The following is a 56,883-nucleotide window of genomic DNA, read 5'->3' on the forward strand; positions in this document are numbered from 1 at the left end:
GCCGGATGCCGGCTGAGCGGGCGAGAACAGCGAGGTCGGCCCACGCACCGAGAGGGTCAAGGTCTTTGATCAGTGCGCGGGTCTCGTCGTCGCCGGTCTTGGCCAACCGCTGCCACTTGCCGGAGAGAATGAAGAACTCGTCGAGGACCGCGATCATCAGTGGTAGCTGCGAGCCCTCGATTTTCATCTGATGGATGTAGGCGTTGCGGGCCATCAGCTCGGCATGCAGTGCGCGCACGAACATCGCCGCGCGCAGTGCGTCGTAGATGATCGCGCCGCAGCCGGGGTAACCCTCGAGTCCGTCGAGTTCGATCATCTTCGGATCGACGCCGACGAACGGGATTCCCCGGCGGGCCGCTTCGGTGAGCAGGGTACGGATCACCGACGTCTTGCCACCTCCGGTGGGGCCGACGATCAGGCAGTGCGGTTTGTTGGAACTGGTGGAGACGTCCCAGTACATGATTCGGTCCGCGGTACCGGTCGCATACGGCAGGTGCCGCAGGTTCTCATCGACCAATTCGAGCGGATGGTCGACCCGAGGGGGCATCGCGGTCACCAGACGCATCACCAGGTAGCCCTTGTCGGGATACCAGTCGATAGTCCAGTTACGGCCGGACTCGTGCTGCCCTGCCAGGGAGGCGAGGGCTTCCTCGACCTTGAGCTGGAAACCGTTGGCGCCCGCGTTCATCGACTTCTCGAACGCGATCCGGTAGCCGGTCTCGATACCGGCCTCGTCGACAGTATCGACGGTGACCTTCGGGTCCTTGAAGATCGAGGCGCCGTCGAGCGCCGTCTGGAGGACCTTCTGACGGTAGGAGCGGGTATCCGGCTCGATGGCCTCCCGGGCGATGATAATGCGGTCGCGGTGGGCCTCGTGACGTACCTTGACCTCCCATTTTTCACTACTGGGAAACGCCGTATCGATCGCTCGGGACAACTCCTCGAACTGCTTGGGCCGAATGACGGTGCCACGGTGCAGTTTGATCGTCGCGCGTCGGATCACACGCCATCCGGACGGGAACGGCACGGCGATCGCCTTCGGCAGATGCCCGATAGCCTGTCGGACCACCGATTCGAGCATCTGCGACCACTTGTGCACGCGGTGGCGCAAGACGTCGACGATGACGAGAGCGACAGCCGCGACGACGAGCAGCACCCGGTAGCCGTGCAGCTTCGTCAGCATCTCGACGACCGTCTCGTTGGCGGCGGTAGCCGACATGACGCGCTGGGAGTACACAGCAACACCCGCGGCGACGACGGCGATCGGCGAGATCGGGGTGAACCGGCGGATGCGCGTCGGCTGGCCGTCCTCGCCGACCTGGTTGCCACGACCGTCGCCGGAATCGCCGAAGAGGTCGCGCCACGTCGCGACCAACCAGTCTTTGAGTGGGTCGTGATTTCCGCTCACCGCCTGTACCTTTCGATCGTTGCGATCCTGGACGCCCTCCGGGAGGCGTCTTTGAGCACAGTGACAGAAACCCGCGATTTTCCTCAACGGGGTGTCCCCCTCATGTGGCGCACCACGGCGGCGCGACGAACATCGTTCTCGCGCCGGATCTCCAGGTCGGATCGCCGAATCGAATCCTCAACGCATTCAACTCGCGCCCTTGACGGGAGCTCTCACCCTTGCGTTGAACGGTGGTTGCATCGGCCCGTCAACGCTCTTGCCTGGGCGCCCGGTCGCCGCTGATCGACACGCTAGGTCGAGCGCTCATCGGAGCTTTCACCGAGCGCTCTACTGGCACAGTGTGAGGGCGGTCTTCAGCGCTCGTGCGAGCGCTCTTTCGAGCGCTTCGCCACGCGCCTCTGCGGGCGGCTGTGCCAGCTCGATCGAGAGGTGTTGTGAGGGCTGCAGAACGCGTGGACATGCGTAGCGGTGCGCGCTCGCCGACGGCAGTGCTTCTGGCACCGCACATAGCGTTCTACATGGGCGTTCCGAATAACGTTGGCGCTGAGCGCAATTCTGGATTACACTCCCCCCAAGGAACGCCGGGGGGAGTGGCCCCCGGAGGGGGTGGGCGCGGGAGGCGCTTTTTCGAGCGCTCGAATCCACTGCCGAAATCTCTCGCCGAATCCGGCGCCGTTTTCACCGCGCGCATCAGAGCGCTCTCTCCGCGCACCGGCTCACCAACGCTGGATCCGCCCGCTGCGGACTGCCCGTCTCGGCGCGGCCTCCGACGCCGCCTGCACCGCGTACGCGGACCGCCCGACCTCGCGCTTGTGAAAAACCTCGGTGCGTACCCATAGACTCGACGCTCCGTGGCGCCTATACGCGAGTCTCCAACCCTGTGCCCCATAGGGTCCTGATCACCGCAACGACACACGGGCCGCCCCCATCGTGCGAAACACCGCGCGGGGAATCCGCTCACGCGAGCCTGATTACCGGCTGCCCATCGAGGTCGAGTGGTCCGCGCCGCGCCGCCACTGCGCGCCCATCGGAAACGACCTTCCCGATGCCGCACCGCCCCCGTTCACCTGCACCGACGGCCCGACCCCGGCGGGGACACCCCGTTGAGATGAAAAGCGAAATCGACTTACGGTCGTGCGCATCCACATTCAGGGTGCACCGAATCTCAGTGATGGAGAGAGCTCATGTCCCTTACGTCCGCAGTCGTCGATCTTGCGATCACCACCGCCCCGGGTATCGACGTGCTCGCCCAGAACACCGAAGTCACCACCGACACGCTGCGCTCGTGGATCGGCGACAACATCGTTTTCACGATCCTCATCTTGATCGCGTGTGTGGTCCTGATGGGCGGTGCGCAAGGCAAGCTCTCAAGGGTCTTCACGGTCGGCGGGCTGTCGCTCGTCGGTATCGCCTTCTTTTCACTGGCGAGCAGTGAGAGCGCCGCGACTGGTGTTGGTAACTGGCTACTCAGTCTTTTCGGCATCGAGGTGGCCTGACCTACCGTGCCCGATCACCAATCGACGATCGAAGGGAGCCGACCGTGATCGACAACGACGACCTGCTGCACCGGGTGGACCAGCACTACCTCGGCCCGACCGGGTTCACCCTGCCGGTCCGGATTCGGTACGCGTCGCTCGGACTCGGGGCCGCATTCATGGCAACGATCTTCGTCATCGCCCGCGGCATCGTCCACGTGCCGCTAGGGTTCAAGTCCCTCGTCGTAATGGTGGTCATCACTGTCGTGCTCACCGCGCGAGTGACGAAGTTCGTCAACGCCGATCGTCCGGTCCGGTCGGTGGTCCGGGCGGCGTGGAATGACCTGAATGCACCGCGCCCGCCGAAGCCTGGTCAGACCGTCGTACTCCGGCTTCCCGTCATTTCCCGCCCTGCTAGTAGTGCGGGTGCCATCACGCCGATCGAAGGCGAGTCCTCCCGATGACTTTGCAGCCCGACAACGAGATCGCCGCATTGTTCGATCCGAACTTCGACGAGCCGGAGCCGGCCATCGTTCCGCCCGGTGCGTTGCCGCCGTCGTGGGCGGCGGCAATGGCGGCGAACCGATCGGCCACCACACCTGCCCCGGCCCAGGAATTGGCGTGGTCGCAGGCTCCGAACAGCAACATCGCAGCTCCCGCACCGGTCGCGGCCCCCTCCCCCGCAGCTGACGCGGAGCCAGAACCCGCCGCGCATGGCACGCGGCGCGGGAAGAAGCCCGGCCGCCGTGGGGACCCGGACACGGAGGTCACCCGGCAGGTCACAGCGGCGAAGAAGCGCGCGGACCGCGAACGCAAGGCGGTGCGCCTCGGGCTGGTCGGCGTGGAGGGCAACGTCACTCGCACGCGCCGGCAGTCGACGGCATGGTTCGTGCAGCCACCGGGACCGTGGAACATGCGTCCGGTCGGCAAGCAGCGACGCTACATCCAGAACGAGGGCTTGGTTGTGGCGAACCTCGCCGAGTCCGGTGTGACGGGGCTGCACCGGCGGCTGGTGCGCACACCGTGGCCAGTGCGGCAGTGGGCGCAGGCGCATGACGCGTGGGCCGATCCGATCCCGGACGTGCCTGGGGCGCTGTCGTGGGCGGATTACCTGCGCGGACAACAGCACGCGATGCTGTGGGGGAACCCGACGCAGAAGGGCCGCTACTGGGGTGTGGAGCTGCCCCCGCGCTCGGTGCTCGCGCAGGGTCTCGACACGGTCGGCCAGTGGCTGCTTCCGGTCGTCGACTGGCCACTGCTGGGCAGGTTCGCTCAGCTGTGGCGCAAGTGGGCGCGCGATGCATTTCTGGGCGAGCAGAAGGCGATCGCCGATCACCTCTCCACGATCGAGCGGCACCTGTCCGGTCAGGGTGTGAACGCTAAACCCGCAACTCCAGGCCAGATGGATTACCTGTTGCTGCGCTCTGCGACGCTTGGGCTGCCGCTGGATGCGGACGGTGTGATCTCCGGTGCCGGCGACTGGGAGGAATCCGATGTCGCCACACTCGAGGACCTCACCAATCTCGAGCTGACTCCTGGCGACGGCTACACCACGGTGCGCGGGCAGGTCGGCGGCAGGGACTACACCGGCTACGCGATCGTCCTGACAGTCGGGCGTATGGCGCCGCTGCCGATACCGGAGAAGATGCTGCCGTGGCAGGTGATCGGTGATCCGTCTGGGGAACCGCTCGAATGGTCCGAGCGCATCTCGCTCAAGACGAAGGGGCAGACGCTGCGTAGCCTGCGCCGGTTGACGTCGAAGATCGAGGCCCAGTTCGACCACTACACCGTCGAACACGACCAGTCCCCGCCGCAGGAGCTTGCCGAACAGCATGCACTCGCCCAACAGGTGATCTCCGACATCGATGAGGACCATTCGGGCCTGTCGGTGCGCACCGAGGGCTGGTATCGCGTCCTTGTCGTCGGCTCGTCGCCGGAGGAGGCGAAGGAGAAGGTCGCGTTGTTGCAGGAGATGTACGCGCCGCGGATTCGCCTGGAACAGGAGCACGGCCAGTACCAGCTGCTGCGCGAGTTCGTCCCGGGCGAGCCGCTGGCGAACATCGCGCACTGCCGGCGGATGAACGTCGAGGCACTGTCGGCGGGCATGGCTGCGGTCGGTGACCGGATCGGTGACCGCACCGGCGTGGTGGTGGGACAAACTGCGTCGATCGCCCCGCGGCCCGCGGTGTGGGATCTGTTTGCCGCGCACGAGAAGAAGCACAAATCGGGTCTGACGCCGATCGTCGCTGTGCCCGGCTCGGGTAAAACGTTCCTCGCGGGTTTGCTTGTCTACCAGGCAGTGCGTGCGGGTGCCTACGGTGTGGTCCTCGACCCGTCCGGGCCGCTGAAGAAGCTTGCGCAGCTGCCCGAGTTTCGGGGCATCGCCGAGGTGCAGGCCCTGACAGGGCGCACCTCTCGTCCGGGATCGCTCAACCCGTACCGGGTGATCGTCGACCCCCGGCGCGAGGACCCGGAATACGACCCGATGAGCCCGGACTACGCCGACGACACCGATCCGGTCGCAGCAGCGCAGTCACAGTACGAGGCGGATCTACGAGCCGCGGAGGCGGAGCGGATCTCGGTGGCGGTGTCGGTGCTGAAGATGATGCTCCCACCCTCGCGGCTCGAACATCAATGGACCGAGACGGTTCTACAGACTGCCGCGAACATGGTCGGCGGCCAGCGCAACCACAACCTGAGCGAAGTCCTCACCGCCATCGCCACGATCGGCGAAGGCAAGGGAGAGACCAACGTCGACCTGATTTCCTGCGCACGGTCCATCCACCAGGACCTGGCGATGATGTCCCAGCTCGCCGAGGCCCGCGTGCTCTTCCCGGAGGAGGGAACCATCGGCGACGGCGAGACCGGCGACCGCAACGTGCGCCTGACGGTCCTGACAATGCCGGGCCTGCAACTGCCCCCGACGGGCACCGACCCGGCTCAGTGGACCCCGCAGCAACGGATGGCCGGCCCGCTCATGCATATGGCGGCGTGGATGGCGAACCGGCTCATCTACGAGCTGCCGCGTTACGAACGCAAGGTCCTCTTTCTCGATGAAAACAAGTACCTCGAGCAGACCGGCGCCGGACGCACCCTGAACCTGCGGATCGCCCGCGACAGCCGGAAGTACAAGGTTCGTGCGCTGGTGTGCTCGCAGCTGCCCGACGACTACCTCGGCGTCGACGGCACCGACGACAAGTCCGCGCTGACGTACGAGGTGATCATCGGTGACCTCGGCGGCAACGCCCATGCGATCGAAGGCGCGCTCAAGCTGCTCAACCTTCCCCTCGGCGAGGGCTACGAGTCACTACTGGCCGGTCTCGGGGGCGGCGGCGAGGACACTCTCGACGAGGACACCGACACCGAGCACCTGGACCAGGCCCGCCGGTTCATCGTGAAGATGGCCGACGACATCGAGCTGATCCGTTCGGACTGGACGCATTACGTGCATCTGGCCCATGTGTTCGACGCCCTGGACTCGCGAGCGACCCGCACGGCGATGGGGGGTGCGGCATGAGCCCGCTGCGGCCCCGAGCCGCACAGATGGACCGTTCCCCTTCCCCGCGCCGCTTCCGGTGGCGTACAGGGATCGTGGGGCGCGTCCTGGTGGTGCTGATGATGGCCACGGTGTCGCTGATCGGACTCGGTGGCACCGTCGCATCGGCCGGCGGATTCGACTGCCAGGACGTGCCCTCGCCGGAGTTCCCGAACGAAGTCATCGAAACAACCTTCGACTCGACCAGCGCCGATCTGCCGGCCACCGGCGGCACCGGCTATCAGACCTATGGGTGGGCCGGGCTCAAGTGGCACACCTACGACCTTGGTTGCGGCGCCGACCTGGTCAAGGCACCAGGTGCAGTCGGCGACACCACCCTGGGCAATACCTTTTTGACCATCGGCAAGTCGATGGCGGCCGCCGCGTTCTGGCTCGACGACCAGACCAAGACCGGCCAGGACGCCACCGAGGCCGGGGTAACTCCCGCGCTCGAGCGGTTCGACCAGATCGTCTTCTCGATCACCGAAGGCATGCGAGGCCTCTACGGGCAGTGGGTCGGTATCGGCCTGGTCATCGTGGCCGCGATCATCCTGTGGAAAGCCCTGAAAGCCGACGCGGCCGGGGTCACGAAGACAGCGGCGATCTCGGCGGCGGGGCTCGCGCTCGGAGCGTTGATGGTCGGGGCTCCACAGAAGGCGCTCCAAGTTGCCGACGAGACGTTCGGGGCGCTGATCACCGAGACGCAAGACCAGATCTTCGCGGTGCAGTTCGGCGACGACGGGGGCACGCTCGCTGCCGGCGGCACTGACCCACGCAACGTGCTAATTGACAAAATCTTCCTTCCAGACTGGCGCAAGGGATGGTTCGGCACCAACTACGACCCTGAGGACAAAGCTGGCCTCGGTGTGAAGCTCCGAGACTCACTGGCATTCACCTATGACCAGCAGAACGCGGTGAAGGACGATCCGAAGGCGCAGGCGCAGCTCGCCGAGGAGAAAGCCGACCAGTTCCGGGAGATCGTCACCGATCTCGAAACCGACTACCAGCTCTCCTACTACCAGTTCCAGGGCAAGGACTCGGGCCGCACATCCACCGGTTTCATGGGCATGATCAAGCTAGCCATGCCGTCATTGCTGTGGATCGGCGCGTCCCTGCTGAAACTCACTGCGCTGCTCGCGATTCGGTTCACTGTCCTGTTCGCCCCGATCTGGATTCCCGTCGCGATCGCCTACGGCGGGTGGCTTGCCCGCGTGATGCGCATGCTCGCCTCGGCCTACATGTGGGGCGTGGCCGGCGCAGTGATCGTCGCGCTCTACCTGATGGCACTGGTCCAGCTCTACGCCGATTCGAACGGGGTCGTCGACGGGTCCTGGCGACTGTGGTTCATGGTGCTGCTGACCGTCGTGTGCTGGGCGATCATGAGGCCGTTCAAACGGATGAGCCAGACGTTCACACAGAACAGCGCGAGCATGGTCAACCGCAAAGCCCGAAGCGCCAAGAAGTCCATCAAACGCAAGGCATTCGACGCTGCGAGCTTCGCGGTCGGTGGGCCGGCGCAGGCGATCGCGGAGAAGGCCGCCGAGCGCTTCGCCCGTCGCGGCCGCGACGGACACGAGGACGACGACGGGGCGACCACGATCACTCGGCCCGAGGGTCGCGCACTGGGCAACCGCCGCCAGCAGGCGCTCACTCAGTCGCGTGCGGATGCCCGGAAGGCGCAGGGGCTGGGCCAGGCCGCACGCCTGGGACAGACGTCCGACCCCGCGATCGAGCGCGATGCACGTATCGCGGGGATCGCCGCCGTGGCGAGCCGCGACATTGCCCGCGGCAAGGGCGGGGTCGACGACAGAGACGCCGACCGCGCAATAAGATCTGGCGCCGCGGCGTGGAAATTCTTCGACCAGAACGAGGCCGACAACCGCGTCCAGGAACGGCGGGCCCGCAGAGAACTGCTGACCGCCAGCGTCGGGCAGCGGTGGGACGGCGGCGACCGCTCGGCCATCGCGCCAATGAAGGTCTACACCCCCACCCGCGACCAGCGAGGGACACCTCGCCCCACCGCGTCCTCACCGCACCGCCCACCGGCGAAGGCGTCGCCGAACGCGAAGGTATGGAACGCCGCCGTCCCGGCCCGCACGACACCTGAGGACCGGTACATCTAATGTCGGCATCTGGACCCAACCCTGTCCTCGCACCGATTCGCCGATGGGTGCTCTACTCCCGCACCCACTTGGCGATCACGGTGGCCGGCGCCGTTGCGTTGCTGTTCGCTGCCGGCGCGGTCTTCGGAGAGCCCCCTCCGCCGCGGGCGGTCGCTCATGAGGCTGACACCACCGGGGAACCGGTCACGCCCGCGGAGACGATCAGCTACGACCTAGACGAAGTGACCGAGTCCCTGGTCGCCGCAAAGACCGCAACCTGGGCCGCCTCGAGCGCACCTGCCACAGCGATGGCCTACGCGCACGCCTTCGTCAACACAACACCGTCGGATTCGCTGTGGGCCACTACTATCGGCCGACACACCGCCGACAAGCCGGGAGAGCACGTGGTAGCGGCCAGGCCGCGGACCCCGGTGGCCATTACCGGCCCCACGGTCAGCACGCTCACCGACGGGCCCGACGGCACGAAGGCCGCGCGGGTGACCATTCCGACGCAGGCCGGGGCCCTTCGGATCACGGTCACCGTCGACGAGGCCAACGGTGAGAAGCGGTGGGTGGTCGACACTCCCCTACCGACCCTCGACCTCTCCGAGGTCGAGAACATCGCCCCGCCGACCACAGCCACTCCGCGCACCTCGACACCATCGACCACCACCGCGACCGCGACCGCGACCGCGACCGCGACCGCGACCGACACCACACTGCCGCAGCCGATACCGACCTCGAGCCCGTCAACGACGCCGCAGCCGACGGTCGATCTTGATGAGCCGACGACCGCAAGCCGCGGAAACGACCCGACGCCGGTTCCCGGACCGATTCCGATCCCGGAACTCGACACCCCGATCCCGGGGGGACGGTGAACATCCGCCGCGCACGGTCGGCGCTGCTGCTCACCAGCGCCATCAGCATCCTGATCGGGACATCGGCCTGCTCGCTGGGCGCACCGGTCATCCCGAGAGATCCGTGCCGGACCGTGAGATCCGACAGCACCGACGGCGTCGGGTCGATCACCGACAACCTGACACTGACCGTGTCAGGACCAATCCGTCTGCCGGTCGAACCCGGGGCCACCACGTTCACCTCCGGATTCGGTGAACGCTGGGGAGCTCAGCATCAAGGTGTAGACCTCGCCGGGCCGGTCGGCACAAAGATCCTCGCCGCGCTCGACGGCAACGTCGTCAAGGCTGGGGACTCCGGTGAAGGACCCGGGTTCGGGTTCGAGAACTGGGTGGTCATCGACTCGAACGTCGATGGCAAGCCCGTGAGCACCGTCTACGGCCACATGTTCGCCAATGGAATTCACGTCAAGCCGGGCCAGCAGGTCAAGGCTGGCGAACACATCGCCGATATTGGCAACGCCGGCGGTTCCACGGGCCCGCACCTGCACTTCGAGTACTGGCAGGGCGGCCGGTTGCAGGGCGGAACAGCCCTCGACCCCGTCACGGTCCTGCCCGACATCGCCGAACAGAACGGCACCGGCGGAGGCGACCTCGACACCGTCAGTAACAGTCCCGTTCAACTCGTGGCCGCATCCCGGTCGACGGCTGACTGCTCGGGTTTCGGCATGGCCGGCGGTGGCGAGCTGGCATTCGGGATCGTGCCGGCCGAGTTCGAGCCGTGGCTACGTCGCGCCGGCAGTGTCTGCCCTCAGATCGACGCTCCGTTGCTCGCCGCTCAGCTACAGCAGGAGAACGGATTCCGGCATGGCGCCGATGCTCCGGTGTCATCGACCGGAGCGCTGGGCCCTGCACAGTTCATGCCCGGCACCTGGGCAACGTGGGGTAAGGACTACGACGAGGACGGGAAGGTCGACCCGAACTCCATCGGAGACGCGGTGATGTCGCAGGCGCACTTCATGTGTGCCCTGTACCACGATGTTTCCGGCTACATCACCGACGGGAAGGCCAAGGGCGACCCGATCGAACTGACGCTTGCGGCCTACAACGCCGGTCCCGGCGCCGTGCTCGAGTTCGGCGGTATCCCGCCCTTCGCTCAGACCGAGAACTACGTCCCCACGATCATGCAGGCCCGAGCGCAGTTCACCAATCCCAATGCCCGCGGTCGCTTCATCCCGAACACCTCCGGTGACAGTAGCCAAGTCGTCACGGCCGCTCGCGAATATCTCGGCACCCCGTACGTGTGGGGTGGCGGCGGAACCGGCGGACCATCCGGCGGTGGGTTCGACTGCTCAGGTCTGACCTCCTACGCGGTGCACGCGGCCAGCGCAGGCAAGGTCTCCCTCCCCCGCACGTCCGAGCAGCAGTGGGGTGTCGGCATCGAGATCCCGATCGATCAGGCCAAGCCCGGCGACCTCGTCTTCGGAAGCTGGGGCCCGAACGGGCCTGGACACGTGGGCGTCTACTCCGGCAACGGCCAGATGGTCCACGCACCCACGACCGGCGACGTCGTCAAGGAAGCCGCAGTCCAGGCAGGGATGAAAGCACGTCGCGTGATGTAGGGTGACATGCTATCTCCGCAGGTGTAGGTTCTCACGCTACTTTTCGCCCTTCTCACGATTCTGTCGCCAACTCGTCGTCGGCAAACCGGATATCCAACGAACCTCCAGGTCAGCGACTTATGCGTATGGGGAGGAAGGATCCGCCGAGCAGTGGAAGCTGGCCCTTGTCAGGGGAAAGCGACATTTTGATGAGAAAAGCCACCGACAGAACGGTGAGAAAGCTACACGAAACCGCAGGTCACGAGACGACTCGGCGACACGTACGACGATAACCTACAGCAGGTACAAGTGCTGAAGTAACCTTTCGCCCTCTCACCGTGTCCTGTGCTGTGACAGTCGATCGTCCTTTTTGTCAGTGAATCTTGCTCGTTCCCGTTTCTCTGCCAGTACAGTTTGCTCGGTCTGTTATTGCTGGGGAGTAGGGGTGGGTTCGTGGGCTGTCGTGTCGTGACGCTGGTGGGGTGCCCTTGGGGACCAGGCCGGTTGCCACCGGCTGGGGAGGAACGGCTGGGCGAGCGCTGATCAGGTGGGCGACGCTGTGGTGGCGTTGGATCGTGTTCGGGCCGACGATTTCGGGTTCACGCTGGGTCTGCGCGATGCAGTGGGCGGGGATCGATTGGTGCGGCTGGGGCAGTGCGGTCACTTGACGCTGGAGCAGGCCGCGCCGGTGCGGACGTTCCGCTGGTCGCGTGGGCTCGGTCATTTCCCGGGGTGGTGGTGGTCGGTGACAACCGGCCACCACGTGGGCTACGAGTCCTGGTTGGAACGCGATCACGTCCGCGCGCTCGATTACGACCGGGACGTCGTCGGCCTCGCGTCGCAGCCGTTCTGGCTGCACTGGAACGATGGCAGACGCAAGCGCCGCCATGCCCCGGACTATTTCGCTCGCTTGGCCGACGGGTCGGGAGTGGTGATCGATGTCCGCGCCGATGACGCGATCGAGCCGAAGGACGCCGAAGCGTTCGCGGTCACGGCGCAGGCGTGTGAGCAGGTCGGCTGGCGGTATCGGCGAGTGGGGGTCTTGGATCCGGTGCTGGCGGGGAACCTGCGGTGGCTGGCACGGTACCGGCATCCGCGGTGCGCCGGCGGGGCCGAGATCGGGCAGCGGCTGCGGGAGGTGTTTGCGTCATCGGCGCCGCTGCTGGCGACCGCAGAGCGGGCCGGAGACCGGATCGCGGTGCTGCCAGCACTGTTTCACCTGATGTGGCAGCAGGAGCTGGTGGCCGATCTGGCGGCCGCCCGGTTGGGCCCGACCACGCTGGTGACGACTGTGGGTTCCGTCGGTGGTGCTCGGTGAGCGGGGGCTCCGCGCCTCGGCGGCCTGCAAGGCTGTCGATCGGTGATCGCGTGCGGCTGGCGGGAACGTTGCACACGGTGATCGCGGTATCTGGAACACGGATACAGCTGGCGGACACCGGCGGTCAAGTCACCGCGGCCGGTCTGACCGATCTATTGGCGGCCGGAGACTTCGAGGCGGTGAGTGCGCCGGCGCAGGCTCCGGTTCCCCCGTCCACGCTGTTGGACGGTTTGCCGGAAGCTGTGGCGGCGGAGGCGTTGTGGTGGGAACAGCACATCGTCGAGGTGTTGCGCGGGATCCCGCCGCAGGCCCCGGCGGGGACCAGGCCGAAACCGGAGTACGACCCGGAGCGGGTGTCGCTGACCCGCCGGGAGCAGGCCAAGGCCGCGGAGCTGACCGGGGCCGGTCGTCCGGTGACCGCGAGCGCGATCACCAAACGCCGACGCCGCTACGAAGCGCGCGGGCTGGCCGGGATGGTCGATCATCGGATCGACAAGCCTGTCACTGCGCACGGTCGGGCCGATCCGCTGGTGGTGGAGGCGCTGCAGCAAGCGATTGCCGAGGCGACGCAGGAGTCCTCCCGCACGGCCACCTACCTGTTCTGGCGGACCGGCCAGATCCTGGAGGCCGCCCACGGTCCGGGCGCCGTTCGGTTGCCATCGCAGCGCAGCCTTTACCGGTTGTTGGAGAAGCTGTCGGCGGGCAAGCACACCACCGGATCGGCTCGCACCCGCCGGTCGCTGGCCGATCGCCCGGACGGGCCGTTCGGCGAGGCGGACGCGTGGGCGCCGGGTGAGGTGATGCAGATCGACTCCACCCCGCTGGACGTGCTGGTCCGCCTGGACGACGGCGTCGTGGGCCGGATCGATTTGACCGGAATGATCGATGTCGCGTCCAGGACCGTGACCGCGGCGGTGTTGCGTCCGACGACCAAATCTGTGGACGCGAGCGTGCTGCTGGCCCGCACCGTCACGCCTGAACCGATGCGGCCGGGCTGGTCGCAGGCGCTGGCGATGTCGCGGTCGGCGCTGCCGTTCGAGCGGCTGCTGGACATCGATGCCCGTATGCAGCACGCCGCGGCCCGGCCGGTCGTCATTCCCGAGACGATCGTGGTCGATCAGGGAAAGGTGTTCATCTCCCGCAACTTCCGGGCCTCCTGCAACTTCCTGGGCATCAACTTCCAGCCCGTCCACGACGCATCCGGTTGGGAAAAGGGGCATATCGAGCGGATGCTCGGCTCGGTCGGCACGCTGTTCGCCCAGTTCGTCGCGGGCTACACCGGATTCAACGCCGAACGCCGGGGCCGCCACGTCGAGCAGCAAGCAGTGTGGTCGGTGATGGAGTTGCAGGAACTGCTGGACGAGTGGCTCGTGGCAGCCTGGCAGAACCGGCCCCACGAGGGGCTTCGTGACCCCGTCCATCCGGGACGGATGTTCAGCCCGAACGAGAAATACGCCGCGCTCGTCGAAACCGCAGGCTATGTCCCGGTGGCATTGTCGGCGGACGACTACGTCGAACTGCTGCCCGCGACCTGGCGGGCGATCAACGCCTACGGCGTGAAGCTCAGCCATCGCACCTACGACGACCAAGCCCTGAACCCGTTGCGGCACCAGCGATCCGGCATGACCAATCATCGGGATCTCTGGGAGATCCATTACGACCCCTACGACGTCTCACGCATCTGGGTCCGCAACCACTGGAAGGGCGGCTGGATCACCCTGTTCTGGAAGCACCTGCACCGCGTCGCAGCACCGTTCGGGGAACTGGCCTGGGACCACACGCACCGCGCCCTGCCGGCCGCGACCGAAGAAGAAGTGGCCGACGCTGTCGCCGACCTGCTGAAACGGGCCCACCAAGGACCTTCCGACAGTGATGGAAGGAGCTCGGCGAAACTCAGCCGCCGGGACCGCCGGGTCGCCGCGCGCACCAAGGCCAGCTCACCGGCTGCCCCTATACAACCGCAGCCCGCACCGCGAGAGAGCATCGACGAGGAACCGGACCCGGTTCGCACCACTCGTCCGGGCAAGGGCGCCAAGGTGATACCGCTGCCGATCTTCGACCCCTTCACCGAGGCGGACAAACGATGGTGACCCGAACCGGATCCGATGAGGAATCCGGTGATGGCGATTACGGACACCTGCAGCTGACCACGCTGGACGGGTGGCGCAGCTTCGTCACCGAGATGCACACCGCGCCGAACCTGCTGCCCACAGCGATGTGGACGGGCCTGCCCGAGGACAAACGCGACTACTACGACGACGATCGCATCAATCACCATTCCCGGTTGCTGGTGGTCCAGACACCCACGATCCGCCAGGTCATCACCTCCGGTCGCCGCCTGGTCCAGCTGAACCGCAACGCCCACTACGGGCGATGCGGCCTGATGGTGTCCGGGCCCGCCAGAACCGGTAAGACCACCGCCCTGACCCAGCTCGGCAAGACCGTCGAGGTGATCCACCGGCGGCGCCACCCCCACGCCGCGGACGACATTCCCGTCATCTACATCACCATCCCACCCGCCGCCACCCCGAAGATGATCGTGATGGAGTTCGCGCGGTTCTTCGACCTGCCGATCTCGCGGCGCGCCAACATCACCGACATCGCCGACGCGGTCTGCGGCGTGAGCCGTGACGCCCGCGTCACCCTGGTCGCAGTCGACGAACTCCATAACCTCAACACCCGCACCCGCGCGGGCGCCGAAGCATCCGACACCTTGAAATACCTGAGCGAGAGGGTCCCCGCCACGTTTGCATATGCCGGGATCAGCCTCGACCGCACCGGGCTGCTGTCCGGCACCCGCGGCGAGCAGATCGCCGGCCGGTTCGGCATGGTCCGCACCAGCCCGTTCAGCCAGGACCAGCAATGGACCGCGCTCATCGCCGCCTTGGAAGACAGTCTGCGACTACATCAGCATCGGCCTGGATCGCTGACCGAACTCGACCGCTACCTGCACAGGCGCACCCACGGAATGATCGGAAGCCTGCTCTGGCTGATCCGCAGTGCGGCCATTAATGCCGTCCTCGACGGCACCGAGAAGATCACCAAGAAGTCCCTGGATGCCGTCGACGCCGACATCGCCTCCGAATCCCCGGCCCCTCCCGTCGGATAAGAGGCGATGCCCAACATGCTGCCCCGAGATCGAGCCGAGCTGATACTCGCCCTGGGCAGGGCCGGATGGTCGGTGAGCGCCATCGCGGGGCAGCTCGGTTACAGCCCGACGACGATCCGCTCTTACCTGACCGGGCGCAAGACGCCCGGAGTTCGAACCGCACGCCCCCGCCTGCTCACCGGTGCCCTGGCCGACTACAGCCGCCAGCGCCTCACCGAAGACCCGCAGCTACGGCCCCACGCCCTGTTCAACGAGTTGAAAGAACTCGGATTCCAAGCCAGCAAAGCGACCTTCTACCGCGAGATACAGCAGCTCAGGCAACCCAGCGGACAGCCGACTCACCCGAACCAGGATCTTCTCGACCTGGTCAGCCGATCGCGCCTGCTCACCGATGCTCTGGCCGACTACGGCCGTCTGCGCCTCACCGAGGACCCGCAGCTACGGCCCAACGCCCTGTTCAACGAGTTGAAGGAACGCGGACTCAATGCCAGTAAAGCGACCTTCTACCGCGAGTTACAACAGTTCCGGCAACCCGTCGAACAGCCGGCTCTCCCTCGCCCACTCGGCCGTCCGGGCGAGCACACGGTCGTGCTGCCGCGACCGATCGCACCGATCACAGGGGAATCTCTGAGCTCCTACCTGCCTCGGCTCGCCCAAGCCAACCACCTCACCCTCGCCGAAGTCCTGGCCGCACTGCCGTCCTGGTTCTCCACGAAAATCAACAACCCCGACGAACTCTCCCAGCACCACATGCTCGTCCCCGCGACCACCGACGCGCTAAACGCACTCGCTCGTCTCGCCAGAACAACCCCACAACGCCTTGCCGGGGCACTACCAGCCTTCGGCGCCACCCACACCCGCGGACCGGTCCGCGCTACCACCGCCTGCCGCTACTGCACAGCCCGCCGCGGCGTCAGTGACCCAATCCCCGTTCACCTACCTGTTCACCTGAAAGTCTGCACGCACCATGGCATCTGGCTCAGCGATACTCGTCAGCCCAACCTCGACGTCACCGTCTGCCCCGAAATCATCACAGCCCAGCATCGCGCCAACCGGCTCCTGCGCCGATACACACCCCAGCAGCTCGTTCTCGCTCACGAAATCGCCGTCACGGCCATCCCGTCCTGGCCGACGACTCAGGCCGCCATCCCACGCCACTGGAGACACCGACTGCTCACCCTCCAGACCGTCAACCAACACCGCGGCATCGGCACCGACCACGAGGCCTACACACGCGCAGCGAAATACCCCGACGCCATCGCCCTCGTTCCCGGGATCCTCAACATCCGAGCAAACGAGCAAGATCCAATGGCAAAGTCACCCGATCCCAGAGCTCCCCGACAACCTTGACCAGCACTCGGTTTGCCACTCAAATTTCCCTACCGCAGGTCAGGGCGCACACATCAAGGACGATTCGCTGACACAGGACACACCGATTTTCGTCAATCTCGCGTATGCGCAACAGAATGCTCGCAGCTCAAACGGTACTTCCCCGCCAGATTCTGAAGCATGCCTCTGGGAATCGTCCCGGTCCGCCTCGCGCGGACACCCCCTCGGAACCCAGGGACAATTCATTTACCCTGGTAAACAGCCCAATTCGGCTGACGGAAGGGAGGCTGGCGTGAAGACACGAAAGCTCGTCATCGTGGTGTTAGCGGTCGCTGTCGTCGGGTTACTGACCTACACGTACCTCTTCCGAACCAGCAATGACGAGGACTCGGCGAGCGTGGCGCCGTCGACGTCGACGTCGACGTCGACGTCGACGTCGACGTCGACGTCGACCAGCGCACCCTCGACCACCGCGGCTGCGGCGCCACCAGTCGACGCCGAGGCCACAGAGCTGCCGACAGCCTCCCGCGCCGCCGAACAGGCCGCCCGACAAGGCCTGACCGTGGCGTTCACTTGGTACCCAGCCACCGACATCACCCAGAATGACGCGTACGGGCGGGCCCGGAACTGGCTGACCGCCAAGCTCGCTGACCGCATGCTCGTCGACGCCCGCACTGAGCGCGGGCCGGGTGTGCAGTGGGACGAGTGGGCGCAGCAGCAGGCGAAGGTCATCGCCGATGTCAGCATCGAATGCTCCGGGTGTCCCGAGGACACCGACACCCTCGTCCACCGCGCGGCTACCATCGAACAGACCGCGATCTCCGGCAACAGCACCGATTCGGTCAAGCCTGACACCACCGTGTGGGTCATCCTCGTCCGCGAGGTCGACCGCTGGCTCATCGACGACATCCGCTACTGACCGGAGGGCCCTTGACCCGCAAAAGCATTACTGCAGCACTACTCACAGTTACGCTCGCCGTCGTCCTGACCGCATGCAGCAGCGACGAATCGCCTACCACAGCCCCCAGTGTCCCGAGTACCACCGCAGCCGCATCTCCGTTCGGCGCCGAGGCGAATAGTGCCCTCATCACCAAGATTCACCGTGACAACGCGACAGCGATTGTCGAGACCGTGGAGGCACGTAGCGGTTCCCCTGACCAGGCACTCGCGGCCCTCCTCGCGGCAGAGGCGGAAACCGGATGGAGATCGGGACTTTCGATGCCCCCGCCATCGGTAGACATCCGGGACATCTACGGCTGGCGCTTCGGGTACAACATTGCTGCGGACTCCACGGATGCAGTCAAGGCCGCGACGAACACATTCATGGACAACGCCGCCACCATCACCGTCAGCGCGGACGACCCGGCTGCCTACGCGCTGGCCGTCCAGACCGCAGACCCGCGCGGCTACAACGAAAAGGAACACTTCTACAAAAAGGGTGAGACCGCAGCCACCGAGTACGCCGTCGCCCTGCCCAAGGCCCAGGCTGCATACGCCGAGCTGCGCGATTCGCAGTAGTGAGGGATACGAGGGGACGTGTCCTTTGCGCAGGTAAACAGCATGAATAGATCTCTAGTCCAAAAGGCGTCGTTGGTGATGCCAGGCATTCGCACGACTTCTTCGACGGGTCTGTCTTCGGTCTCGATGTGTATGAGGGCGGCATCAACGGATGCGTCGTCGGCGACGTCGCACTCGATGCTGTGTACACCTTCAGGGACGGCAGAGCCACGGTGCGTTGTGCGTTCCCCACTTGTTCCGTGCAGCTCCTGGCCCATATGGTGTGACATGGTGTACCACCAAATGATGGGAGTTACGTGTCCAAGGTTGATCAGAAGGGCGTCCAAGCTGGGGCTGCGCCGTATACCGCGCCCTTCCTGCACATTTACGACCTATGGGTGGTTCACCTCTCCAACGATCTGGCCTGGCGCTGCGGCCGAGAACGATTCGTGGAGATGTATGACCAGCACGTCAGACGCTGTCATCTCGAGGTAGGTCCCGGGAGCGGCTGGTACCTGGCGAATGCCCAACTGCCAGCAAGGACCGAGCTCACCCTCCTGGACTTGAACGCCAACAGCCTCAAGCACTCCTACCGTCGGTTGTCCCCGCGCTATGAAGTGCGGACAGTGGAAGCCAACGTCTTGGATCCCGTGCCGTCGGACCTAGGACCATTCGACTCCGTCGGTATCAACTACGTCCTGCACTGTTTACCGGGCGGCTGGCCTGAGAAGCGTGCGGTCTTCCAGAACCTGGCCGGTGTGCTTGCAGCGGATGGCGTCCTCTTCGGTTCCACAGTTCTCGGGCCGGAGGTGAAACGGAACATCTTCGGCTTGGCGCTCAGTGAGGCATACAACCGTCTCGGGGCTTTCCATAACCGCGACGACGATTACGCCGGTCTCGTCGAAGCCCTGCGGGTCTCGTTCGGTCGCGTAGAGGTCTCTCAGGTCGGCAATGTGGCGTTGTTCGTCGCCAGCAAGCCCAAGCGCTAGTTTCGACGACGGGGGCGAAGCCGCAATCCTTCTGGTTTGAGGGTGATCTGCTCCTGGACCTCGAGTTGGTATGCGGGGTCTGCCTCGAAGTTGAAGCGGTGCAGAAGGAACGCCAGCGCGAGGATCGTCTCGTGATAGGCGAACTGGCGGCCAATGCACGCACGGAGACCGGTCCCGAACGGTTTGTAGACCACTGAGCTCTGTATAGGTCGCAGGTTCTCAGGCAGGAACCGATCCGGATCAAACTCCTCCGCATCGGCTCCCCACACCGGGTCACGGTGAGCCTGCAACGTGAGCACAAAAACCCAGTCACCGGGCGCAAACCTGTACTTTCCTCCGATTACCGTCTCTTCTTTAGCCTCTCGAAAGTAGCCCGGAGCAATGGGCCACAGGCGCAGAGTTTCGTCCACGACCCGGCGGAGGTAGCGCAATCGCGCGACGTCCTCGTACCTGATCGCTGTCACGTCGCCGGCTGGCCACCTCTCATCCAGTTCGGCGCGGGCTTTCGCTGCGATCTCGGGGTTCGTTGCGAGGTAATGCAATGCGAAGGCGAGTACCCCTGCCGATGTCTCGTGCCCTGCAACGAGGAAGGTGAGGATTTGATTCCGCACGTTGACCTCGTCGAGCAACTCACCGGTTTCCGGGTCGGGTTCGGTCAGCATTCGGGCAAGGAGATCGTTATGTGTTCCTGAGTCTTCTGTCTTGCGTCGTTTGATGACGTCGTCGACGACCTGCTTGACGTAGTGAATATCGCGCTGGTGTTGCGCGGCCTGTTTACGGCCGATTGTCTTCTGCAAAATTGGAGGCAGGTTCGAGTTGCGATTTATGTAGGTCAGGCCGCGCATCATGGCCTCGACAAAGGGATGGTTGTCGGTACGCCGGAATGAGTCGAACGTGTAGTCGAAGCCGGTTCGGGCGATCACCTCTAGGGTAAATCGGTTCATGTCCTCGGGGACGTCGACCCAGCCGCCCTCCTCGCTCTCCCACGCCGACACGAGCTCTTGGGCGGTCTCGCACATCGTGTCGTGGTAGCCGCGCATGGCCTGCTGGGTGAACCCCGGCGCGAGAATGCGGTGTGCTTTTGCCCAGTTCGGCTCATCGTTGTACGCCGTGAACAAACCGTCGCGGGAGATCGGGCGGAGTTTCTTGAAGAGGACGCCGACGTGCTTGGTCCAGGTGTCTTCGTTATTGACCTCGGCGATCAGTTCGGGGCCTGACACGATCACCATGGGATAGTTCACGATCAAGCGTTCGAAGATGGGGCCAAGCTGTCGCGCGTCTTTCATGCTGGTCTGCGTGGGCTTCGCCGGGTTGATCGTGAGGAGATCCCCGAGCAGTGGAAGGCGGTAGCGCGGGTGCGGCAGTGCCTCACCAGTTGTCGTAGTAACCATCAGGGTGTGCCTTTCTCAGCTGGCGGGGCCAGTGGTTGCGCTCGTGCCTTGCACGTAAGTCTCGATGTAATGGCGGACTGTCGGCCAGTCGTCTGCCAGCGCGATCAATTGATCGCTCGTGGCGGTGAGGTGCTGTTCGCTGGGGCGTAGGTCGAGGAACTCGAGCCGAATGCCTCCATCGTGGGGAGCGAGGTCCGACAGTTTGGCCTCAAGGGCGCGCGCTATCTGCAGTCCAGCCAGGAGTTGCTTGCGCCGGTCTTCGTCGGTGTGCGTAGCTGCGACGTAGTCGATGTCGTCCTGCGCGGCGGGCACGACGAATCGGCGCAGTCGGAGCAAGGCATCATGTATCTCGATGATCATCCGATGAAGTCGGCGAGCCGGGTTTTCGGCACGAGCTGTACGGACATCGGGAAATGCGTCAGTGAGATCTTGCCACAGCAGATGCAACCGACGGATACTTCGCCCGGTCCTGTCCCAGCCCAGCCGACTCATCACCACCGCGATTGTCGGAACGGTGACCACCGCAGTGGCACCGGTAGTTGCGAGGAAGAAGGTCAGAGCCTTGACCGTCATCCCCGGATCTCGTGTTGGGGTCTCGGTGACGACCTCATACAACGTCGTCAGTGGTGCAACAACGGAATCGACTACGAGCGCACCCGCCAGAACCACGTTGAGGGCGTAGAGAAGGCGCTCTCGACGAGTGGTGTCCTTGGCAAAAATCTCCTTCAAAAAAACGCGGACGATCAGCGCACCACACATAAGGATGGGTGCGTAGAACGCGAGCCAAGCAATCACGGCCGGCCAACCGAGGTACTGGTCAATGAGGAGTCCGGCGTTTCGTGCAGGAGTGCCTGCTATAAGGACGGTCAGGCCGGACCCCAATCCGATTCCGTAGTAGATCCACTGCCTCCGCCACACTGACACCTCAGCTACCTGGGCGGCTGCGACCCCCGTTCGCTGACCCGCGGCCCACAGTTGTGCCATTCCGTAGATGGCCTGCACGATGAGAACGATGAAGCCGAAAGAGATCTGCCGAAGAAGATCAACATCGCCGAATGGGCCGAGATAGCGAGCAAAGACGTCCTCCACGACCTTCTCACGGAGGAGCATGGCAGCAGCGGCAAATGACAACGCCTGGTTGATGAGTTGATCGGTCGGCGTTCGATTGAGTAGCCGGAATCTAGTGAGGGTCACGACCAGCAGCAGGATGATGATGGGCCAGGCGATCCAGCCGGTTACGGGTGAAGTCACCGGAAAAAGGTACTGCGGAGAAGGGACGCTCGTCGTTGGCGGACTGTCATTGCCTCGACCATGATCAGGTCTGCGAAGACCTCCGCGTCGTGCTCCTGCTCGTCCTCAAAGCTGCTTCGGCCGAGCACCTTCAGGATGGATGATCCCGCAAGGTCGGGGAGCAACGTCGAGAACACCCCGCCATCGGGATCAACCAGGGCACGTTCGTCGTGCTTGAGCATCATGTGGCCCACTTCATGACCGATAATCTGATCCGCGTGGTACTCCAAGACATCGGAGCCGTAGACGATGAGGTCGTCATGCTCTCGAAAGAGCCACAGGCCGCAGGTGGTATCCGAGTCGGTCGCCGCTCTCAAGGCCTCGGATCTGACCGGCACAAGGCGTACCGGTCGGTCCCGGTATTCGGCGACGACCTCGATGAACTGCTGACGTGCCCACGGGACATTGGTCGGCATCCGCCTGACCAGCTCCTGAGCCATTACTGCGATCGAACCCTCATCCACCCCGGACACAACTCCCGATTGGTTCAAATGCTCGAAAACCTATCCCTGTTGCTGGATCGCTGGCAAATCGCCTCGCCCAGCGCAGACTAGGCATCGACGTCTGTCTCCGCCGACGGCTCCGGTGGAAGTTGACACAGAATCTCGGCGATGGCACTCGCGAAGGGACCTTTCCCATGTCGTGCCTCGATTCGCTTTACACCGGCGTTGCGTGCACGAATGACCACCTGCAACTGAAAGTCGACGGCCGCCGTATGAGGCCCATCTTCCGTGAGGTATGTGCGTGGCGCGTCAAAGTGCTGTTCAAGCGCCCGGAGCAGCTCAGGTTCTGGCGGAGTCGCCGTTTCACCACCGCGTAGTTCTTCGATGCGGCTTGCCGGGATTTCTTGCCCAAGGATCGTGCTAATCGAGCGCGCAACCTGACCGGTGGTCTGTTCAGGGTCCTCTTTGAGGTGAGCCACATCAAAGAGCCTGTTGATTCGCTCGGCGACGGCTGGAATATCAACTGTCACGCCAGTTTTCCCCCTTCACGCGTGATCTGTATCTGTTTCGCTCGTAAACGTCGGTGGAACCGTTTGATCATAGTGGGGTCGAGATCGGTGGCCTTACCGAAGAGCCATCGCCGGTACTGTTTCTCCTCGGCATCCGGGTCATCATCTGAGACAGGGGGGCTGAGCAGCTCTGCGAATGCATACTCGAGGAGCGGGTGCGTGGTCGAACCGTCTTCGCCGAAATTCCGCTCGAGAAGGTCCGTAATGAACGCTCCGGCGACAGTGCTCACGCATGCGTCGACGTCATCACGTGCTCCACGGAGGTCTGCCGGAGCGATGGGCTGGTTCTTGTCCGCAAGATCATGCAGAACCTGTTGGGCACTCATCAGACGCAGTACCGCCTGCAGGGAAACTGTCATCTCTCCGCCACCTGTAGCCAGCGGTTGCTTTTCCCTGACCGTCGGCTCTCCGCCCTCCCAGTAGACCCGTGCGGCGCTTCCCGGACTCCACTGCAAACCGACATCAAACTTGGAAAGAGTGCTTGGCCTCGGGTTCTGAAGCTCCGCACGCTCAGCCTGCGTTACTACTGGCGGTGTCGGGCCCCCAGCTGCCTTGAGGCCCCCAATCGTCAGATTGAGGAGCTTTCGTCGCTCAGCAACCTTGACTGCAAAGCGCTGAGGGTCTCCTGATCGCATGCCCACATCATAGGTGCCCCACGAAATCTGACAGCAATTTGCTCACAAATATTACCGACTTTCCGCCAGGATATGGCTAGTAAATGGCAGTTTTTTGCATCTTAATTGTTGATTTTTCCGCCGGAGGCTCTAGGCTGCTTCCGTGACATCCGGGAGTACAGCCCAACGGCCGGGCGATCGCCGAGGTGACGGTGGCGCATTGCGGCCATCACGATTGACCACCGGCAGGCCCCTTATCCAGATCAAAGCTGCCCGCGGGTCAGGACTTGACGCCGGCGAGGCGGTCCTTCGTCCGCTCGCAAGTGACGACGACGACTTCAGCATGAAGACCAAGCACCTCGGCCATAGCTTCGGCACTGTCACCACTGAGCCTGGATTTGCCTCGCTCAAACGTGCTCAACGTACTCATGGACACGCCGATAATTCACACCACCGGATCCTGGTCGTAGCAGCCGTAGATGATGCGGAGGTCGCCGAGGAACCGCTCATCCAGCCCAATCTCGATGAGATCGTCCATGCGCAAGTCGAGCACGTCGGCGACTTCAGCCAGTCTCTTCGTATCCGCGACGCCCGAGGACTATGCGGGAGTGCCGGGCGGGCGGGTTCGCACCCGCTCGAAGCTTGCTCGCAGATCCTCCTCCGAAATCTCCAGAGCGTCGGCAAGCTTCTTTGCGAAGTTGTCGGTGAGGCGGGCATCTCCCCGCTCGATCGCGCCGACCATCGAGGTGCTGATACCAGCCTTCGCGCCGAGTTCGGGCTGAGTCAGGCCGAGAAGCACGCGCCAGTCACCCGGGTAACGATCCTCGCGCTTGATGTCGACGAGGTTAGCGCAGCCGGGGGACCGCCAGAACAGCAAGTCGACTGTTAGCGCAGTCGGACAAGCCATGAGACCAGCGGGTTAGCGGCCCGCGGCCTCGAATGCAGAACGGAGCCTGCAAATGAACACGTTAGATGGCGCTGGTGCTCTACGCCTAGCGACTGCAAATTCTCATGCTGGTCGAGAGAAGGTTGACGGGCACGATCGCGTGACCAACGGCCCTCTCCGCGAGATCCTGGCCAAGCATCGTCCGAACTATGACCACGCGTCGTGCACGGCCTGCGGGTTCGTCTACACCCCCGATCTCCCGTTGTGCCCGCCCGTCGCTGACGCTCTGCGTGAACTGTCCACGGGGGCCGCGCGGCCCCAGGACCTGTCTCTCGGCCGCTACACAAGCGGTCGACTCCGCGCGATGGCACGCGAGCACACCGGTGAGGGCCGGTGCCGGCGGTGCGGGTTCGTCTACGCCGGTCAGGTGCGTCTATGCCCGACGTCGCGGCGGATCGCCGCTGAACTCGAGACCCGCGGCCAGGCGCCCGCGACCCAGCCCCACACAGGTCAGGGTCTGTGCGTAGGTAAGGGCTCCGGTTGGACCGTCACCAGCACAAAGGCGGCGGCCTGGAAGCGTGCGATGGCTGCCTGTTCGGTGTGCCCGCTGCTCGCGCAGTGCGAGAGGCAACTGGAAGACAGGCTCGCTTCCGGTGTGAAGGTCCGCGAGCAGATCATGGCCGGACGGCTGTTCACCGTCACCGGCCGCGAGGTCGAAGCCGCTGGGGTTGATGCGTTCGCGGTTTCCCGGGGGCGGACAAAGAAGAAGCAGCAGAAGCCCCGGGCTCCAAAAGGGGTCCCGTCTAGGCCGGCCACCAGAACTCGCGAGGTCGCGGCATGACGTCACTCGCCGAGCGGGTCTATCTGATGGCCAGCGGACAGGCAGAGACTCCCGCCGCCGAAGGTCTCGCGGAGATCCGATGGGATTGGTTCGCTGACCTGTACGCCGACCCTCGGTGGGGGCTTGTCACTATCCCGGGCTGCAGCACGGCGGCCGCGGAAGCCGTGGCCGGACTCTGCCGGGCGACTGCTCTCGGTCCCACAGCTGATGTTGTCGAGGTTACTGGTCGGGTCAGCTCACTCACGGCACGCTGGCACGCCATCGATCGCCTTGCCACGATCAAGGGCGGCCGCGCACGGTCCGAGGCCGCCGACTATGCCTGGGCTGCAGTGTCGGATTCCGCTGTCGACGCCTACGACTACCTGGCTGGCATCGAGTTCAGCGGCGCCGAGACTGTCTCTTGCGCGTTCTGGGCCCAACTTGTCACCCAACCCGCCGACGTCGCGGAGGTCCGCATCAACGCCGCTATCGACGCCTGGGAGGTTCGTCTTCAGGGTTCGGCGACAGGAGTCGCTGCATGACCACAGTCAGTGCTGTCGACGTCCACGGGCGTCAGTGGGAACTAGTCCCGATACGGGATGTGATCTGCGCCAGGATTATTGCGGACGGTATCGCGAAACCAATCGTGCTTACCGAGCAACTTCTCGCCGAATGCGGCCCTCTTATGATCTCGGCTGCGGCGCCCACCCTGAGTGTGGGCGCCCGAGAGAAGCTCACCGATGTCATCGACCTGGTCGTGACGGCCCCTGAAACGGCTTCCATTGAGCAGATCCGTGAGGTTGCTTCGCTCGCCCGTCTACTTCTCCACCGACATCCCGCGTAGCAGTAGTCAAGATTCTGCGCGCTCCAGAGCAGGGCAGATCGGGCCCCGATCACCCAATCTTGTCGCGCCCTGGCCAGAAGCGGGATCGCTGAACCCGCGGCCAAGTCCGTTCAGTTCTCACACACCAACTCGTTCACGAAAGGCAGCCACCTTCATGACCACTTCAGTCACATGCGACACACCGAACAGCGCCGGTTACCCGTATCGGTTACAGATTCGATCTAGGGTTTCCTCATGGCACAGCACAACAAGGGGCCCCGCGGGCAAATCGCTACCCGCGCGCCCCTCAGACACCACAAGGTTTACGAGAGTCGGGCAGCCGAACTCGGCATCCCTGCTGGCGACTACTCCGTGCTCGTCCTCGCCATCACGCACGGACTGGACATCCCGGAATACATCAGCGAGAAACTTCGACCGGAACAGCTCCGACTACTCGAAGTCGAAGCTGCAGGGTCGCTGCACCGCGTCGAGCAATTGGCGATGGGCGCATGAACGACACCTAAACACGGAACAACCCCCAGGGCTTGGCGGCGTCGGGGGTTGTCCGTCTATGAAATTTCGGGACCTTACCAGCTCCCTGACCACCACTACCTTGAAAGGAAGAGGCGGTGCTTACTCCATGATAACGCACGGCCGCAACTCTGCCTTGCCTGCGAACCTCCAGTCGGTCACGTGTCCGTCTCAACGAGACCACATGCCGGCTACAGCGTTCCCACACGGTCAGGACCCTTTCGACGGCGCTATCCCTGTGTTGGCTTACCAGGGCTCCCATTACGCAACGGAATCTGCGGGTTCTGAGCTTCCACTTCCGGTGCCGCTTACGCGCGCCCCGGCCCTTCTAACCGAGGAAGGCGGTGGGCCTGGCGGATAGCTGATCGGAACTAACTCGATAGCTAATTCAAGAGCAGCGGTACCACCCAAAGGGACCCCCGAGCGGGGGTGGGTTTAGTCAATGAATCCCGCTGGGAGGACTGGCAGGTCCTCCCGTCTAGGGCGATCGTCTGGCAGGACGGTCATTCCCTGAGGTGAGTGGAAGAAGTGAGCAGCTTCTTCGACTCGGTACTGCATTCCCCGAAGGGACTACCTGTGCTAGGTACGTCTCAGGGTAACGCATACCCTGAATATCTCTCAACGGTTCAACATTCCGATCGCGGCGTGTCGTGGGACAAATCACACAACTCGCCAGTTCCTCAAACCGCTACGCAAGCAACGCAACCACTGGAGACCCCGTGGATTGACGAGCTGCGTCGACTCAATGCGGACACCGATCAGCGCGGCAAATCCTGGACGCTCCCCGTAAACGCGGGACAGGAGGCGAGAATCCCGATCTGGACAAGCCGTGACGGATGGATGCGACAGGTCCGGTACGCAGTCACCAAGACCGCCGACGGCCGCGCCGCAGTCGCCAAACACAGGATCGGCGTCGAAAGCATGGTCGCTATCGCCGCCGCGCACGCGTCGTCAGCCGACTCGAAAACTGGGCGCCGCGTTACCGCCACAGTCCAGAACCTCGCCGCCCGAGCAGGTGTGTCCGAGTCGGTGGTCAAACGAGGTCGACGCGTGTTGAAAGCACTACACCTTGGCTTCGAGTTGGTCCGTGGCCGCACCCTGACTACGCGTGAATTCCAAGCAGCAGAAGTCCACCACGGTGGGCGTCAGCACCGCGCCGCCAGCGTATGGGCTCTATCCTCCCCACCCGACCTCGTCGCAGCCACCCACGCTCCCCCACAACCAAAAAAACACGGCAGCTCCCACGGCAGGAGACACCGCGCGGCGAAGCATGCTCGCCACACCGCCACTGCCGGTTCGAATCCCAATCCCCAGGCCCGCGGCCGTGACCCCCTATCTTTGAGTGGTTTATCCCCGAAGGGGATCTCTTGTAGAGAAGTAATCACCAAACGCGCGTGCGCGCGCGCGAACCGATCCTCATCCTCGAATCGAAACAACCCTCGCCCCCTGGGCCTCCAACGAGCAGCGTCCGCACTGGTCGCTGCAGCTCCAGCCATCGCCCCCAGCGGCCACATCGGAATCGTGTGCGACGTCCTCGTCCGTTCAGGAATCGACACCACCCGCTGGACAGGACGCGATATCGCTCGAGCTTTGACGGCTGACACAGTCTCGCGAGGTGAGCTCTGGCCAAACGAGGTGCGCTCGCCAATCGGATATCTGACCTGGCGTTTGTCCAGACTCGACTGGTCGGGCCCCTCCCCCAGCGAGCAACGCGCCGCAGAGGCTGCGCACAGCGCACAACGCCGAGCTGCGCGTGACGCCGAACGCGAACGAGCTCGTCGCGCAGCAGCCTCGCCTGAGCACCGAAGGGCACTCATGGAACAGATCCGCGCCACCCTGGCACCCCAAAGGCAGGCAGCCTAACCATGCCCATTGATCCTCTGCCCACCATGCACATACGGCAACGAGCGTGGGACCGGGTACGGACGACAACCACCGCGCCGACCGAGGTACCACTCGCCACCGCACCCCGGTCCTATACTGCGAGAATCATCGTGGCCTCGCACAGGACGGAGTGCGCTCGTGGGTAGGAAGAAGACTGCGTCCCAATCGACCCACCGCCACCCGCGCGTGTATGTCAGCCGAGTCCAGACGCCTCCACGCATCAGCCGCAACACAGACTCAATCCGCGAACGCCTCCGCAGCGGCGCAAAAACTGTCGTAGTTGACACAGCAGGTCAGCTAATCGAACTCGACGACAAAACATTCGCATCGGCCGGCGACGAATGGACCCTACGATTCACCGCTGGATCGCAAGCACGAATTCATCTCGACTCACCACTACCCGCGACCGCGCACATCGTTGCCACTGACGCAACGACCGTGGAAGTCACAGGGCAAGTTCACGTCTGGGCCTACACCCACGCGACAGTTACTGCCTTCGACCGGTGCAAGGTGATAGCCCACAATCATGCATTCATCAGAGCATGCGACCACTCCACTGTGTGGGCCGACGACAACGTCGTTGTATACGCCTACGACGAAGCCACGGTCCAAGCTAGAGACCACGCGATACTCGCGCTTTCCGATAAAGCACACGCAGTCGTGGACACCGCAGTTGAGGTTCGCGGCCCGGCCCGCAAGAACGTCACCATCAGGTGCACAGCATGATTCCCGGATCATCCGCACTCTCCGCTCCGTTAACGCACCACCTGTCCACCCGCAGTTGCAAGAGGGCCTTCGTATACCTGGCTGTGAATCTACATAACCCAGCCTCGCGTTGCTAGCAACGCGAGCTAGCATTGCTAGGCGACCCTCGCGAGCCTGAATAGTTCGGCAAGCGTTGATACCCCGGGTACCTCCGCTTTCTGTCACGTGACGGCAGATACGGACGTCGCCGAAATCTCACCGAACGGCGCGTCGTGATGACGACTTGCTCGGTGTCTGTGGTGGACTGCGAATATGCCCAAAAGCCGAGGCCGCCGCAAGGGCGGCAAAAGCCGACCCATTCGCCGTGCTCCCCGGCAACTCCACCCCGCCGATCTTCTCCTGCGCGACGCCCGGCAACTCCTCGAAATCAACGATGTGCTCACCGCCGAAACCTGGGCCAGCGGCTGGCTCGGCGAGGCGTGGTCGACAGCGGCAGTAACCGAACGCGAGCCCGCGCATCAACTGTGTATGCAAGTCACCGGCAGAGCATGCACCACACCGTCTCCGTACTCACTGGCCGCGATCGACGCGCTCGCGCGGGTCGCACCTGCGCCCGACCTTTCCATGCTGACCGACACCCTCCACATCTTGGCCGAAACCCAACCACTGCCGGCCTGGCACACCGTCGAGGCGTGGACTCCGACCGCGGCGTGGCGCGCGGTCGGCGTGTACGACAGCGAACGGGTCCTGTTCATCGACTACGACGGACCCCACCCACACACATTGATGGCACATATCTACCAGGCCGGCGGGCTGATGATCGACAAACTCGCTCTCCTGAATCCCGGCGCAGCCACCACGTGGGACCAGCTGCGCGAACCTGACGAGGCACCGATGCCGCTCCAAACGGCCCCGGTCGCCGAGGTACTCGCTGATCTTGCGCACGCGTTGCGCACCACCGACATGACCTGGCCCCGCACCGCCGACGAGGACTTTTGCGATCACAGGGCGCTGGCATGGTCCCGCTGCCGGGACTACCTGCCAGAATGGCCCGAACATGCCGGACTACCCGAGGAAAGGCGCCGCCAACTGGTCGAGAACTTCCTCACCGATATCGGAAGCGACGACGAGGTGAGCCGGTCGCTGGCCGAGCTGTTCCTCGACTACGGCGACGGCTACATCGGCGCCGGACCGTTGTGCTGGAGCCCGGGCGAAGTGATGCTGCTGCTTACAGATTGGCTTCCCCGCAAAGCTGTCCTCGACGCCGACCAACGAAACGCACTGTCCTTCGTGTTGCGCCGATGGCTGACCTTCGCGCTGACCCAGCAGGGGATCGACCGCCAGTGGATCAGCCCCGTCGTCGATGCTGTCGATACCTTCCTACCCGAGTTCCATGACGCGTTCGACGATGAAACTACTTGGGGCCCCGCCAAACAGGTGGCCGCAGCGCTCACCGAGCGAGGCGTCGACCTCACCGACCGCCACGCCGTCGACGACGCCATTCGGCAACTCAACGCCGAACAACTCGCCCACCGATTACTGCCCTGATCCGTCGGCTCCGTGCACACGCGATTTACACGTCCGATTCGTTCTGAAGCTGTGGAATTCCTGCGACGCGCTGGCCAGCGTATGCGCGCTCGTTGGGCAAGCGACGTAACTCCGCAGTGCGATGCTAGTAAGGCTACCTAGCGTTGCTAGCGGTACTAGATAGAGTAGTAACACGAGCCAATTCAAGGTTTCCCGACTAGCTATGCGCGCGTTGATTGCTCGCCCACCTATAGCTGCTAGGACTGAAGTAGTAGCTAGCGGTGAAGTGACCGTTGTACTAAGGACGCTGGCGGAAATAGCAGGTTTCGCTCACAGAGATATGGACGCTAGCCTAGCTAAGCTAGCGGAGCGCGGCTAGCCCGAAAGTGGTGCACGGTTGATCCGGGGCGAGACGCTCGGGCAGCATGTCGAGCTGTGAAAGCTCGAAGCCTGGCCTGCTCCGTTTCGCGGGGTTCCGCCGCGCCTCGGCAGACGCGATCGGGCTGGAGGATGCGTTTCGCGTGACGTTGCCGCTTGGCATAGTTGTGGCGGCGACCCTCTGACCTGCAGAAATATCAACGCTAGCTCCTATAGCATCGACGGGATCTACTTTGGTGGCAAGGAGGGAAGCGTAACTATCCAGGCTATCTGGACTATCGGTTCTAGCCTTCATATCGCGAATAGTTCTGCTATGGAGACGATCACAGCTACCGAGCCTATCGCAGCAATGCTCGCAACCGTCGCTATCGGAGAGATGTCAGCAACGATATCTACCGGAGCTAGACACCGTATGTGCGCTACAGTAGCGCCGCTTTCTATGAACCCTTGCATGTCTATGCGGACTCGCCGTTCTAGCCTAAATAAGCTGGCTACGCAGGCTAGGGGTCGTAGGATTGCGTTCAGAGCTATGAGTGGGAACAGAACTACGAGCGCAACGCTTGCTAGAGAAGGTCAATTATCAATCGTCGCTGTCTTCGCTATAGTCGCAATCTTATCTAACGAAGCTACGCAAAATAGTGCAGTAAGCGTTGCAAGCAAAGCGATCGCAGACAGCGTAGATACGTTCGCATTCGTAGTTCCCGTAGCTATGGCTGCGTTCGCAGTGTCGGTCGCTACGAAAGCTGAACTAGAGACACTAGATACGCTATGCACGCTAGCTCACCTAACAAATAGGGCTAGCGTTGCTCGGCGTGTCGAGCTAGCTCAGTAGCCAAGCCTCGCTATGCTCCCTACGCGAGCGTGCGGAGTTGCACTAACGCTCATCGCGCGCATCTGGAAGTCTCCTGGCCTCGACGGAACGGAACCAAGTCATGACACGCAAATGTGCGATCTGCAATCAGAAAGGGGGAGTGGGCAAGACCGCCACGACCCTCGGTCTCGCGAGCGCAATTAGCAACGCTGGCGGACACGTCCTCGTTGTCGATGTTGACCCCCAGGGTAACGCCACCAACGGCGTGGGCGTCACCATCACCGACGAGATGCTGACAACCTACGACCTGATGAGCCGAACGGAGTCGGGCACGGCGATCGACGCCGTCATTGCCACTCCTTGGGACGGCGTCGATCTGATCCCGGCCGATCAGACGCTCGCGAACATCGAGTCGGATGGGGCCAACGACCTCATCTTCCGCCTCGACATTGCCTTCGAGGGCCTCGACCTGTCCGCGTATGACGCTGTCCTTTTCGATTGCCCACCGTCGCTCGGCAAACTGCTCTTCGCCGTTTTCTGTGCGGTGGACGGGGTCATCGTAGTAACCGAGCCCACCATTGACAGTGTTCAAGGCGTCACCAAGCTCCTCGAAACCGTCGAGAACGTCCAGCGACGCCCGAACCCGAATCTGGCTATTGACAAGATCGTCCTCAGTCGACGACGGGGGACGGGCGAGCACCAATTCCGGGAGAGCGAGCTGCGGGAAGTCTACGGCGACCTCGTTGCGCGCACCGCCATCCCGGAGTACGCCACTCGGCAGGACGCACACAGTGCGCGCACCCCGATTCACAAGTTCGCGGGCGGAAAATCGTTGTCATTGCAGCTCGCGTACACCGACCTACTCAGCGAACTACCCTTCAAGACCGCAGGAGCGACCGTATGAGTGTCCAACGTGAACCCGCTATCCGCAGGCCCGCGCACCCTGCCGCAGATCTTCCTGAGCGCCCCCGGGTCGTCAAAGACCCCACCCCGGCCGCCGTCGACGAGAAGCCGACGCAACTTCCGCCCGAATCGACCATCAGATCTGTCGCCGACGCGCCCGTCACGCCAGTCTTGTCTCATGCAGCCGAGGCGGCATCGGCTGTCGAGAAACTCAGCGAACAACACAACGTACGGGTTCGGCCCTCGACCAAGGCTCGCCTGACGCGCGGTGTGGACAAGCTGCGCTACGAGACCGGGGACCGGAGCATCACTATCTCGTCAGTCACCGACGCCGCGCTCATCGAGTACCTGACCAACAACGGCTGCTAGCGCCCATAGCAACACTAGCTATCGGTGCTAGGTGAGCGCTCGTGGTTCGGGGTATGCCCACCGCGACGCACTGGCCGCACCAACACAAGGAAGCCCCCGCCGATTGCGCCGGCGGGGGCCTCGTGGACCGGGACCCCGTGAAAGGACACCCGATCATGAACGACCTTAGTATCCGAGCAGCACGAATCCAGCTCCGCGCGCTGATTGCCGCCCTAATCGTTGCCATCGCCATTGCGGTCGGCATCACCACCGGAGCGTTCGTACTCTCGTTCGCCGTGCAACGCGACCTCGCAATGCAGGCCGGAATCCCGCACTACCTCACCTGGATCTTCCCCGCCATCGTCGACGGCGCAATCCTCGGCGCAACGATCGCCATCGTTGCGCTAAGCAAAATCAACGGCAGCGCAACGGGGAAGCACTTCTTCCTCTGGCTCGCAGTCGTCGTCGTCTTCATCAGCGTCTTCGGCAACGCCTACCACGCCTACCGCGCCGGGGAAGCCGCCGCGCGGAATGTTGCAGCTGGCATCGACCTGGGATACACCCCATTGACTCCAACCGGCGCCTCACTCATTGCAGTCATTCCGCCGCTTTTAGTTTTGGCTTTCACCCACGGCGTCGGAATCCTCATCAAGGCCATCGGCACCGCCCACACCGAGTCCACCGCGGTCGTCCGAGACACCCGAGACCGCGAACAGCGGGACGGTGAGGACATCGCGACCGATCACCCCACGGTGGCGGCCGAGTCGATGCCTGCATCCGAACGGAACCCCGGCCATATTGCGGCCTTCGTTGCTCCGAGCATTGCGCCGGACCTGAACGTTGCGCCGGACCTGAACGTTGCGCCGGCCCCTGACGTTGCGCCGCGCATTGCTCAGGCCGTTGCGCAGGTCGCCGACGTTGCACCGGCAGACGACTCCTCGGCACCCGACGACAGCCGTGAGGCCGCCGCGACCGCACCTGAGAGTTCCACCGGCGTTGCGGATGCCGCGCAACCAACCGAGGCGAACCCCGATGACCTCACCAACGTTGCGGCCCTCACCGAGGAGCACGTTGCGCCCAGCGCACTGAGCAAGCGCAATGACGATGCACTGAAGGTCGGCAATGCGCCGGAGGACTCGCAAGAGCCATTCGTGTTGCCGGACGAGGCCCAGACCATCGAGAACCTCCTCGACTTCATCGACGCGTGCGCCGACTTCGAGCCTGTAGTGAAGGAGACGGCCCGACTGCGCATCCTCGAACAGCACAGCTATGCGGAAATCGCCACGCTCACGCGGGCCAAGGCCGCCAGCACCGCAATGCGCCGGTTCGACAAGGTTGCGCAACGCGCGGTCGTCGCCGGGTTCCGGACGCCCCCGTTGCCGGAGCTCGAGGAGATGGCGGACGGACGCAATGCGGCAACGCTCGATCCGCAGTACACACTGGTCGGGGCACCTTGATCACCCGCCCCCGGCAAGGCGGCGACGGCCAGTTCGTACTCTCCGCGGCTCGACCGGGGAGACGACCGCCCGACCAACAGAACGAGGCGCGACCACCCAGCAAATTCCGAACCTCCGCAACACCCAGCGCCTCTGACCGCAACACAGCCCGACATTGCAGACCAACCAGATGAGGTTGGCAACGCAACGCCTGGTTGCGGCAACGCAACGCCGACCAGCACGAGGTTGGCAACGCCGGCGCCCGATTCGGATGCAACAGACAATCGGACGTGTGGACCGCAATGCAGATGCAACACCATCACAACGTCGGCGATCATCTGCGCATTGCAGGTGGGCGGGCGCCGCGTTGCATGCGGGTAAGCCCCAGGGAGTGGTGGGAATCGGTTGTGGAGTGGTTCGTGTCGTTTTGGGATCTGGAGATTCAGCGGACATCGGTGCGCGCGGGAAAGCGTCCGATCGCGATGACGCCATGGCTCAGGTCATCGCCGCTGGCCTCGACCTGGTGGGCTGTGAGGACGGATCGGTGGTCAATAAGTCTGCCCACGTCCGCATCGGAACCGAGCTGGCGGTGGTGACCGGGTTCGACAGTTCACGCCTGGACGAAAACCTGCGCTGCCGTATCGAGGCTGCCATCACCGCGAAGCAATAACCCTGCCCGCACGATGCGGCAACGGATATCCGTCGAGCTGTAGTCGGGTCTCCTCGGGGGTACCTGGCGAGCTGACGGCCGCACCGCAGCCGTACACCGCCACTCGATCCCGCAAGTGGGGTAGATCTGGATGATGATCGAACACGACGGTGACCGCGATCGATCGCAGTCGCGAGAGTCGAGTACGGGTCTCGCCGAATGTTATCGCCGCTGCCGAAGTCACTCGACGGTGCCGCGGGCATATCAGTGAGCGTCTCGACGCGGGTACTTTCACTTGCGGAATGGTTGGCGAACCCATCTCGTGTGGCTCTTCTGGCGGGGGGAGGGCAGGCGCGATTTCATCACGGTGACGTAAGTCCCCGAGCCTGGGGCGGCTGTCTGTTTCTGCGCCGACGACCCGATGGCCAGCCGCGGATCGCCATCACGTGCGGTGGTGGCTGCGCAGAAGGCTCAGATCGGTTGGGCTGCAAGACCCGGACCGGTGGGCGGCGTTATCGATCGTGCGCCGAAATGCTCCGCGATGGTAGTGGCGTGTCCCCCGTGAACGGCGCCACTATGTTTTAGAGTCTTGTTGCCCGTGAACTGGGCGGATAGGACGATGGAGAACATGGCTGGACGGAAGCGGAACTCCGCGGAGGACATCGTGCGCAAACTGCGCCGTGCCGACGAGCTCGCTGCTGCAGGCAAGACGCAGGAGGAGATCGCTGCGGAGCTCGAGGTGTCGGCAGCGACGCTGTACAACTGGCGACGCCAGTACGGCGGGATGGACACCGACGCAGCGAAGGAATGGCAGGTCCCCGATAGTCGGTCCGGTTGTTTCTAGAGCCGGTTCCTACGTGCAGTCGATCAGTCGATCCCGCACGCCACGGGCTGGTGCCGGTGGGTGCATCCGGCAGCGTACTCGGCAGGAGTCTTGTAACCCAGCGCCGAATGACGGTGTCGATGATTGTGGTCGTTCTTGAAGTCCTCGATCACCACGCGGGCCTCGAGCAGCGTAGGCCAGTAGTTGCGGTTCAGGCACTCATCGCGCAACCGGTTGTTGAACGACTCGATGAACCCGTTGTTCCATGGCGTGCCCGGCGGAATGTAGGACACCCCCACCGACCCAGCGCAGAAGGCCCGCAGTGCCTCGGAGATGAACTCGGGCCCATTGTCCATGCGCAATACCAGCGGCTGAACACCCCACATCGCGAACGCCTTCTCCAAGCCCTCGATCAATCGGTCGGCGGTGATCGAGCGGTCCACGATGTTCAGCAACGACATCCGGGTGTGCTCGTCGACCATTGACGCGATCTTCACCGTGTTGCCGTCGACGGTCGAGTCGAACTGGAAATCCAATGCCCACACAACATTCGGAGCATCCGCGTCGACGATCGGAACGGAGGACTGGCCGGCACGTTTGCGGCGTGGGGCACGCCGGACTTGCAGTCCTTCCTCCTTCCACAGGCGGTGAACCTTCTTCTTGTTCACCAGGGCGCCCTGGTCGTAGCGCAGCCACGCCCACGCCCGACGGAACCCATGCCGCGGATACTTGCGGGAATACCCGCGTAGCTCTGCGCGCAGATCGGCATCCGGGTCGTCCGGTGTCTGCGCCAACGGCAACCGCCGGTAGGAGGATCGGGAGAGCCCAACGACCTTGCACGCGAACCGCTCCGACATCTGCATGGTGCCGGTGAGCAGGGTGATCGCGGCGCGTTTGGCGGTCGGGCTCAGAATTTTCCCTTGGCGATCTCCCGCAGCGCGTCCTTCTCCAACTCGGCATCGGCGAGCAACCGCTTGAGCCGGCTGTTCTGCTCCCGTAGCTCCTTGAGTTCCTTCGCGGCGTCGGCGTCCATACCGGAGTACTGGCGACGCCAGTTGTACAGCGTGGCCGCCGACACCTCGAGTGCGGCGGCGATCTCTTCGCCGTTCTTGCCTTCCGCGGCCAACTCATCGGCTCGGCGCAGCTTGCGCACGATGTCCTCCGCCGAGTGACGTTTGCGTCCCGCCATGATCCCTATCGTCCCTTCTTCGCCCTCACCAGGGCAATCAGGACTCTAGAACAACCCGGACCTACTCAAGGGGGACACGCCACTCGGAGTGTCCCCTGTCGCGGTCGGCCAGTGGGAATCCGGAACAGCGAACCCGCGACCGGACAACATTGAAGCCCTCGCCCGAGTCCTCGACGTCCCAGTCGCCTTTCTCGCGGCCGGCCGGCCGTATGCACGTCTGGATGCGGCCGATGCACATTTCCGGAGTCTGCGCCGCACGCCGGTCAGCCAGCGCGACAAGGCAATATCGTTCGCCGAGCAGGTCTGGGAGCTGACCTACGCCCTGGAGAAGCGGGTGCGGTTTCCGATCATCGACCTACCAGGCTTCTCCGCCGGGGAGGTCGAACAAACCGACTTCCCAACCGACCCAGTCGCGGCGGCTCAAGCACTTCGCTGTCACTGGGATCTGGGCACGGGCCGACTCAGTCGCATGGTCCGAACGATGGAGCAGCACGGCATCATCGTCACGCTGGTGCCCTTCGCTGGCACCGATACCAAGAACATCGACGCCTTCTCCACCTCGAAGCTGCCACGGCCCATCGTCGTGCTCACACCCGACCGGGCCGATGACGTGTACCGCCACCGATTCAGCGCCGCTCACGAGCTTGGGCACCTGGTGATGCATAGCGATTGCTTACCCGGAGATACCCAGCAGGAGCGAGAGGCCGACGTGTTCGCCGCGGAGTTCCTGACCCCACGAGCCGAGATCACGCCGCTACTGCCACCTCGTCTCGACTTCAAGAAGCTGGGGGAGTTGAGCGTGCAGTGGGGCGTATCGGTCGACTCACTGCTCCGTCGATGCAAGGAGGTCGGCGTCGTCTCCGAGGCTACGTACAGGCGGGCCCACCAGCGGCTCGCCACACTTCGAACGTCGGGTCTGTTCGTTCACGAGTCGGTCCAGGGGTATCCGGGCGAGATACCAGCGCTACTCCGGTCGGCTTTCGAAATGGCCGAGACAAACGGGCTGACCCTCAAGGAACTCGCAACCGACTTGCGGCTCAATCTTCCCCGACTGCGACTTCTCTTGGGACAGGGTGACACTCGACCAAAATTGACACTCGTCTAGCGATCCTGCCGCGCACGAATGCCCACCGTGCCGAAGCATGGGCAGCAGGCCTCCCGGCAATGTCGCGAGCTGGACTCAGCTCGTTGAGTGCCGTTGGTTGCGCTGTGCGATTTGGTCGCGTACGGCAGGGCTGGAATTGACGATGAACCGATTGACCTCGCCCGATTTCCGGAACTTGCCGGTGGCGGAGCTTCGTGTCGTCGCACTGCTCACCAGGAAAGTGTCGGTCGACACCCTGCGTGCAGAAGTCCTTGCGGTTCGTGCGGTCGATTTCATGCTGCCACCTCCCTCGGTGGATCCAGGGTAGCTCACAATGGCGAATGCTGACCGTAGACACCCGTTCGGATCTCCAGCAGCAGGGACCACTTCTCGGACAGTTCCGCGAAGACCGCATTGACATCGTCAACCTGCTCCTCCGCAACCTGCTTCGTGGAAGCAGCGCTGATTACCCCACACGGCAGCGCAGGCGCGGAGGAGAACTCGACAACAAGCGGCGTTGCCGCCACGGACCGCCATCGTGCGGTTGACCCGGCCTGCGGAATGTCTCGGACGAGTTGCCCGTTGCGTCCAATGCACTGCCCGGCAATCCAGTCGCTGTCATGTCCAGGAACTGCCCGACGCAGATACTCGGGATGGCGGTATGTCCGATCGTTGGCTGCCCACCGGACGAGCCCGCCGGCACCATCAGCCAGCCACAACGTCAGGTTCGTGAAGTTGGGTAGTAGATCCTGCAGCGTTTCCAGATCGTGATTGAGCTCATCGGAGTCCCCCTTCTGCAGGATGGAGAAATCTTCGACATGGGTTTGCCATAGGGCGGCGGCTCTCTCACTCGGAGGTAAGTAGCCGGGTACCCCAACAAAGGGCAGTTCGCGAAGGGCTTGAGCGGCATCGGAGTAGTCGTGCGTTGCGATTACCTGTACCCCGAGGGCTGACCACTGGGTCTTGAGTGCGGCTTCCACGCGATTGAACTGGACTCGGTCGAGCCCCATGCCTTCTCGGGCGAGGAAAACCAGTACCTCGCCGCTCTCACCGTCGCACGTCAGGTCATGAATCCATTGCCGAATGTCCGGATCCCGATACGACGTGCCAGCCAGGATCAGCGGCCCCTTCTGGAGTGAGTCATGAAGCGCGGATTCTTGCCATGTAGTCCGCCGCTGCCCCAACCTGTTGTAGTCGGTCAGCGTGAGGATTACGGAGTCAGACGAGGTAGCGTTCGGGGGAAGAAAGCCGTGTAGATGATGCACCTCGTACGCACCCCTTGGGGCACGTGGGCTGCTCTTTTCCCGACTGAAGACCTCGACTTCCCCTTCCTCGAAATCCGTCGAGGCGTTGCGCAGCGCCGACTCGAGTAAGTCGTCGTAGTTCAACGTGAACAACGAGATCGCGTCGGGACCACGCCTCTCCGCCAGCGCGGCCGCGGCCGTGTGCAGCGGTGCCGGATCCACGGGTTCTTCGCCGTACAGCGCTGACTTGAGTAACGAGGTCCAGTTGTCCCCGGCAGCATTCTTCGCGGCTTCCGCAACGATGGCCGGATCTTGGCCGGCCAAGAAGGCCCTAGCCGTTTCGTGATCTTCGATTGCGCCGCTTGTCGCCAACAGGTCCACCGCGAAGGTATTCCAGTCGGGTAGACCAGCTGCCGCAGACGCACCTGCTCCCAGGAGCACTCCGACGTGAGAGTCGATCCTCATCGAGGCGAGGATGTCGATCGTCTCTTTCCCAAGCTCTGCGGCGCTCACTGCGACAGTCTCCCATCCAAGCTCCGGCCACGACGGCGGACACGGTCAGGCCACAAACGTCCTGTCCAGCCACGACCGTGTCGGCGCAGACCGGCCGTCTACGCCGACACCGAGGCACCCTCGACGGGTGTGCCATCGAACCCGAGGACGAGGGATCGCTGCTGGCGATGCTCTTTGGATGGAGAGAACTGCCCGTCTCGTCTCCTCGGTCAGAGCTGAGCAAGCAGCGATCCCCGGGTTCTATGGGGCGTCGAGCAGACTGGAGGATACGGAGGCGCGGCCCGCGTCAGCGTTGTACCGGTCGGTCGTTGGTCATTGGTGACCCGAGTCGGTATCAGTTCCGTGTGCGGACGTGGGCCTGGATGGGCGCCGCGGCGACGGTGGTGAAGGGCACCGCGAGGGGGAAGTCGTTCTGCAGGGAACGGATTTCGATTGTTCGGATGACGGTGGCGAGTGCGAGGGTGGCTTCCAGCATCGCGAAGTGGTCGCCGATGCATGACCGTGGCCCGCCGCCGAACGGGATGTATTGCCAGCGGTCGCGGTCACCGGAATTTTTGGTATTGAATCGGTCGGGGTCGAAGACCAGCGGGTTCTCCCAGAGCGCGGGGTCGCGGTGCATGGCGTAGATGCCGACCAGCACCATGCTGCCGGCCTCGACCCGGTAGCCGGCGACCTCGATGTCCTGCATGGCGGTGCGCCCGGCCACGGCGACCGGTGGGCACAGCCGTAGCGCTTCGTGCAGCACCTGCACGGTGTACCCGAGGCGGGGAACATCGTCGGGCGTCAGTTCGCGATCACCGAGGCCGGCGACCTCGGCCGCAACTGTGTCTTGCAGGTCGCGGTGGTGGCCGAGCTGCCATAACGCGTAGGCGAGGGTGGTGGCGGTGGTGTCGTAGCCGCCCGCGGCGAAGGCGATCAGGTCGTTGCCGATGTCCTGGTCCGACAGTGCTTGTCCGGTCGCCGGATCCGTGGCCCCGATCAGGGCGTGGACGAGCGGCGCGTCGCGGGTGGGGTCGGCGCGGCACGCCTGCAGGATCTCGTCCGAGAGCCGGTGCATGGCCGTATCCGCTGCCCAGGCTCGCCGACGTGCGGGGGTGGGGAGCCACCGCGGTGCGCGGACCGGCCGCATCCCCCGATCAGCGATATGCGACAGGGCGATACGCAGTGGTTCAGCGAACGCATCGGCCCTCTTGTCGAGGTCGGTTCCGAGGATGGAGCGGCCCAGTGCCCGCATGGTCAGTCGGCGGCACTCGGCGTCCAGGTCGACTTCGGTGCTGTCACCCCACCCGTCGGCGACCATTGCTGCGGCCTGGGACATGTGGCCGGCGAAGGTACGGACGCGCTGCTTGGTGAACAGCGGTTGTAAGGTGCGCTTGCGTGAAAGCCAGAGCTCGTTGGGGAGGTCGACGATGTTGTCGCCCATCAGGTGCCGCATCTCCTGGTGAACGGCGGTCCGATCGCACGCGGCGTCCTTGCGGCTCAGGACGTCGCGAGCTCCCATCGGGGAGGTGACCCACACGATCGGTTCGTTCAGCCATTTCGGGCCGAGAGTCACCCTGCTCACGGGCCCGCCGGTCTCGCGTAGCAATTCCTGGCCGGTGTGGTATTCCCTGACTGCCTTCAGTCGCTGCCGGAAGGGCAGCGGGTTTCGGGGAGCCAGTGGTAGCGAACCGACATCGCCCTCACGGTGAGTGTTCATGATCGTGCGCCCCCCTGTGTTTGGCTGATCAATTCCGGCCTCTCCCGAGGTTGCCGGGTCACGTCGTGCCGATCCGGATCGACCTTACGACGGAACCGGGTCGACCGACCGGCTGTCGCTCGACTCCGATCAGTTCGCGCCGAGGTGGCCGCGGCCGCACGACGATGCCAAGATCTTGCGCGACGAGGGAAAGCCCGACAGCCTGAAGCGGGCACCGACAACGCACGAAGGGGGAGCCTTGACCGAGTTTTACACCGCGACCGAACTCGAACAGAGCGGCTACGTTCGGCACCGACTGACCCAGCTGTTCGGAGAGCCCGACACCACAGGCAGTGAGGAACGCTGGCCGAGCGAGACCGTGCACGCCGTTGAACACGACGTTCTCGCACCGGCGGCGCGGGTGGTCTTCCCCGCGTTCGAACCGGACCTGGACACCCGCGCGGGGATGATCGCAGCCGATCTGCGCTTCGGGTGGCCCCAGATGGAGCAGATGCTCGCCCGCGTGAACCTGCGGGAAGACCAGGCGAGAAGTGGACGGACCCTGTCCAGCGTGGCCGCTGACGAGGGAACGGCCGCTCCGTGATCAGCGAGTTCCGCGACGCCGTCGTCGATGCGCTGCTGTCCGGGTCGTCCCTGCCCGACCGGTGGCGCGAGGCTCGAGCACAGCGGGCGCGGATGGCCGAGATCGCCGCCACGCTAGATCGCTTCCAGTGGTTGGTCCTCGAGGACCTGGCCGAGGCACGCCGAGCGTTCCAGCACCGAGACCGCCAGCGGGGGAATTCAGAGGTCACGGCGTTCCTTGCGGCCCACGAGCGCGCCAGGATGGTCGGTATCCCCGACGAGCGGGCGGTGTACCGCTTGGCCGATCGAATGGTCCGGGCGCGACAGACAAACCTGATGTTGGGCCTGGCGGGGAGTACTGGTGGGCGCTAGGAATCGGCCGGGACGAGATATTTCACCTGGACGCTGAACGGGTAGGTGCCTGGGCTTGCCAACACGGCCTCGATGAGTTGCTCGGCCGTCCTCGATACTGAGGATTTTGAACCTCGAGACCCCTTGAGGGTGAAGCCTCACCGTGTCGCCGATCGTCACAGCAGCGGAAGTTGCCGGATCCTCAGTCATACGCCATGCCTAACTCTCTCGCCCGACGTGCACACGATCCACTAGCTCGGAGAGCCTCATTCTCCCAGACCCGCCAGCGGCGGTTCCCGGAGCCAATTGCCTTCCCGTCAGCGTTGATCGGGCAGGGTGGCGTCCTCCGGTGGGATATCCGATCGCGGCCCTTTGAACGACGAATGTCTCAGACCGCCACCCTCGCTGAACTCGCGGAACTCGACGTCGACGACCACCCGAGGCTCGACCCAGTGCACACCATGAGGGGCGTCAGTATGTGCTGTCGAGTCCGCAAGGGGACTGGTCGGGCGTTCGAGTTCCCCGAGTTGGTCGCGCAATTGCCGGCGCATCGAGGCAGTAAATCCGGTCCCGACCTGACCGATATGCCTCAAGACCCCCTCGGCGTCATAGGCGCCCAGGACGAGGGAGCCGACCACGTTCCGCTGCGCGCCACCGCCAGCGATCCAGCCGATGACGACGGCGGACATTCGCTGTCTCACGAGCGTTTTCACCCACGACCGAGTCCGCCTGCCAGGCAGGTAGATCGAGGAGACCTTCTTGAACACCACACCCTCCATCCCGGTCTCGCGGGCCACACCGAGCATGGTCTCCCCGCTCAGCCCGAGCCAATGCGGAGGTGCCTGCACCGGCAGACCCGCACCGTGGGCCGGAACGAGCTCGGCCAGCGCCGCCCGCCGATCGAGATACGGCACGGACATCAGTGATGACCCATCGATGAGCAGGTCGAAGACGAAAAAGTTGACGGTGACCTGGCGGCGCAACACCGCCGATGGGCGCGCCACGTTCATGCGGCGTTGCAGGCGGCCGAACGAAGGTCGCCCATCTGCTCCCAACGCCACAACCTCCCCGTCCAACACCACCCGGCGGCGGCCGCCGAAAGCGTCGGCCAAGGCCTCGACCAGTTCCGGATACGACGACGTCACCACAGTCAGATTCCGGGACCACAGAACCGGATCGCTGCCCCGGCCACCAGATGATGCCAGCAGACGGCAGCCGTCGTACTTGATCTCCGCCGCCCACGACCCACTCGACTCACCCAGGGGCGGAGCGCCCAGGGTCGCCAACATCGGCGCAATCAGCCCACGGTGAGCATCGCCCATCCGCTGATTGTCCGCCCCGACGAGCCGCCCCCGTGATGACTCACGTCCTGCGTGAAATGAAGCCGGTGGTTTTCCGTCGCCTGGGCAGTAGGGTCGGCCTGGCTGTAAACCGGAGCAGAAGGAGTGCACAGGTGGCGCGGAAAACGGTGGTGGAGTTGGTCGATGACCTCGACGGCAGTGTCATCGAGGCCGGTGAGGGCGAGCACATCACGTTCTCGGTGAACGGTGTCGACTACGAGATCGACCTCAAGACGAAGAACGCCCGCGAATTCCTCAAGACGATGGACTTCTACATCGACCATGCCACCAAGATCGGCGGCCAGAAGCGCCGCGCGACCGCACAGGCCGGCTCGGCGCGGTCCCGGTCCCGGTCCCAGGCCCGGGAGGTGCGGGAGTGGGCGGCCGCGAACGGCTACCAAGTTTCCGCACGCGGCCGGATCCCCGCCGAGATCCAGGACGCGTTCGACGCAGCGCACTGACCCGAATCCGGGCACCGTGCGGCCGCGCCGGCTCACTGTAGAACCGGGCGCGGCCTGAGCACGACCGATACTCCGGACTACCGGGCTAAGTGTGGATCGGCGAACTTGATGCAGGGGACGCAAGATCCCACCTGGCACTTCGAGTGCCTCTGACGTGGGAAGCCGCCGGCACCTGGTGGTGTCAGCGGCTTCGGTGCCTGTTCGGGGCACGCTACGCACTGTAGGTCTGACCCGGTCAGGGTGACGGTGCCCGCCAGTGCGCCTCTCGGCAAGTGGTCGCTCGAAGCGGCGATTCTGATGTGGTACCCGGGGCATGGGGTCGAACACCGTCGCGTCTTTCAACGGCCCCGCGGCCGCCGAATCTTCCGACCTGTGCGGGGTCAGGCGGTGATGTCGAGGAGTGCTTGACGCTGATTCGTGCCCAGGCCACCGATACGCCGGGTGTCCGCGATCGACAGCTCCTCGAGGATTTGCGTTGCCCGCACCTTCCCGACGCCAGGCAAGGCTCTCACCAGGGCCGACACCTTGGTCTTCTTGACGATGTCGTTCGTCTCCGCCTTCGCGAGGACACCTGCGACCGTGAGGTCACCGGCCTTTACCGCGGACAGCAGTTCGGTCCGTGCTTTCCGCGCTGCCGCGGCCTTCTCCAGTGCCTGTGCACGCTGCTCGGCGGTCATGACGGGCAATGCCATATACGGCTCCTCGTTGCTCGAACCGCCCACGGAAAGGCGGTGTCGGGTTTATCGTGCCAGGTAGCACGCCGACGCGGCGCGGAAGCGGAGGGCGACGCCAGCGGCCCGCGCTTCCGACGGCCGCTGGCGGCGACCATCACGATAACAGCTAGTATCGAATGTGTGTTCGAAGGATGGAAGCCGGTCTACGACCCGAAGCCGTGGCGGATCGTCGACCCACCCCAGCGGATCATTGTCGACGTCTCTGCCGCCATCGCTCACGACGGCGGACGATCCGCGAACGACCTGCCCCTTCGAGTACGAGCCGAAGGGCTTGACCTGGATGTTCGAGTCCGCGGAGTGCTCCGGGCTTGGGGGCGTACCTCCCGGGGCGAATGGCTGGCGGCATGTACGTTCGCGATTCCCACCGGGAACAAGCGGGGAAGTCTCGAAATCACCCAGTGGTGTCCTGCATCGGCGATCACCGCCGAGTGCGAGTGATGGAACGGCTGGCCGATGCCGGGGCACACTCATGCGCACCGGCGGACCAGAAGGACGAGAAGGACGAGAAGATCGAGGGATGACAGAGTCGAGGCCGGGGCGGATCCCGGTGGGCGACCCGATCGCGCTGCGCTTCGACCCGGAGACCAAACACCGACTCGAGCAGATGGCCGAGGGCATCGGCCCGCGCCGGTTCGGCGCGTTGATCCGCGTCGCCTGCCGCCGCCTGGTCACCCAACCCAAAGCGGTCGGCAATCGTCTCGCCGAGGCGCGGCGACTCTCGCACGTGCGGCGGGCGATCCCGCTGGTCATGCTCACGCTCAAACTGGAACCCGACACCGCGCAGAAATTCACCGCCTTGGCCGCCGAGCACGACACCACGATCAGTGCACTGATGCGGATCGCGTTGCACCGATTCCTGGAAACTCCCGGCCGCTACAAACATCCGATGCTCCGCGAGGCGGAGCGGACCGGGCTGTCCGAGAAGGTCGAGGTGATGGTCAACCCGTCCAGCAGGCACCAGGTCTGGCGTCTCGCCGGTCGACACGGGGACAAACTGGGCACCGCACTTGCCCGGGTTGCGCTACGCCGTCTGCTCGACGAGCCCGGTGACCTCACCAGGGACCTGGAGGCCATCGCACCAGTGCGCGATCTTCGGCCCGAAACCTATCCCGCCAGAGTGAATGTGCACTTCGACGAGCCCCTCCGGCACAGGCTCGACGCCTTGGCCGCACGGGTCGGGTCCGACCGCGCCGAGTTGATGCGTCTGGCCGCGCAGCGTGTGCTCGAGGCCCCCGGAATGATCGAACACGCTGTCAATCGCGAGATCTTCCGCAGCGAGAAGAACAAGGCGCATCTGCTGGCCCGCCACGCCCGCCGCCAGGCGCGGCGCCGCGCGCCCCCTGGCTGATCCGTCGGACACCCCCGCACCCATAGGAACTGATCGACCACGGCTGCTGGTCCGTGGGTGGGGGTGCATGTCGATGTACTCGCAGTGCTCACCGGCCGGCGGCTCGATGATCAGCTTCCCCCTCGTGATCCGTTACCCGACGAAGGCTCGCTGATCGACTCCCATTAGGGTCTCGCGGCCGATGACATTTCGAGACGCGACGACCTGCTCGTTCATCTCGAGTCTCACGGTATGGCCACCGCGATCTGTCTCAACCTGAGGGCATTTCTTCAGCGCACCTTCCCCACCAGCTGCCTGTGCCGACGGCGTAATCTCGAGGCGGCGCTCGATCAAGGCAAAGCCTCGCCGGGTACAAGATCCCTACGGCTCCTGTGGGTGGAAGACGCTGTGCAGCAGACACCCAGCGGCAAGCCGGACTACCGCTGGGCGCAGGGGCCTCACCAAGCAGCGCGACCCCGACCACCGCATCATGTCCGGCTGACCAGGCGTTCGTACCGCTGCCGAGCCGCCTGAGTGCTGCCGAGTCCGAGACCGAACGCGATAGCCTGCCAGGTCATCCCGCGCTGACGAGCGACTCCGAGGAACAGGGCCTCGAGGTGGTCCATCTCCGCGCGGGCCTTGGGGATCAGGCTCAGCGCCGCGGTGATGTCGGCGTCGTCGACGTCGGGTTCACCGGGCTCCGGTGGCGTGGTACCGCCTGCGAGTGCGGCGACCACGCGGATGGCGCCGAGAGGTTCCAGCATCTCCGGATGAGATTGGCGGGCACGCTGTTCCGGAGTGGACCCGTGCCGTTCGGCGATGCGGAAAAGACCCGCATACTCGCGGTGCGCGCGATCACGACTGGGGTTGGGTGGGGTGAACGGGTCGGTGGGCATGCACTCGATGCTGCACCCTCGACCAGACGTCTGTCAACGATTTGTTGTAAACAACATGTTCACGCCGAAGGTGGTGGTCCAGCGCACGGGTGCGCGCCGTGCCACCACGTCGCAGGGTCAGGCCTGTGCGCGAACCACTAGAACTGTGCCGGGGAACTTCGGCGGCCAGTTCCTGCCTGCTGTGCTCCACGGCGGCGGCGCCGTACCCCTTCTTGCGGCACTCGGGTGCTACCCAGATGGCTACGTCGACTTCGCGTCCGGTGAGCTCACCCGAAGACCAACCCGCTCCGAGAGCGTCCGGGAAGTCCTCCGCTATGTCGTAGAGCGACACGTCCTCGTCCATGACGGACAGGACGCGCGTCTCGAGCAACGGTCCGCTTCCCGCCAACTCGGCCAGCACGTCGACAAACGTGGACTGGGCCTTGTCGAGGGTGGTCCGACCGGCCTCGATGGTGGGTCATGCTCGTGCCCGAGCGTGACGGTCAATGCGCGCACCGGTCATCGGGACGGCACCATCAGGATGGCCGCCGCCCGTGTGCGAGGTCGACGAGCCGATGCGCGAGCGCCGGGGGGAGCTGGAAGGTCCGGATGAGGTGCCCGGCGTCATACCCGGATCGGGCTTCGCAGTGTTCCGATCCGGCAGCAGATCATCTGCCACAGGTCGTCGGGCAGCAGTGCGCGGTAGTCCAGGCGCCGGCGCCGGTCGTAGTCGATCGGGGGCGGCTCCGCGATGAGGTGGTCCGCCAGCCGGGTGAGCGCGGTGAGGGTGTCGTCCCAGTGCGGGGCGTTCCGCAGGCATGCCAGTGTGCGGGTGACCCCGTCCGCGCGGACCGCCGATCCCAGGCGGTCGGCGGCCTCGCCGACGGTGAGCGTGGTGCCCACCAGCAGCAGCGCCGTCGACAGGGCCGGTCGGACCTGCGCCGGACTGCACGGGGCCACCGTGCACCGCAATGACCATTGCGGACAGAGCAGGGTCGGGATGCGTTGGGCCGCAGCGTCTACCGCGATAGCCGTCGTCGATGGTAGCGGAGAAGGCTCAGATCGATTGGGCTGCAACACCCGGGCCGGGGCGTGCGCCGAAACACTCCGCGACGGTAACCACAAAGCGCGGATAGCTAGTGTCGCTACGCTAGCTAGCATTCCGCCGAACACGGTTTCCGTCGACATCCTCGACCAGGTCCGCCGCAGCCCACTGGTCACGAGGATGACTGCCCGGATAGTCGATTTCAACGAGCCCACAAGGGGTGCCTTGCGTTGCACCACACCCAATCCCAACTCGAGGGGCGACAGCATCGGCTACGCGCTCGACACTGTCGGGCACGGGATCGACCTCGAAGGCGAGAATGAGAATGCTGGCGAGGCCCCGGCAGGCCTCGAGGTGTTTCCGTGGTTGGGGTGGCTGGTGGTGGTGTGCGCCGCTCCTTTCGTGACCGCAGCTGCTCACAGGTCCCATAGTGCGAGCAGCGCGGTCCGGAGGTTGGGGGAGCGGACGTAGTGGTCGGTCCGCAGCCGTGAGCCGGGGTGCCCGAGGTCGGTCAGCGCCTTCTCGGCGCCTGGGAGGGGTAGGGGTGGCAGGTCGGTGCGGGTGCGTAGGAAGAACAACACCGCCCCACCGGACCGCGGGACCTTCATGGGGTCGGAGATCACCACGGCCGGTGGGTGGATCCATTCGTCGCCGGTGGAGACGAAGACGATCAGGTCGCCGCGCCGGATGGTGCCGGGTGTGTCGAGCCGGAGTGATTCGAGTTGGTACTTCGCTGCCGGGCCGCCGGCGGCGTTGTGCCGGCCGCGCTGGGTGTCGAGGATCTGTTGTTCGGTGTGGGTGGGTTCGTAGTCGACGGCGTGTGTGACGAACATCCGGGTCACCGGTGTGGGGAGGAAGTCTGTGTCGGTGTGGACGCGGCCGGTGACCCCGGGCAGTGGGACGGCGCGGCCGATCTCCCACTCGAGGATGGCGTTGTCGAGGAACACTTGATCGACCTCGGTGATCTCGTCGAGGTTGTCGATGAACGTTCGCACGGAGGCGATGATGTCGGGGTCGTCGGTGATGATCACGGCGTCGTCGGCGAGGGTGGAGTTTTCGGATGCGTTTGCGGACCCGATCACTGCCCGGGTGTTGGTGGCGATCACTTTGGCGTGCAGGGTCGGTGACGACAGCACCCGCACCCCCCGCTCGACGTAGTAGGTGAGGGCGGCGGGGGAGGTGGCGTGCGCCCGGACAGCGGCCTTGGAGGCGTTGACGACCAACAGGTCCCCCGCGCGCAGCGGGAGCAGTGCGGGTGCGTCCTGCCCGAGGTAGCCGATCGCGGCGTACCGGGCGCCGCGGGTGCGGATGGCGCGGGTGATGTGCGGCCACGGGCTCGGCCCGTGGAAGGTGGTCCCCATACCGACAGACGGTAACCGGACCGCACCCCGGGGCGGGTGATGGTCCCGGGCAACGCGGCAAGGAAGCTGAAGGGGTCCTCGGTCTCGGACCGTCCCTGCGGCGCAGTTCCGCAGTTCCGCGGTGGCGCGGGTGACGTTCCGGCCGCGCGGATACTCGGATCTCTGTAAGACTTTCGGCAACGATCCACCGCAGGTAGAGCAAAGGAGGGATGGTGCCCAGCCTCATATTCAATGGTGTCACCTACGGCATCAGCCAGACCAGGTTCGAGGCCACCCGCGAGCTGCTCGCACGGTTTACCGAGGGACACACCCTGGGAGTGGCGATGTCCCTCGCTCATGACGGCGCCCGGCACCATCTGTTTCTCACGCCCGGGGTGCCGATCACGCTGGTGGAATAACGAATCCGACGGTTGCCGGGTCATGAAAGGCTTCCGGCGCTGACGTACCCGAGCAGTATGCCGGGCCGGGCCGTCACCAGCGGTGTCGATGCCCTCGGCGGGAGGGTTGCACCCGGTCACAACCTGGGCGCGAATGTGCGCGCAAACATGCCAGCGAAAATACCGGCATTACGTCATGTACTGGGTAGGGTGAGCTTCGCGGCAATTCGGGCGGTATGTGGAAGGCGAGGGGTGGGGATGGCGAAGGTGGGAACGTTCGGGGGCGGCGCCCGCCGCGCGACCGGGGGTGGACGCGCAGGCGCCGCCCGGTCGGGGAAGCAGCGTTCCGGCGCGGAAGGCGTCATCGAGTCGGGAACGCCGAGTCCGGAGTTGACGGCGAAGTTGGAACCGCGGAAGGGGCCGGCGAAGGTGCCGCTGAACACCCGGGTGTTGGCGTCGACGGAGGCCCGGTTGACCTGGCTGGTGAAGGATCGCCAATCCACGGTGACCAATGTCGTGGACGTGGCCCTGCAGGAGTTCTTCGACCGCTACCGTGTCCCTCCGGCAGATCTCGACGGCCGGATCATCGAGCAGGAGTCATGAGCTCTTCGTGGGAGCAGATACCCCTGTTCGCACTGCCCGAGACCACCCTGACGACATCGGCCGCTCCCACCGACGACGCCGCCCTCCCCGACGACGCCGCCCTCCCCGACGACGACGCTGACTCCCTTGATGCTGGTGTCGTCGTGGCAGCCGAGCAGGCGGGCTCGGAGCCAGCCGGCGCCGCACACCGGACATCGTCCGAGCAGTGTGATGGCGCCGAAGCCGAAGCCGGCGACGTCCCGGCCCCGCCGTCTCCCGAAGCGGACAGCACAAAGGTGGACAGCGCTGCGGTGGACCGCGGCGACGAGGCCACCGACACCGCACCAGCGGAAGCAGCTACGCCGGAAGCAGCTACGCCGGAAGCAGTTACGGCGGAACCAACGGTGCCCGCTGATGGCCCTGTTTCCCCTGCATCGGAGATCGAACCGACGACCACACGACGTACACCGGTGTGGGAGGCGCTGCCGGCGGGTGAGGCCGCGGATGGGCATGCGTTGATCGTGACCGCCGCCGGGACGTTCACCCCGTCGGGGCGGGAGTTGACCGGTCCGGTCGATTCACTCGAGAAGCTGGACAAGCTGATTCGCTGGGCGTCGCTGACTCCGTTGGGGGCGCCCGCGCAGATCTGGGTCGTCGGGTTGGCTGCGTGTGAGTTACTCGGGTGGGTGATCGATCCGGGCAGTGAGGACGACGTCGACGACATGGAAGCGTTGCGGTTACGTGCCGCAACCGAGTTGACCGCCACCCTGCATGCCACCCTCACCCCGCTACTTGGTGCGGGGTGGGAGCTGCGCGGCGAACCGGGGCATGTGGTGCACCTGTCCCGCACGATCGGGAACTTCACGTCGATGGTCGATGTGGTGATCGAACCGTATGTGTGGACCTATTGGAACAAGGACTTCGGTTGGCACAACCGGGTCGGCGACATGGGTGTCCTCGGCTCACCGGCCGCCGGAACGTATCTCCCGGACGACGACCTCCCGGCCGCCCGGGAACTCGGGCGCCGGCTGGCCTGGTGCGCGCAGCATCTCGGGGTGCTCCCCGGGCCGACACCGGCCCGCACCGGCGCCGCGATCATCGACAAGATCAAACGTGAACGCACCCGCAGCGGTAAGGGCATCGTGGTGACGACCGCGGGCGCGGTCCCACCCCTCGATGGTGCCCCGCGCGGGGACCTCGAGCCCGCGGTCGGCTGGACCCGGGTCCCCGACGCGCAGGACCTCGAGGATGCGGACCGGTTGGTGTCGATCGACCAACGCGCCGCCTATTTGGCTTCGGCCGGGATGCTCGAACTCGGTTACGGGCAACCCACACATTTGACCGGTGGGGCGGCCGCGGCCGCGGCGGTGGGGGAGAAGGGCACACCGTTCGGGTTGTGGCGGATCACCCTGCCAGCGGGGCAGGCCTTGTCGCTGCCCGAGAAGCTGCCGTTGCCGCACCCGCACATGCTCGCCGATCAGCCGGTGCAGACCTGGGTCACCACCGTCACTCTCGATGCCCTTCGGGAGCCGGTCGCGGATGGTGGTATCGGTGCCGATCTCGACGACCTCGACGTCACCGAGGCGTGGGTGTATCCGCAGCAGGGTCGGGTGCTGGACAAGTGGGCGAAGATCCTGCGTGAGGCCCGCAAGACCGCTGTGGACACTTCGGATGCGGCGATGAAGGGGTTTCTCGGGTCCTGTTACAAGGGGTACATCGGGCGGATGGTGAACCCGGACATGTGGACCGCGACCCGGATGCAACATCACCACCAGCCGTTGTGGCGGGCGTCGATCATCGCCCATTGCCGGTGGCGGGGCCGCCGCGTCGCGATGCGCATCGCCCGCGAACACCATCGTTGGCCGGTCCGCACCGTCACCGACTCCTGGGTATACCTCCTCCCCAACGGTCAAGACATTGCCGACCCGAGCGGCGCGCTGGGAAAGATGACGGTGGAAAAAGACGTGGCCCTCACCGACACCCTCCTAGCCTCCATGGCGTCGGCTGCGGACGTGCACGAGGTGAACCTGGCGATCAAGGCCGCCTTCACCGACAACGAGGACACCGCCGACGACGACGACGACGGGGCGGGGGTGGACTGATGGCGCTGCATCTGCCGAAGCCGCGGACCAAGAAACCGGCCCAGCAGGCGGTCGGCCTCGACGGCCTCAAAGTCTCGGTGGCGAATGCCGCGACCAGTGGGGTGGAGAAGTCGAAGCAGGTCACAACCGGGGGACTGGCCGGGCTGACCAGCAAGGTCTCCGTCAAGCAACTGCGCCAGGAACTGGGCAACCAGGGTTTGCGGCAGGCGGCGATCGATGCCGGCCGCACCCCACCGTCCGATCGCACGTTGCGCCGGTGGGCGCAACACGGCCGTATCCCGCACCCGGATGTGCTCGAGCGGGCGCAACGGCGGGCGGCGATCGAGCGCCTCGGCGGCGTCGATGCCGTGGCCGCGAAGATCGGACGCTCCCGTTCGGCGGTGTCCCGGTACCGGTCGGGGGAGACGAACGAGTTGCGTGCGGACGCCAGCAAGAAACTGAAAACCGTGCGGGCCGAGGACATCATGGCCCGTGCCGGGGTGTTGCGCCCGGATGGGACACCGAAGACCGCGGTCATCCGCGTCAGGGGTGGTGTGATGGTCCGTAACGGCGCCGACGAGGGCTACGACTACCGGGTCCGTACATTGGATTTCGCGAACTCGGACACCCCGTTCACCCCTGAGGAGTCCCGCGAACTGGCCGCCGCCCTGGCCAATGACGATCATGCCCGGGTCGTCGCACTCCTCGAACGGCACGCCACCCTCGACTACCCCGAAAACAAAGGCTTCGACAGATACAGCGACCAGTTCGGATTCCACTTCGACCACATCGACTCCGTCCACATCGACTGGATCTGATCGCAAAGGGACGTGCCGTTTCCGCAGGTGGTCCCGCGGACGTCGCCATCAGGAGGCGCGGGTGGGTCCGGCAGGGCAGATGAACTGCCGGAAACAACAGGTACCCCGACGGTGACGTCACCTCGACCCACCCAACAGTGCTGCGGTGTCATCGACTTTCCTAATTCGCCATCACAGAAATGGGCGCCGTTGCTCCGGCTGCGGAAGCTACATGTGTCCGGTACCCGTTCGAACGCACCCCTGCGGTTCAGCGACGTCGCGGCAACTGGTCCTGTACGTTTCCGACCGCTGACATGAGGTCGCGATTGAGGCGCTGATAGGTGCGCAGCCATCCTCGATCGACCGGCTCGTCGTGGAGGTGGGCCATCAGCGTTTCGCTGTTGTTGTTCGTGTCCAACCATCGGCGCAAATCGGTGGTGCGGTCCTGCACGTCGTGCAGCAACTGCTCCCGAACGGTCGGGTTCGTCATCGGGCGTCGACCCCTCTTTCCGTGCACCTCGAGCATTGTGTTGATGATTGTCGGGGAGGCGTGCGGCGGCTGTCAGCCGTTGCCTCACCGTCATGGGGAACCGTCAGGCGTACTCGAGCGAGTCGGCCTCATCGAGCGAGTCCCAGACGATCTGGTAACGCTTGCGAGTCACGTCGTCGGCGTCGGTGAGGAGCGCCTCGAACAACGACCGGGGGTCGGTGTGCCACGACCGTGCCAGTGCCGCGATCTCATGCGGGAGGAAAAGGCCGGACCGAGTGGCGGCGAGGACCCAGTCGTCGAATTCGCCTTCTCGGATCCGTTCGACGGCGTCGAAGTCGACGTATCCGTCCCCGAGGTCGAAGGAAAACATCACCGCGACGACGGCGCAGAGCGGTCGGCTGGCGTAGTCGGCGATGACCCCGCTTGTGTCGACGGTGTGGCGGACCAGCGGTTCGGTGGTCATGGCGACCTGCACTTCCTCGAGCCGGTGCGCGTTTTCCGACTCATTCTTCTTTGTCACGATCGCCCTGGAAACCCTCAAGTGGCGTGTTCAAGCAGGCTAAGGCATCTCCGAGCAAGAAGCTGTGTCCTCCGTCACATTACTGGATGGTAGTGATTCACATCTCATAGCGATCTCGTCCGAAGCGTCAGTGGTCGTACCGTTCGGTTGGTGGCCGGAGGGTAATACGTTCCAGTGCAACTGGACGATTGACCGAATAGCGTTTGCATCCAACGTATTCCACACTGTCACCGGGGCTGCCCGGTATCCGGGCTGCTCTGCGGTGGTGTCGGCACGAATCATCGGGCTGGGGATGTAGGGCAGGAGCGGCAGCATGCGGGCACGTCGACGGATCAAGCGGGTTGCCGCAGCAGTGGGTGTGGGGTGGGTCGCGAGTATCCTTTCGGTGCCGGTCGCGGCGGCGGAGGAGGTTCCGGATATATCCGGGGCGAGCTCGGTGTGGCAGATCCCGGACCGCGTCGGTCCAGCCCAAAGTACGCATCCCGATGCCGCCCGGTACGCGCGGCAACACCCGGGATCGGTGCCGCCCGGAGTCAACGACTTCACCTGCACCTCCACCGGCGCGGACCCGAGGCCGGTGGTGCTCGTGCACGGCACGGACTCGAACGCGTACTCGGACTGGGCGGCGCTCGGTCCGCGACTGGCGGCATCGGGTCACTGCGTGTTCGCGCTGAACTACGGCGGCGAACCCGGAGGCGAGAGCTACGGAACCGAGGACATCACGGTCAGCGCCGGCCAGCTGGCGCAGTTCGTGGCGCAGGTCCGCGGCGCGACCGGGGCATGTGAAGTCGACATCGTCGGCTACTCGCAGGGCGCGACGGTGGCCCGCTATTACATCAACCGGCTCGGCGGGGCAGCGGCGGTCGAGCAGTGGATCGGCCTCGCCTCACCGACCTATGGGGGCACCATGTTCGGTCTCGTTCCGGTCCTCGAGCAGACCCCCGGCGGCATGGCGTGGGCGGTCGCGGCGCTGCCCCCGGAATTGGTTTCACCCGCGTTGGTGCAGCAGGCTCAGGGCTCACCGCTCCTCGACGACCTCAACGGTGGGGGAGACACCGTCCCGGGAACCCGGTACACGACGATCGGCTCCCGAATCGACGAGGTCATCCAACCGGCGACCAATATCGCGCTGCGCGACCGGTCGGCGACGAACCTGATGATTCAAGACCTCTGCCCGCTCAACCAGTCGGGCCATTTCCGGATGCCCTACGACGAGTACACCCTCCAACTCGTGATGGGCCTGCTCGATCCCGCAACGGCGGTGACACCACCCTGCACCGTGGTCCCAGCGGGCGCCGGGGTACTCGACATGATCCTGACCGAGAACTTCTGATCGAGTCGATACGGAACCCGCTGTGGCGCAACGGGATGGGAGAACATGCGTGTCGTGCGGGTGGGAATGACGGTAGGCGCATCACGCCACACCGAGGGTTTGCGCCGGCTATGGGGCCACCTCGACGAGGTCGAACCGGGCGGGTAATTGCGCCCAGGTTGCACGGCGTCGTCCGTCGTGAGTGCGGTAGCCGCTTCCGGGCTCTGGAACCCAGGTGCGCATCAGATCGTTACGCACCGTGGGGCGGTCGGCGGATTCGCAGGTGTGCACCAGCGCGGCGACCAGCCACCCCCGGGAGGTGGTCGGCGGGTCCATTCCGATGGGTGCTCGCACCAAGAAGGTTCGTAGTCCCGAGTCGTCCTCACGTCGGTCCTGGTCGCGGCCCTAGGTCTGGAGGGGGCCGTTGCTGTTGACGCAACAATGACCGCCGCACTGTGGGTGCCGCGGCAGTAGCCGAGGGACGTGGTTCGTGTCGGAGCTCCGCGGGGCGTGGGTACCCCTGTCGGGAGCCCCACCCAGCGTGTTCCGGCCTTGTGTGCCCCTCACGACACGAAGGCTCCTCCGATTGGCAGAGGCTCCGACTGGTCGCCCACTCACCGATCGCCCCGTACTGTTTCAGGTATCGAATTGTGCAGTAGCGAAACAACGGAAGGTGCCCGATGGGAATGCTCGACAAGGCCTTCAAGAGCGGTGCCGCGATCAAGGCCATCCAGGTCGTCAAACGTGAGGCGTCCAAGCCGGAGAACCAGCGCAAGGCCCGGGAACTGGTCACCAAGCTACGTCAGAAGCGCCGCTCACACTGAGTTGTCAGCCCGGCCGATTCCCGGAGCTGCGCGGAGTGGGTTGAGACGGCGTGTGACTCTTCGCGGAC

General features: G+C 64.7%; 56 protein-coding genes (1 of these 56 running past the window's edge). 36 read left to right on the forward strand and 20 right to left on the reverse strand.

Going from position 1 to position 56,883, the window contains the following annotated elements; genetic code table 11:
- A protein-coding gene (locus tag GFS60_RS34870; protein ID WP_054246129.1) for an FtsK/SpoIIIE domain-containing protein crosses the window boundary here: on the reverse strand, nucleotides 1-1,408 show its 5' portion. 737 nt of this gene lie to the left of the window's left edge; 1,408 of the gene's 2,145 nt are visible here — the first part of the coding sequence; the start codon lies at nucleotides 1,406-1,408; the stop codon falls past the left edge of the window.
- A gap of 1,184 nt (nucleotides 1,409-2,592) precedes the next feature.
- On the opposite strand from GFS60_RS34870, the gene GFS60_RS34875 reads away from it, so the two are divergent.
- From GFS60_RS34875 to GFS60_RS34940, 13 genes are all read left to right on the forward strand, one after another.
- Complete coding sequence (locus GFS60_RS34875; RefSeq protein WP_054246130.1) at nucleotides 2,593-2,904, forward strand: hypothetical protein; 312 nt, start codon at nucleotides 2,593-2,595, stop codon at nucleotides 2,902-2,904.
- 44 nt (nucleotides 2,905-2,948) lie between these two features.
- Nucleotides 2,949-3,347 (forward strand): hypothetical protein, encoded by a 399-nt coding sequence (locus GFS60_RS34880; RefSeq protein ID WP_054246131.1) that lies wholly within the window; start codon nucleotides 2,949-2,951, stop codon nucleotides 3,345-3,347.
- Nucleotides 3,344-6,400 carry an ATP-binding protein gene (locus tag GFS60_RS34885; RefSeq protein ID WP_054246132.1) on the forward strand — a complete coding sequence of 1,019 codons (3,057 nt, stop codon included), beginning with the start codon at nucleotides 3,344-3,346 and terminating at the stop codon, nucleotides 6,398-6,400. Before GFS60_RS34880 ends, GFS60_RS34885 begins: the two co-directional genes overlap by 4 nt.
- Complete coding sequence (locus GFS60_RS34890; RefSeq protein ID WP_054246133.1) at nucleotides 6,397-8,541, forward strand: hypothetical protein; 2,145 nt, start codon at nucleotides 6,397-6,399, stop codon at nucleotides 8,539-8,541. The genes GFS60_RS34885 and GFS60_RS34890 overlap by 4 nt, the downstream gene beginning before the upstream one ends.
- Nucleotides 8,541-9,398 (forward strand): hypothetical protein, encoded by an 858-nt coding sequence (locus GFS60_RS34895; RefSeq protein ID WP_054246134.1) that lies wholly within the window; start codon nucleotides 8,541-8,543, stop codon nucleotides 9,396-9,398. The genes GFS60_RS34890 and GFS60_RS34895 overlap by 1 nt, the downstream gene beginning before the upstream one ends.
- Nucleotides 9,395-10,996 carry a peptidoglycan DD-metalloendopeptidase family protein gene (locus GFS60_RS34900; RefSeq protein WP_054246135.1) on the forward strand — a complete coding sequence of 534 codons (1,602 nt, stop codon included), beginning with the start codon at nucleotides 9,395-9,397 and terminating at the stop codon, nucleotides 10,994-10,996. Before GFS60_RS34895 ends, GFS60_RS34900 begins: the two co-directional genes overlap by 4 nt.
- A 526-nt stretch (nucleotides 10,997-11,522) precedes the next feature.
- Complete coding sequence (locus GFS60_RS34905; protein ID WP_054246136.1) at nucleotides 11,523-12,293, forward strand: TnsA-like heteromeric transposase endonuclease subunit; 771 nt, start codon at nucleotides 11,523-11,525, stop codon at nucleotides 12,291-12,293.
- Nucleotides 12,290-14,383 (forward strand): Mu transposase C-terminal domain-containing protein, encoded by a 2,094-nt coding sequence (locus GFS60_RS34910; RefSeq protein ID WP_236603678.1) that lies wholly within the window; start codon nucleotides 12,290-12,292, stop codon nucleotides 14,381-14,383. Before GFS60_RS34905 ends, GFS60_RS34910 begins: the two co-directional genes overlap by 4 nt.
- Entirely contained in the window at nucleotides 14,377-15,402 is a 1,026-nt protein-coding gene (locus tag GFS60_RS34915; RefSeq protein ID WP_054246138.1) for a TniB family NTP-binding protein, read from the forward strand. Before GFS60_RS34910 ends, GFS60_RS34915 begins: the two co-directional genes overlap by 7 nt.
- A gap of 6 nt (nucleotides 15,403-15,408) precedes the next feature.
- Nucleotides 15,409-16,752 (forward strand): TniQ family protein, encoded by a 1,344-nt coding sequence (locus tag GFS60_RS34925; protein ID WP_054246139.1) that lies wholly within the window; start codon nucleotides 15,409-15,411, stop codon nucleotides 16,750-16,752.
- 271 nt (nucleotides 16,753-17,023) lie between these two features.
- Nucleotides 17,024-17,650, forward strand: a complete 627-nt coding sequence (locus GFS60_RS34930) for a hypothetical protein (protein ID WP_054246140.1) — start codon at nucleotides 17,024-17,026, stop codon at nucleotides 17,648-17,650.
- A gap of 11 nt (nucleotides 17,651-17,661) precedes the next feature.
- A complete protein-coding gene (locus GFS60_RS34935; RefSeq protein ID WP_054246141.1) occupies nucleotides 17,662-18,249 on the forward strand; it encodes a hypothetical protein in 588 nt (195 codons plus the stop codon).
- A gap of 434 nt (nucleotides 18,250-18,683) precedes the next feature.
- On the forward strand, nucleotides 18,684-19,217 hold the full coding sequence (locus tag GFS60_RS34940) for a class I SAM-dependent methyltransferase (RefSeq protein WP_236603726.1): 534 nt from the start codon (nucleotides 18,684-18,686) through the stop codon (nucleotides 19,215-19,217).
- On the opposite strand, the gene GFS60_RS34945 is transcribed toward GFS60_RS34940, so the two are convergent.
- The 7 genes from GFS60_RS34945 to GFS60_RS34975 all read right to left on the reverse strand — a co-directional run bounded on the left by GFS60_RS34945 (nucleotide 19,214) and on the right by GFS60_RS34975 (nucleotide 24,431).
- Nucleotides 19,214-20,608: a cytochrome P450 gene (locus tag GFS60_RS34945; RefSeq protein ID WP_054246143.1), complete on the reverse strand. Its 1,395-nt coding sequence runs from the start codon at nucleotides 20,606-20,608 to the stop codon at nucleotides 19,214-19,216. The genes GFS60_RS34940 and GFS60_RS34945 overlap by 4 nt on opposite strands.
- 15 nt (nucleotides 20,609-20,623) lie before the next feature.
- On the reverse strand, nucleotides 20,624-21,859 hold the full coding sequence (locus GFS60_RS34950) for a DUF6545 domain-containing protein (protein WP_054246144.1): 1,236 nt from the start codon (nucleotides 21,857-21,859) through the stop codon (nucleotides 20,624-20,626).
- Complete coding sequence (locus GFS60_RS34955; RefSeq protein ID WP_063786592.1) at nucleotides 21,856-22,338, reverse strand: hypothetical protein; 483 nt, start codon at nucleotides 22,336-22,338, stop codon at nucleotides 21,856-21,858. The genes GFS60_RS34950 and GFS60_RS34955 overlap by 4 nt, the downstream gene beginning before the upstream one ends.
- Nucleotides 22,339-22,448: 110 nt before the next feature.
- The gene (locus tag GFS60_RS34960) at nucleotides 22,449-22,871 is read right to left on the reverse strand and encodes a hypothetical protein (protein ID WP_159929197.1); all 423 of its coding nucleotides are present in this window, start codon (nucleotides 22,869-22,871) and stop codon (nucleotides 22,449-22,451) included.
- The gene (locus GFS60_RS34965) at nucleotides 22,868-23,545 is read right to left on the reverse strand and encodes a hypothetical protein (RefSeq protein ID WP_159929199.1); all 678 of its coding nucleotides are present in this window, start codon (nucleotides 23,543-23,545) and stop codon (nucleotides 22,868-22,870) included. The genes GFS60_RS34960 and GFS60_RS34965 overlap by 4 nt, the downstream gene beginning before the upstream one ends.
- A 259-nt stretch (nucleotides 23,546-23,804) precedes the next feature.
- Complete coding sequence (locus tag GFS60_RS40535; RefSeq protein WP_082359725.1) at nucleotides 23,805-23,954, reverse strand: helix-turn-helix domain-containing protein; 150 nt, start codon at nucleotides 23,952-23,954, stop codon at nucleotides 23,805-23,807.
- A 168-nt stretch (nucleotides 23,955-24,122) separates the two neighbouring features.
- Complete coding sequence (locus GFS60_RS34975) at nucleotides 24,123-24,431, reverse strand: helix-turn-helix transcriptional regulator (RefSeq protein ID WP_082359726.1); 309 nt, start codon at nucleotides 24,429-24,431, stop codon at nucleotides 24,123-24,125.
- Between the two features lie 139 nt (nucleotides 24,432-24,570).
- On the opposite strand from GFS60_RS34975, the gene GFS60_RS34980 reads away from it, so the two are divergent.
- The 11 genes from GFS60_RS34980 (at nucleotide 24,571) to GFS60_RS35030 (ending at nucleotide 36,069) form a co-directional block, all read left to right on the forward strand.
- The gene (locus GFS60_RS34980) at nucleotides 24,571-25,251 is read left to right on the forward strand and encodes a hypothetical protein (RefSeq protein ID WP_236603679.1); all 681 of its coding nucleotides are present in this window, start codon (nucleotides 24,571-24,573) and stop codon (nucleotides 25,249-25,251) included.
- The gene (locus GFS60_RS34985; protein ID WP_054246149.1) at nucleotides 25,248-25,772 is read left to right on the forward strand and encodes a hypothetical protein; all 525 of its coding nucleotides are present in this window, start codon (nucleotides 25,248-25,250) and stop codon (nucleotides 25,770-25,772) included. Before GFS60_RS34980 ends, GFS60_RS34985 begins: the two co-directional genes overlap by 4 nt.
- Nucleotides 25,769-26,074, forward strand: coding sequence for a hypothetical protein (locus GFS60_RS34990; RefSeq protein ID WP_054246150.1), 306 nt, complete (start codon nucleotides 25,769-25,771; stop codon nucleotides 26,072-26,074). Before GFS60_RS34985 ends, GFS60_RS34990 begins: the two co-directional genes overlap by 4 nt.
- A 234-nt stretch (nucleotides 26,075-26,308) precedes the next feature.
- Complete coding sequence (locus GFS60_RS34995; RefSeq protein WP_054246151.1) at nucleotides 26,309-26,566, forward strand: hypothetical protein; 258 nt, start codon at nucleotides 26,309-26,311, stop codon at nucleotides 26,564-26,566.
- Between the two features lie 2,040 nt (nucleotides 26,567-28,606).
- Nucleotides 28,607-29,194, forward strand: coding sequence for a hypothetical protein (locus tag GFS60_RS35000; RefSeq protein WP_082359728.1), 588 nt, complete (start codon nucleotides 28,607-28,609; stop codon nucleotides 29,192-29,194).
- Nucleotides 29,195-29,485: 291 nt separating this feature from the next.
- A complete protein-coding gene (locus GFS60_RS35005) occupies nucleotides 29,486-30,721 on the forward strand; it encodes a hypothetical protein (RefSeq protein WP_054246153.1) in 1,236 nt (411 codons plus the stop codon).
- 1,289 nt (nucleotides 30,722-32,010) lie between these two features.
- Nucleotides 32,011-32,793: a ParA family protein gene (locus tag GFS60_RS35010; RefSeq protein ID WP_054246154.1), complete on the forward strand. Its 783-nt coding sequence runs from the start codon at nucleotides 32,011-32,013 to the stop codon at nucleotides 32,791-32,793.
- Nucleotides 32,790-33,161, forward strand: coding sequence for a hypothetical protein (locus GFS60_RS35015; protein WP_054246155.1), 372 nt, complete (start codon nucleotides 32,790-32,792; stop codon nucleotides 33,159-33,161). The genes GFS60_RS35010 and GFS60_RS35015 overlap by 4 nt, the downstream gene beginning before the upstream one ends.
- Nucleotides 33,162-33,316: 155 nt before the next feature.
- Nucleotides 33,317-34,597 carry a DUF2637 domain-containing protein gene (locus GFS60_RS35020; protein ID WP_054246180.1) on the forward strand — a complete coding sequence of 427 codons (1,281 nt, stop codon included), beginning with the start codon at nucleotides 33,317-33,319 and terminating at the stop codon, nucleotides 34,595-34,597.
- A gap of 469 nt (nucleotides 34,598-35,066) precedes the next feature.
- Nucleotides 35,067-35,246 carry a hypothetical protein gene (locus tag GFS60_RS39580; RefSeq protein ID WP_236603680.1) on the forward strand — a complete coding sequence of 60 codons (180 nt, stop codon included), beginning with the start codon at nucleotides 35,067-35,069 and terminating at the stop codon, nucleotides 35,244-35,246.
- Between the two features lie 607 nt (nucleotides 35,247-35,853).
- Entirely contained in the window at nucleotides 35,854-36,069 is a 216-nt protein-coding gene (locus tag GFS60_RS35030) for a transposase (RefSeq protein ID WP_236603681.1), read from the forward strand.
- Nucleotides 36,070-36,092: 23 nt separating this feature from the next.
- Here the strand turns inward: GFS60_RS35030 and GFS60_RS35035 are convergent.
- A protein-coding gene (locus tag GFS60_RS35035) for an IS3 family transposase (RefSeq protein ID WP_122975572.1) occupies nucleotides 36,093-37,237 on the reverse strand; the annotation gives its coding sequence in 2 pieces (ribosomal slippage) (nucleotides 36,093-36,970 and nucleotides 36,970-37,237; 1,146 coding nt in all).
- Between the two features lie 88 nt (nucleotides 37,238-37,325).
- On the opposite strand from GFS60_RS35035, the gene GFS60_RS35040 reads away from it, so the two are divergent.
- On the forward strand, nucleotides 37,326-38,342 hold the full coding sequence (locus GFS60_RS35040; RefSeq protein WP_054246158.1) for an XRE family transcriptional regulator: 1,017 nt from the start codon (nucleotides 37,326-37,328) through the stop codon (nucleotides 38,340-38,342).
- Between the two features lie 308 nt (nucleotides 38,343-38,650).
- Here GFS60_RS35040 and GFS60_RS35045 read toward each other — a convergent pair whose 3' ends face one another.
- Both GFS60_RS35045 and GFS60_RS35050 read right to left on the reverse strand, forming a co-directional pair.
- Nucleotides 38,651-40,078, reverse strand: coding sequence for an SIR2 family protein (locus GFS60_RS35045; RefSeq protein WP_054246159.1), 1,428 nt, complete (start codon nucleotides 40,076-40,078; stop codon nucleotides 38,651-38,653).
- A 334-nt stretch (nucleotides 40,079-40,412) separates the two neighbouring features.
- Nucleotides 40,413-41,777 carry a cytochrome P450 gene (locus GFS60_RS35050; RefSeq protein ID WP_054246160.1) on the reverse strand — a complete coding sequence of 455 codons (1,365 nt, stop codon included), beginning with the start codon at nucleotides 41,775-41,777 and terminating at the stop codon, nucleotides 40,413-40,415.
- Nucleotides 41,778-42,015: 238 nt separating this feature from the next.
- Here GFS60_RS35050 and GFS60_RS35055 point away from each other — a divergent pair, with 238 nt between their 5' ends.
- The gene (locus tag GFS60_RS35055; protein ID WP_054246161.1) at nucleotides 42,016-42,360 is read left to right on the forward strand and encodes a hypothetical protein; all 345 of its coding nucleotides are present in this window, start codon (nucleotides 42,016-42,018) and stop codon (nucleotides 42,358-42,360) included.
- On the forward strand, nucleotides 42,357-42,710 hold the full coding sequence (locus GFS60_RS35060; RefSeq protein ID WP_054246162.1) for a hypothetical protein: 354 nt from the start codon (nucleotides 42,357-42,359) through the stop codon (nucleotides 42,708-42,710). Before GFS60_RS35055 ends, GFS60_RS35060 begins: the two co-directional genes overlap by 4 nt.
- A 296-nt stretch (nucleotides 42,711-43,006) precedes the next feature.
- Here GFS60_RS35060 and ligD read toward each other — a convergent pair whose 3' ends face one another.
- Nucleotides 43,007-44,011 carry a non-homologous end-joining DNA ligase gene (ligD, locus tag GFS60_RS35065; RefSeq protein ID WP_054246163.1) on the reverse strand — a complete coding sequence of 335 codons (1,005 nt, stop codon included), beginning with the start codon at nucleotides 44,009-44,011 and terminating at the stop codon, nucleotides 43,007-43,009.
- Between the two features lie 131 nt (nucleotides 44,012-44,142).
- On the opposite strand from ligD, the gene GFS60_RS35070 reads away from it, so the two are divergent.
- Nucleotides 44,143-44,490 (forward strand): histone-like nucleoid-structuring protein Lsr2, encoded by a 348-nt coding sequence (locus GFS60_RS35070; protein ID WP_054246164.1) that lies wholly within the window; start codon nucleotides 44,143-44,145, stop codon nucleotides 44,488-44,490.
- A 380-nt stretch (nucleotides 44,491-44,870) separates the two neighbouring features.
- Here GFS60_RS35070 and mihF read toward each other — a convergent pair whose 3' ends face one another.
- Entirely contained in the window at nucleotides 44,871-45,182 is a 312-nt protein-coding gene (gene mihF, locus GFS60_RS35075; protein WP_054246165.1) for an integration host factor, actinobacterial type, read from the reverse strand.
- A 162-nt stretch (nucleotides 45,183-45,344) separates the two neighbouring features.
- Here mihF and GFS60_RS35080 point away from each other — a divergent pair, with 162 nt between their 5' ends.
- On the forward strand, nucleotides 45,345-45,662 hold the full coding sequence (locus GFS60_RS35080) for a hypothetical protein (protein WP_082359730.1): 318 nt from the start codon (nucleotides 45,345-45,347) through the stop codon (nucleotides 45,660-45,662).
- A gap of 79 nt (nucleotides 45,663-45,741) precedes the next feature.
- A complete protein-coding gene (locus tag GFS60_RS35085) occupies nucleotides 45,742-46,572 on the forward strand; it encodes a ribbon-helix-helix protein, CopG family (RefSeq protein WP_054246166.1) in 831 nt (276 codons plus the stop codon).
- A gap of 467 nt (nucleotides 46,573-47,039) precedes the next feature.
- On the opposite strand, the gene GFS60_RS35090 is transcribed toward GFS60_RS35085, so the two are convergent.
- The 4 genes from GFS60_RS35090 to GFS60_RS35105 all read right to left on the reverse strand — a co-directional run bounded on the left by GFS60_RS35090 (nucleotide 47,040) and on the right by GFS60_RS35105 (nucleotide 49,832).
- A complete protein-coding gene (locus tag GFS60_RS35090; RefSeq protein ID WP_054246167.1) occupies nucleotides 47,040-47,447 on the reverse strand; it encodes a hypothetical protein in 408 nt (135 codons plus the stop codon).
- Nucleotides 47,407-47,847 (reverse strand): N-acetyltransferase, encoded by a 441-nt coding sequence (locus GFS60_RS40540; protein ID WP_054246168.1) that lies wholly within the window; start codon nucleotides 47,845-47,847, stop codon nucleotides 47,407-47,409. Before GFS60_RS40540 ends, GFS60_RS35090 begins: the two co-directional genes overlap by 41 nt.
- Before the next feature lie 203 nt (nucleotides 47,848-48,050).
- Complete coding sequence (locus GFS60_RS35100; RefSeq protein WP_054246169.1) at nucleotides 48,051-48,386, reverse strand: hypothetical protein; 336 nt, start codon at nucleotides 48,384-48,386, stop codon at nucleotides 48,051-48,053.
- 501 nt (nucleotides 48,387-48,887) lie between these two features.
- The gene (locus GFS60_RS35105) at nucleotides 48,888-49,832 is read right to left on the reverse strand and encodes a phospholipase D family protein (protein ID WP_054246171.1); all 945 of its coding nucleotides are present in this window, start codon (nucleotides 49,830-49,832) and stop codon (nucleotides 48,888-48,890) included.
- Between the two features lie 209 nt (nucleotides 49,833-50,041).
- On the opposite strand from GFS60_RS35105, the gene GFS60_RS35110 reads away from it, so the two are divergent.
- From GFS60_RS35110 to GFS60_RS35125, 4 genes are all read left to right on the forward strand, one after another.
- Nucleotides 50,042-50,230 (forward strand): hypothetical protein, encoded by a 189-nt coding sequence (locus GFS60_RS35110; RefSeq protein ID WP_054246172.1) that lies wholly within the window; start codon nucleotides 50,042-50,044, stop codon nucleotides 50,228-50,230.
- Between the two features lie 237 nt (nucleotides 50,231-50,467).
- Nucleotides 50,468-50,812: a hypothetical protein gene (locus GFS60_RS35115; protein WP_054246173.1), complete on the forward strand. Its 345-nt coding sequence runs from the start codon at nucleotides 50,468-50,470 to the stop codon at nucleotides 50,810-50,812.
- The gene (locus GFS60_RS35120; RefSeq protein WP_159929201.1) at nucleotides 50,809-52,893 is read left to right on the forward strand and encodes a hypothetical protein; all 2,085 of its coding nucleotides are present in this window, start codon (nucleotides 50,809-50,811) and stop codon (nucleotides 52,891-52,893) included. The genes GFS60_RS35115 and GFS60_RS35120 overlap by 4 nt, the downstream gene beginning before the upstream one ends.
- Entirely contained in the window at nucleotides 52,893-53,690 is a 798-nt protein-coding gene (locus GFS60_RS35125) for a hypothetical protein (RefSeq protein WP_159929203.1), read from the forward strand. The genes GFS60_RS35120 and GFS60_RS35125 overlap by 1 nt, the downstream gene beginning before the upstream one ends.
- A gap of 247 nt (nucleotides 53,691-53,937) precedes the next feature.
- Here the strand turns inward: GFS60_RS35125 and GFS60_RS35130 are convergent, their stop codons facing one another.
- Together GFS60_RS35130 and GFS60_RS35135 are read right to left on the reverse strand one after the other, a co-directional pair.
- Nucleotides 53,938-54,159 (reverse strand): hypothetical protein, encoded by a 222-nt coding sequence (locus GFS60_RS35130; RefSeq protein WP_236603682.1) that lies wholly within the window; start codon nucleotides 54,157-54,159, stop codon nucleotides 53,938-53,940.
- 103 nt (nucleotides 54,160-54,262) lie between these two features.
- The gene (locus GFS60_RS35135) at nucleotides 54,263-54,679 is read right to left on the reverse strand and encodes a hypothetical protein (RefSeq protein ID WP_420916647.1); all 417 of its coding nucleotides are present in this window, start codon (nucleotides 54,677-54,679) and stop codon (nucleotides 54,263-54,265) included.
- Between the two features lie 313 nt (nucleotides 54,680-54,992).
- Between GFS60_RS35135 and GFS60_RS35140 the strand changes: the two genes are divergently transcribed.
- Complete coding sequence (locus GFS60_RS35140; RefSeq protein ID WP_054246176.1) at nucleotides 54,993-56,012, forward strand: esterase/lipase family protein; 1,020 nt, start codon at nucleotides 54,993-54,995, stop codon at nucleotides 56,010-56,012.
- A gap of 108 nt (nucleotides 56,013-56,120) precedes the next feature.
- Here the strand turns inward: GFS60_RS35140 and GFS60_RS35145 are convergent, their stop codons facing one another.
- Entirely contained in the window at nucleotides 56,121-56,345 is a 225-nt protein-coding gene (locus GFS60_RS35145; RefSeq protein WP_236603683.1) for a hypothetical protein, read from the reverse strand.
- Nucleotides 56,346-56,671: 326 nt separating this feature from the next.
- On the opposite strand from GFS60_RS35145, the gene GFS60_RS38840 reads away from it, so the two are divergent.
- Complete coding sequence (locus GFS60_RS38840) at nucleotides 56,672-56,815, forward strand: hypothetical protein (RefSeq protein ID WP_164709515.1); 144 nt, start codon at nucleotides 56,672-56,674, stop codon at nucleotides 56,813-56,815.
- The last annotated feature ends 68 nt before the right edge of the window (nucleotides 56,816-56,883 follow it).

Source organism: Rhodococcus sp. WAY2 (assembly GCF_009859915.1).
GTDB classification, from domain to species: domain Bacteria; phylum Actinomycetota; class Actinomycetes; order Mycobacteriales; family Mycobacteriaceae; genus Rhodococcus_F; species Rhodococcus_F oxybenzonivorans.

What these genes read in the sequence shown, in the direction of transcription:
- GFS60_RS34875 (WP_054246130.1), top strand. Translation starts at nt 2,593, where the DNA reads ATGTCCCTTACGTCCGCAGTCGTCGATCTTGCGATCACCACCGCCCCG.
- GFS60_RS34885 (WP_054246132.1), top strand. Translation starts at nt 3,344, where the DNA reads ATGACTTTGCAGCCCGACAACGAGATCGCCGCATTGTTCGATCCGAAC.
- GFS60_RS34890 (WP_054246133.1), top strand. Translation starts at nt 6,397, where the DNA reads ATGAGCCCGCTGCGGCCCCGAGCCGCACAGATGGACCGTTCCCCTTCC.
- GFS60_RS34895 (WP_054246134.1), top strand. Translation starts at nt 8,541, where the DNA reads ATGTCGGCATCTGGACCCAACCCTGTCCTCGCACCGATTCGCCGATGG.
- GFS60_RS34915 (WP_054246138.1), top strand. Translation starts at nt 14,377, where the DNA reads ATGGTGACCCGAACCGGATCCGATGAGGAATCCGGTGATGGCGATTAC.
- GFS60_RS34925 (WP_054246139.1), top strand. Translation starts at nt 15,409, where the DNA reads ATGCCCAACATGCTGCCCCGAGATCGAGCCGAGCTGATACTCGCCCTG.
- GFS60_RS34940 (WP_236603726.1), top strand. Translation starts at nt 18,684, where the DNA reads ATGTATGACCAGCACGTCAGACGCTGTCATCTCGAGGTAGGTCCCGGG.
- GFS60_RS34945 (WP_054246143.1), bottom strand. Translation starts at nt 20,608, where the DNA reads ATGGTTACTACGACAACTGGTGAGGCACTGCCGCACCCGCGCTACCGC.
- GFS60_RS34955 (WP_063786592.1), bottom strand. Translation starts at nt 22,338, where the DNA reads ATGGCTCAGGAGCTGGTCAGGCGGATGCCGACCAATGTCCCGTGGGCA.
- GFS60_RS34965 (WP_159929199.1), bottom strand. Translation starts at nt 23,545, where the DNA reads ATGCGATCAGGAGACCCTCAGCGCTTTGCAGTCAAGGTTGCTGAGCGA.
- GFS60_RS40535 (WP_082359725.1), bottom strand. Translation starts at nt 23,954, where the DNA reads ATGAGTACGTTGAGCACGTTTGAGCGAGGCAAATCCAGGCTCAGTGGT.
- GFS60_RS34975 (WP_082359726.1), bottom strand. Translation starts at nt 24,431, where the DNA reads ATGGCTTGTCCGACTGCGCTAACAGTCGACTTGCTGTTCTGGCGGTCC.
- GFS60_RS34985 (WP_054246149.1), top strand. Translation starts at nt 25,248, where the DNA reads ATGACGTCACTCGCCGAGCGGGTCTATCTGATGGCCAGCGGACAGGCA.
- GFS60_RS34990 (WP_054246150.1), top strand. Translation starts at nt 25,769, where the DNA reads ATGACCACAGTCAGTGCTGTCGACGTCCACGGGCGTCAGTGGGAACTA.
- GFS60_RS34995 (WP_054246151.1), top strand. Translation starts at nt 26,309, where the DNA reads ATGGCACAGCACAACAAGGGGCCCCGCGGGCAAATCGCTACCCGCGCG.
- GFS60_RS35005 (WP_054246153.1), top strand. Translation starts at nt 29,486, where the DNA reads ATGCCCAAAAGCCGAGGCCGCCGCAAGGGCGGCAAAAGCCGACCCATT.
- GFS60_RS35010 (WP_054246154.1), top strand. Translation starts at nt 32,011, where the DNA reads ATGACACGCAAATGTGCGATCTGCAATCAGAAAGGGGGAGTGGGCAAG.
- GFS60_RS35015 (WP_054246155.1), top strand. Translation starts at nt 32,790, where the DNA reads ATGAGTGTCCAACGTGAACCCGCTATCCGCAGGCCCGCGCACCCTGCC.
- GFS60_RS35020 (WP_054246180.1), top strand. Translation starts at nt 33,317, where the DNA reads ATGAACGACCTTAGTATCCGAGCAGCACGAATCCAGCTCCGCGCGCTG.
- GFS60_RS39580 (WP_236603680.1), top strand. Translation starts at nt 35,067, where the DNA reads ATGGCTCAGGTCATCGCCGCTGGCCTCGACCTGGTGGGCTGTGAGGAC.
- GFS60_RS35030 (WP_236603681.1), top strand. Translation starts at nt 35,854, where the DNA reads ATGGCTGGACGGAAGCGGAACTCCGCGGAGGACATCGTGCGCAAACTG.
- GFS60_RS35050 (WP_054246160.1), bottom strand. Translation starts at nt 41,777, where the DNA reads ATGAACACTCACCGTGAGGGCGATGTCGGTTCGCTACCACTGGCTCCC.
- ligD (WP_054246163.1), bottom strand. Translation starts at nt 44,011, where the DNA reads ATGGGCGATGCTCACCGTGGGCTGATTGCGCCGATGTTGGCGACCCTG.
- mihF (WP_054246165.1), bottom strand. Translation starts at nt 45,182, where the DNA reads ATGGCATTGCCCGTCATGACCGCCGAGCAGCGTGCACAGGCACTGGAG.
- GFS60_RS35085 (WP_054246166.1), top strand. Translation starts at nt 45,742, where the DNA reads ATGACAGAGTCGAGGCCGGGGCGGATCCCGGTGGGCGACCCGATCGCG.
- GFS60_RS35090 (WP_054246167.1), bottom strand. Translation starts at nt 47,447, where the DNA reads ATGCCCACCGACCCGTTCACCCCACCCAACCCCAGTCGTGATCGCGCG.
- GFS60_RS35105 (WP_054246171.1), bottom strand. Translation starts at nt 49,832, where the DNA reads ATGGGGACCACCTTCCACGGGCCGAGCCCGTGGCCGCACATCACCCGC.
- GFS60_RS35110 (WP_054246172.1), top strand. Translation starts at nt 50,042, where the DNA reads ATGGTGCCCAGCCTCATATTCAATGGTGTCACCTACGGCATCAGCCAG.
- GFS60_RS35115 (WP_054246173.1), top strand. Translation starts at nt 50,468, where the DNA reads ATGGCGAAGGTGGGAACGTTCGGGGGCGGCGCCCGCCGCGCGACCGGG.
- GFS60_RS35120 (WP_159929201.1), top strand. Translation starts at nt 50,809, where the DNA reads ATGAGCTCTTCGTGGGAGCAGATACCCCTGTTCGCACTGCCCGAGACC.
- GFS60_RS35125 (WP_159929203.1), top strand. Translation starts at nt 52,893, where the DNA reads ATGGCGCTGCATCTGCCGAAGCCGCGGACCAAGAAACCGGCCCAGCAG.
- GFS60_RS35130 (WP_236603682.1), bottom strand. Translation starts at nt 54,159, where the DNA reads ATGACGAACCCGACCGTTCGGGAGCAGTTGCTGCACGACGTGCAGGAC.
- GFS60_RS35140 (WP_054246176.1), top strand. Translation starts at nt 54,993, where the DNA reads ATGCGGGCACGTCGACGGATCAAGCGGGTTGCCGCAGCAGTGGGTGTG.
- GFS60_RS38840 (WP_164709515.1), top strand. Translation starts at nt 56,672, where the DNA reads ATGGGAATGCTCGACAAGGCCTTCAAGAGCGGTGCCGCGATCAAGGCC.